The 57,671-nt window shown below is 52.5% G+C and carries 51 protein-coding genes and 1 riboswitch (2 of these 52 cut by a window edge); of the genes, 30 read left to right on the plus strand and 21 right to left on the minus strand.

Features of this window, described 5'->3' with window-relative positions:
• On the plus strand, positions 1 to 1,678 hold the 3' portion of the coding sequence (locus H7F31_RS14020) for a helix-turn-helix domain-containing protein (RefSeq protein ID WP_261800511.1). The gene continues 647 nt to the left of window position 1, outside the view; 1,678 of the gene's 2,325 nt are visible here — the last part of the coding sequence; the start codon falls outside the window, past its left edge; the stop codon is at positions 1,676 to 1,678.
• On the opposite strand, the gene H7F31_RS14025 is transcribed toward H7F31_RS14020, so the two are convergent.
• The 3 genes from H7F31_RS14025 to H7F31_RS14035 are packed head-to-tail and all read right to left on the minus strand — an operon-like array spanning position 1,675 to position 5,214.
• Positions 1,675 to 3,306 (minus strand): extracellular solute-binding protein, encoded by a 1,632-nt coding sequence (locus tag H7F31_RS14025; RefSeq protein ID WP_187104682.1) that lies wholly within the window; start codon positions 3,304 to 3,306, stop codon positions 1,675 to 1,677. The genes H7F31_RS14020 and H7F31_RS14025 overlap by 4 nt on opposite strands.
• A 35-nt stretch (positions 3,307 to 3,341) precedes the next feature.
• Positions 3,342 to 4,232 (minus strand): carbohydrate ABC transporter permease, encoded by an 891-nt coding sequence (locus H7F31_RS14030; RefSeq protein WP_087566680.1) that lies wholly within the window; start codon positions 4,230 to 4,232, stop codon positions 3,342 to 3,344.
• Between the two features lie 19 nt (positions 4,233 to 4,251).
• Positions 4,252 to 5,214 (minus strand): ABC transporter permease, encoded by a 963-nt coding sequence (locus tag H7F31_RS14035; protein WP_261800416.1) that lies wholly within the window; start codon positions 5,212 to 5,214, stop codon positions 4,252 to 4,254.
• 431 nt (positions 5,215 to 5,645) lie between these two features.
• On the opposite strand from H7F31_RS14035, the gene H7F31_RS14040 reads away from it, so the two are divergent.
• The 6 genes from H7F31_RS14040 (at position 5,646) to H7F31_RS14065 (ending at position 13,186) form a co-directional block, all read left to right on the plus strand.
• Positions 5,646 to 9,248 (plus strand): fibronectin type III domain-containing protein, encoded by a 3,603-nt coding sequence (locus tag H7F31_RS14040; RefSeq protein WP_187104683.1) that lies wholly within the window; start codon positions 5,646 to 5,648, stop codon positions 9,246 to 9,248.
• Between the two features lie 43 nt (positions 9,249 to 9,291).
• Entirely contained in the window at positions 9,292 to 10,062 is a 771-nt protein-coding gene (locus H7F31_RS14045) for a glucosamine-6-phosphate deaminase (protein WP_187104684.1), read from the plus strand.
• Positions 10,063 to 10,075: 13 nt separating this feature from the next.
• Positions 10,076 to 11,095, plus strand: coding sequence for a Gfo/Idh/MocA family protein (locus H7F31_RS14050; protein ID WP_187104685.1), 1,020 nt, complete (start codon positions 10,076 to 10,078; stop codon positions 11,093 to 11,095).
• 211 nt (positions 11,096 to 11,306) lie between these two features.
• A complete protein-coding gene (locus H7F31_RS14055) occupies positions 11,307 to 12,329 on the plus strand; it encodes a Gfo/Idh/MocA family protein (RefSeq protein ID WP_261800417.1) in 1,023 nt (340 codons plus the stop codon).
• Positions 12,330 to 12,382: 53 nt separating this feature from the next.
• Positions 12,383 to 12,610: a hypothetical protein gene (locus H7F31_RS14060; protein ID WP_187104686.1), complete on the plus strand. Its 228-nt coding sequence runs from the start codon at positions 12,383 to 12,385 to the stop codon at positions 12,608 to 12,610.
• A 171-nt stretch (positions 12,611 to 12,781) separates the two neighbouring features.
• The gene (locus H7F31_RS14065) at positions 12,782 to 13,186 is read left to right on the plus strand and encodes a hypothetical protein (RefSeq protein ID WP_187104687.1); all 405 of its coding nucleotides are present in this window, start codon (positions 12,782 to 12,784) and stop codon (positions 13,184 to 13,186) included.
• A gap of 70 nt (positions 13,187 to 13,256) precedes the next feature.
• On the opposite strand, the gene H7F31_RS14070 is transcribed toward H7F31_RS14065, so the two are convergent.
• On the minus strand, positions 13,257 to 14,360 hold the full coding sequence (locus H7F31_RS14070; RefSeq protein WP_187104688.1) for a Gfo/Idh/MocA family protein: 1,104 nt from the start codon (positions 14,358 to 14,360) through the stop codon (positions 13,257 to 13,259).
• 106 nt (positions 14,361 to 14,466) lie between these two features.
• On the opposite strand from H7F31_RS14070, the gene H7F31_RS14075 reads away from it, so the two are divergent.
• Positions 14,467 to 14,862 carry a winged helix-turn-helix transcriptional regulator gene (locus tag H7F31_RS14075; RefSeq protein WP_187104689.1) on the plus strand — a complete coding sequence of 132 codons (396 nt, stop codon included), beginning with the start codon at positions 14,467 to 14,469 and terminating at the stop codon, positions 14,860 to 14,862.
• 383 nt (positions 14,863 to 15,245) lie between these two features.
• On the opposite strand, the gene H7F31_RS14080 is transcribed toward H7F31_RS14075, so the two are convergent.
• A complete protein-coding gene (locus H7F31_RS14080; RefSeq protein WP_187104690.1) occupies positions 15,246 to 18,530 on the minus strand; it encodes a right-handed parallel beta-helix repeat-containing protein in 3,285 nt (1,094 codons plus the stop codon).
• A gap of 216 nt (positions 18,531 to 18,746) precedes the next feature.
• Between H7F31_RS14080 and H7F31_RS14085 the strand changes: the two genes are divergently transcribed.
• From H7F31_RS14085 to H7F31_RS14130, 10 genes are all read left to right on the plus strand, one after another.
• Positions 18,747 to 19,445 (plus strand): response regulator transcription factor, encoded by a 699-nt coding sequence (locus H7F31_RS14085; RefSeq protein ID WP_187104691.1) that lies wholly within the window; start codon positions 18,747 to 18,749, stop codon positions 19,443 to 19,445.
• Positions 19,423 to 20,718 (plus strand): sensor histidine kinase, encoded by a 1,296-nt coding sequence (locus H7F31_RS14090; protein WP_187104692.1) that lies wholly within the window; start codon positions 19,423 to 19,425, stop codon positions 20,716 to 20,718. Before H7F31_RS14085 ends, H7F31_RS14090 begins: the two co-directional genes overlap by 23 nt.
• Positions 20,719 to 21,242: 524 nt before the next feature.
• Entirely contained in the window at positions 21,243 to 22,712 is a 1,470-nt protein-coding gene (locus tag H7F31_RS14095) for an ABC transporter substrate-binding protein (RefSeq protein ID WP_187104693.1), read from the plus strand.
• 3 nt (positions 22,713 to 22,715) lie between these two features.
• Positions 22,716 to 23,408 (plus strand): ABC transporter ATP-binding protein, encoded by a 693-nt coding sequence (locus H7F31_RS14100; protein ID WP_187104694.1) that lies wholly within the window; start codon positions 22,716 to 22,718, stop codon positions 23,406 to 23,408.
• On the plus strand, positions 23,371 to 24,420 hold the full coding sequence (locus H7F31_RS14105) for an efflux RND transporter periplasmic adaptor subunit (protein ID WP_187104695.1): 1,050 nt from the start codon (positions 23,371 to 23,373) through the stop codon (positions 24,418 to 24,420). The genes H7F31_RS14100 and H7F31_RS14105 overlap by 38 nt, the downstream gene beginning before the upstream one ends.
• Positions 24,417 to 27,218: an ABC transporter permease gene (locus tag H7F31_RS14110; RefSeq protein WP_187104696.1), complete on the plus strand. Its 2,802-nt coding sequence runs from the start codon at positions 24,417 to 24,419 to the stop codon at positions 27,216 to 27,218. The genes H7F31_RS14105 and H7F31_RS14110 overlap by 4 nt, the downstream gene beginning before the upstream one ends.
• A 2-nt stretch (positions 27,219 to 27,220) precedes the next feature.
• Positions 27,221 to 28,147: an ATP-binding cassette domain-containing protein gene (locus tag H7F31_RS14115; protein ID WP_187104697.1), complete on the plus strand. Its 927-nt coding sequence runs from the start codon at positions 27,221 to 27,223 to the stop codon at positions 28,145 to 28,147.
• The gene (locus tag H7F31_RS14120) at positions 28,144 to 28,782 is read left to right on the plus strand and encodes an RNA polymerase sigma factor (protein ID WP_187104698.1); all 639 of its coding nucleotides are present in this window, start codon (positions 28,144 to 28,146) and stop codon (positions 28,780 to 28,782) included. The genes H7F31_RS14115 and H7F31_RS14120 overlap by 4 nt, the downstream gene beginning before the upstream one ends.
• A 193-nt stretch (positions 28,783 to 28,975) precedes the next feature.
• A complete protein-coding gene (galE, locus tag H7F31_RS14125; protein ID WP_187104699.1) occupies positions 28,976 to 30,013 on the plus strand; it encodes a UDP-glucose 4-epimerase GalE in 1,038 nt (345 codons plus the stop codon).
• A gap of 283 nt (positions 30,014 to 30,296) precedes the next feature.
• A riboswitch (cyclic di-GMP riboswitch) is annotated at positions 30,297 to 30,381 on the plus strand.
• 13 nt (positions 30,382 to 30,394) lie between these two features.
• A complete protein-coding gene (locus H7F31_RS14130) occupies positions 30,395 to 30,556 on the plus strand; it encodes a hypothetical protein (protein WP_179215383.1) in 162 nt (53 codons plus the stop codon).
• A gap of 10 nt (positions 30,557 to 30,566) precedes the next feature.
• Here the strand turns inward: H7F31_RS14130 and H7F31_RS14135 are convergent, their stop codons facing one another.
• From H7F31_RS14135 to H7F31_RS14165, 7 genes are all read right to left on the minus strand, one after another.
• On the minus strand, positions 30,567 to 30,896 hold the full coding sequence (locus H7F31_RS14135; RefSeq protein ID WP_087566664.1) for a helix-turn-helix domain-containing protein: 330 nt from the start codon (positions 30,894 to 30,896) through the stop codon (positions 30,567 to 30,569).
• Between the two features lie 139 nt (positions 30,897 to 31,035).
• Positions 31,036 to 32,838 carry an ABC transporter ATP-binding protein gene (locus tag H7F31_RS14140; protein WP_187104700.1) on the minus strand — a complete coding sequence of 601 codons (1,803 nt, stop codon included), beginning with the start codon at positions 32,836 to 32,838 and terminating at the stop codon, positions 31,036 to 31,038.
• Positions 32,835 to 33,248, minus strand: coding sequence for a lasso peptide biosynthesis B2 protein (locus H7F31_RS14145; RefSeq protein WP_187105349.1), 414 nt, complete (start codon positions 33,246 to 33,248; stop codon positions 32,835 to 32,837). Before H7F31_RS14145 ends, H7F31_RS14140 begins: the two co-directional genes overlap by 4 nt.
• Positions 33,249 to 33,270: 22 nt before the next feature.
• Positions 33,271 to 33,588: a lasso peptide biosynthesis PqqD family chaperone gene (locus H7F31_RS14150; RefSeq protein WP_187104701.1), complete on the minus strand. Its 318-nt coding sequence runs from the start codon at positions 33,586 to 33,588 to the stop codon at positions 33,271 to 33,273.
• Positions 33,585 to 34,529, minus strand: coding sequence for a phosphoenolpyruvate carboxykinase (ATP) (locus H7F31_RS14155; RefSeq protein WP_187104702.1), 945 nt, complete (start codon positions 34,527 to 34,529; stop codon positions 33,585 to 33,587). The genes H7F31_RS14150 and H7F31_RS14155 overlap by 4 nt, the downstream gene beginning before the upstream one ends.
• 123 nt (positions 34,530 to 34,652) lie before the next feature.
• Positions 34,653 to 34,799 carry a paeninodin family lasso peptide gene (locus H7F31_RS14160; RefSeq protein ID WP_187104703.1) on the minus strand — a complete coding sequence of 49 codons (147 nt, stop codon included), beginning with the start codon at positions 34,797 to 34,799 and terminating at the stop codon, positions 34,653 to 34,655.
• 43 nt (positions 34,800 to 34,842) lie between these two features.
• Complete coding sequence (locus H7F31_RS14165) at positions 34,843 to 36,783, minus strand: asparagine synthase-related protein (protein ID WP_187104704.1); 1,941 nt, start codon at positions 36,781 to 36,783, stop codon at positions 34,843 to 34,845.
• Positions 36,784 to 37,087: 304 nt separating this feature from the next.
• On the opposite strand from H7F31_RS14165, the gene H7F31_RS14170 reads away from it, so the two are divergent.
• Both H7F31_RS14170 and H7F31_RS14175 read left to right on the plus strand, forming a co-directional pair.
• Entirely contained in the window at positions 37,088 to 37,426 is a 339-nt protein-coding gene (locus H7F31_RS14170) for a PqqD family peptide modification chaperone (RefSeq protein WP_187104705.1), read from the plus strand.
• An 11-nt stretch (positions 37,427 to 37,437) separates the two neighbouring features.
• Positions 37,438 to 38,226: a metallophosphoesterase gene (locus tag H7F31_RS14175; protein ID WP_261800418.1), complete on the plus strand. Its 789-nt coding sequence runs from the start codon at positions 37,438 to 37,440 to the stop codon at positions 38,224 to 38,226.
• Between the two features lie 72 nt (positions 38,227 to 38,298).
• On the opposite strand, the gene H7F31_RS14180 is transcribed toward H7F31_RS14175, so the two are convergent.
• The gene (locus H7F31_RS14180) at positions 38,299 to 38,577 is read right to left on the minus strand and encodes a hypothetical protein (RefSeq protein ID WP_187104706.1); all 279 of its coding nucleotides are present in this window, start codon (positions 38,575 to 38,577) and stop codon (positions 38,299 to 38,301) included.
• Positions 38,578 to 38,633: 56 nt separating this feature from the next.
• Positions 38,634 to 38,930: a DUF3055 domain-containing protein gene (locus H7F31_RS14185; protein ID WP_187104707.1), complete on the minus strand. Its 297-nt coding sequence runs from the start codon at positions 38,928 to 38,930 to the stop codon at positions 38,634 to 38,636.
• Positions 38,931 to 39,295: 365 nt separating this feature from the next.
• On the opposite strand from H7F31_RS14185, the gene H7F31_RS14190 reads away from it, so the two are divergent.
• The 7 genes from H7F31_RS14190 (at position 39,296) to H7F31_RS14220 (ending at position 47,827) form a co-directional block, all read left to right on the plus strand.
• On the plus strand, positions 39,296 to 40,294 hold the full coding sequence (locus tag H7F31_RS14190; RefSeq protein ID WP_187104708.1) for an HRDC domain-containing protein: 999 nt from the start codon (positions 39,296 to 39,298) through the stop codon (positions 40,292 to 40,294).
• 152 nt (positions 40,295 to 40,446) lie between these two features.
• Positions 40,447 to 40,908 carry a chemotaxis protein CheX gene (locus H7F31_RS14195; RefSeq protein ID WP_187104709.1) on the plus strand — a complete coding sequence of 154 codons (462 nt, stop codon included), beginning with the start codon at positions 40,447 to 40,449 and terminating at the stop codon, positions 40,906 to 40,908.
• A gap of 119 nt (positions 40,909 to 41,027) precedes the next feature.
• Positions 41,028 to 41,801 (plus strand): SDR family NAD(P)-dependent oxidoreductase, encoded by a 774-nt coding sequence (locus H7F31_RS14200; RefSeq protein WP_187104710.1) that lies wholly within the window; start codon positions 41,028 to 41,030, stop codon positions 41,799 to 41,801.
• A 28-nt stretch (positions 41,802 to 41,829) separates the two neighbouring features.
• Positions 41,830 to 43,389: a DEAD/DEAH box helicase gene (locus tag H7F31_RS14205; RefSeq protein WP_187104711.1), complete on the plus strand. Its 1,560-nt coding sequence runs from the start codon at positions 41,830 to 41,832 to the stop codon at positions 43,387 to 43,389.
• A 958-nt stretch (positions 43,390 to 44,347) separates the two neighbouring features.
• Complete coding sequence (locus H7F31_RS14210; RefSeq protein ID WP_187104712.1) at positions 44,348 to 45,655, plus strand: S-layer homology domain-containing protein; 1,308 nt, start codon at positions 44,348 to 44,350, stop codon at positions 45,653 to 45,655.
• 169 nt (positions 45,656 to 45,824) lie between these two features.
• A complete protein-coding gene (locus tag H7F31_RS14215; RefSeq protein WP_187105351.1) occupies positions 45,825 to 46,574 on the plus strand; it encodes an ABC transporter ATP-binding protein in 750 nt (249 codons plus the stop codon).
• Positions 46,574 to 47,827 (plus strand): ABC transporter permease, encoded by a 1,254-nt coding sequence (locus H7F31_RS14220; RefSeq protein ID WP_187104713.1) that lies wholly within the window; start codon positions 46,574 to 46,576, stop codon positions 47,825 to 47,827. Before H7F31_RS14215 ends, H7F31_RS14220 begins: the two co-directional genes overlap by 1 nt.
• Before the next feature lie 207 nt (positions 47,828 to 48,034).
• Here H7F31_RS14220 and H7F31_RS14225 read toward each other — a convergent pair whose 3' ends face one another.
• Positions 48,035 to 49,333, minus strand: coding sequence for an aminotransferase class I/II-fold pyridoxal phosphate-dependent enzyme (locus H7F31_RS14225; RefSeq protein ID WP_187104714.1), 1,299 nt, complete (start codon positions 49,331 to 49,333; stop codon positions 48,035 to 48,037).
• 178 nt (positions 49,334 to 49,511) lie between these two features.
• Between H7F31_RS14225 and H7F31_RS14230 the strand changes: the two genes are divergently transcribed.
• Both H7F31_RS14230 and H7F31_RS14235 read left to right on the plus strand, forming a co-directional pair.
• Complete coding sequence (locus H7F31_RS14230) at positions 49,512 to 50,297, plus strand: helix-turn-helix domain-containing protein (protein ID WP_187104715.1); 786 nt, start codon at positions 49,512 to 49,514, stop codon at positions 50,295 to 50,297.
• Positions 50,298 to 50,366: 69 nt separating this feature from the next.
• Positions 50,367 to 51,269 (plus strand): YihY/virulence factor BrkB family protein, encoded by a 903-nt coding sequence (locus H7F31_RS14235; protein WP_187104716.1) that lies wholly within the window; start codon positions 50,367 to 50,369, stop codon positions 51,267 to 51,269.
• 213 nt (positions 51,270 to 51,482) lie between these two features.
• Here H7F31_RS14235 and asd read toward each other — a convergent pair whose 3' ends face one another.
• Positions 51,483 to 52,271, minus strand: coding sequence for an archaetidylserine decarboxylase (gene asd, locus H7F31_RS14240; protein WP_187105352.1), 789 nt, complete (start codon positions 52,269 to 52,271; stop codon positions 51,483 to 51,485).
• Between the two features lie 220 nt (positions 52,272 to 52,491).
• Here asd and H7F31_RS14245 point away from each other — a divergent pair, with 220 nt between their 5' ends.
• Positions 52,492 to 53,178, plus strand: coding sequence for an HAD family hydrolase (locus tag H7F31_RS14245; protein ID WP_261800419.1), 687 nt, complete (start codon positions 52,492 to 52,494; stop codon positions 53,176 to 53,178).
• Positions 53,179 to 53,400: 222 nt separating this feature from the next.
• On the opposite strand, the gene H7F31_RS14250 is transcribed toward H7F31_RS14245, so the two are convergent.
• The 5 genes in view from H7F31_RS14250 to H7F31_RS14270 are tightly spaced (at most 34 nt apart) and all read right to left on the minus strand, a layout consistent with a single transcriptional unit that may run on beyond the window.
• Positions 53,401 to 54,642: a YheC/YheD family endospore coat-associated protein gene (locus tag H7F31_RS14250; RefSeq protein WP_187104717.1), complete on the minus strand. Its 1,242-nt coding sequence runs from the start codon at positions 54,640 to 54,642 to the stop codon at positions 53,401 to 53,403.
• On the minus strand, positions 54,599 to 55,096 hold the full coding sequence (locus H7F31_RS14255; protein ID WP_187104718.1) for a GNAT family N-acetyltransferase: 498 nt from the start codon (positions 55,094 to 55,096) through the stop codon (positions 54,599 to 54,601). Before H7F31_RS14255 ends, H7F31_RS14250 begins: the two co-directional genes overlap by 44 nt.
• A gap of 1 nt (position 55,097) precedes the next feature.
• A complete protein-coding gene (locus H7F31_RS14260) occupies positions 55,098 to 56,258 on the minus strand; it encodes a YheC/YheD family endospore coat-associated protein (RefSeq protein WP_397374463.1) in 1,161 nt (386 codons plus the stop codon).
• Positions 56,255 to 57,631, minus strand: coding sequence for a YheC/YheD family endospore coat-associated protein (locus tag H7F31_RS14265; RefSeq protein WP_187104719.1), 1,377 nt, complete (start codon positions 57,629 to 57,631; stop codon positions 56,255 to 56,257). The genes H7F31_RS14260 and H7F31_RS14265 overlap by 4 nt, the downstream gene beginning before the upstream one ends.
• 34 nt (positions 57,632 to 57,665) lie before the next feature.
• Positions 57,666 to 57,671: the final stretch of a YheC/YheD family endospore coat-associated protein gene (locus tag H7F31_RS14270; protein WP_187104720.1), read on the minus strand. The gene runs 1,194 nt beyond the window's last position; 6 of the gene's 1,200 nt are visible here — the last part of the coding sequence; its start codon lies beyond the right edge, outside the window; its stop codon occupies positions 57,666 to 57,668.

Here is a 57,671-nt window from a genome sequence, read left to right on the forward strand (position 1 = left end):
AATCGACGATACTGATCATACGAACGGCCAGACTTTCGCGATTCTGGATGACAAAGGAGAGGTTGTCACGACAAGTGCGGACGCGTCTATTCCAGCAGAAATTCGTAATGCGCCTGATCAGAACGGATTTTTGCATGCAAAAATAGGCGGAGAAGATCATCTCTTTATCTATACGCGTTCGGCTTACAACAACTGGATGTACGTTGTGTCTTTGCCGATCGAGCAAGTGATGGGCAATGTCAAATACATCCGCACCATTGCACTGTCCGTCGCAGCAGGGACACTCATCGTCGGGACGATCATTTCCATGTGGATGGCTTATCGGCACTCTAAACCATGGAAAGAAATTGTCGCAGTCCTCAGAGCGTTCTGGGCTAACGACCAGCCGGGCGGCAAGCCCGAGCAGTCTGAGAAGCCTAATGAGGTCGATTATTTACAGACAAGCATTACCCGGTTAATCGATAATAATCAATCGCTGCAACAAATGCTGCAGCGACAAGCGGATACGCTCAAAAACGTTTTCATCGAGCGCCTGTTCAAGGGCGAATTTGAGGACCGCGTACAGATGCATGCTATGCTGGTTCATGCTGGTCTGAAAACGCAAGGGAACGGTTTTGTCATCGTTGTACTCCATATTTATAAAAATAACGAAATGCTCAATGCAGAGAGTCTGGAAGAGCTAAGCATCCTCCGGGCGTTGATTGAGGGGATCATTGATGATCATCTTCAAGACAGAGGTTACATTCACACCATGCATGAGAATGAGCTCGCCATCTTGGTTCGATCTGACGCTGCGGAAAAAGAAGCCTTTAAAAGCGATCTGCAAGACTTATTCCGTCAAATTAACCGGAATATCAAAGAGCAGTATTTGATCGTACCGATGATTGGCATTGGCAGCATCTACGAAGATCTGCTGGATGTACACTATTCTTACCAAGAAGCGAAGTTGGCTGTCGCTAACAGCCATGCAACAGACAGTGATGAGACTGCCATCGCTTGGTATGCCCAAATGGCCCAAGAGCAGACCGGATATTATTATCCGACGGAAATGGAGATTCGTCTAATGAATGTCATTAAGGCGGGAAACTCCACAGAGCTCGGTCACATTTTGCAGCATCTGTACAATGAGAACTTTTTGAACCGAACGTTGTCCATAAGCATGAAGCAGCATCTTTACAGCGAGTTGCGGGCTACGGAGCTTAAGCTGGAGGATGAGCTCGGACAGCATGTTCTCGCCGAGGAGAATGATCCTGGTTTCGGACAATACATCACAGGCAACGAGCAAGTGCTGCGGGATATTTTTCTTCAATTCCATTACCTTTGCCGCACGAATGAGCGGAACAAAAAAAGCAGAAATACGCATCTTCTGGATCAAATCATGGCTTACATTAACGATCACTTTCAGAATCCAAACATTAACTTATACGCGATTGCTTCTCATTTTAATTTATCGGAGTCCTACTTGTCTCAGTTTTTCAAAGAGCAATCCGGGGAAACATTCAGTTCATATCTGGAAAATCTCCGCATTTCACTTGCGTGTCGATTAATAGAGCAGGGTTCATTATCCATTGACAATATAGCGGTGCAAGCAGGTTATAATAGCACGCATTCGTTCCGCAGGGCGTTCAAAAGGACGATGGGAGTATCTCCATCGTCCTTTAAGGAAATGAAAGGTTAGCTGTTATTCGCCTTGTTGTAGGCATCCGTACGCAGCTTCACAACTTCCGCCAGTCCGGCTTTGTTCGCAGCGTCCATGAATTTTTTCCAGTCCGCGTCATTGGACGGGTCGAGCGCATCCGTAATGAATTTCAGCCAGTATTCGTCCCGCACACCGTTCAGTGTCGTTTCAAGCCCTAGCAGTTTCTTGCGATCGGCGTCGCTTAATTGGAGGATTGGTTCGATTGGTCCGTAATAGTTAGGCTTGGTTGGGATGACCTCGCTCATCTCCAACTTCGTTTTGTTGAAGGTTTGGTCAAAGTCTTTGTAAGGTCTAATAAACCCGCCTAATCCGATTCCCCCGATATTGATGCCGTAGTTCGCCAGTTTGTTGCCCTCCGCCTGAGTAGGCGTGCTCATCGTTGGTAAGAAAGTGGGGGTACCTTCCTTCATTTCGTACGTAACCCCTTCCTTGCCGTACGTATACCAGAGCTGCCCTTCATCCGAAATGGCCCAATTCAAGTAATCAAGCAGACGGTCAACTTTCTCCTGGCTTATACCTTGCTTAATAGCCGGTCCCCAGAAGGAATAATACGATTCTTTTTTGTAGATTGTCTTGTTCGGGTCATTGGTCGGATGGTCGAAATTTTCGACCCACGCCCATTTGACGTCGGGAGCGGCAGTTTTTTGCTGTCCTTCCATAAAGGATGGGTCGTTGATCGTTTGTGCAATGACGTGATTGCCTTGCGCAATCAGTTTGTTCGTCTGGTCGGATGTAGCTGTCGCGAAATCCTTCATTAGTAAGCCATTCGTATACATTTTGTTTAAAAATATAAGAAGGTCGCGACTTTGATCGCCAGCAAGCGGATAGGCATAGAATTGTTTGGTCATAGGGTCCACGTAGGAGTTCCAGGTTAGCAGAAGGTCAGGGAATCCGAACATTTGGAAGAACGTGCTGACAGCCCACAGCGGCGACGAAGAATTCCCTGGCGATACGAATGGAATTAGACCCGTTTTTTCTTTAATCGTTGTGAGGGTTTCGATCATTTCATCCGGCGTTTTCGGAAACTCCAATTCATATTTGTCAAATAGATCCTTGCGATATTGCCATGCGTTCTGTACTGGAATCGTCCGCTTGTTAGGTAAGAAATACAGCTTGCCATCGGAGAAGCGCGTCGACTTGAATACAGTGTCCCATTCCTCGTCGCTCCAAATTTTCAGGTAGTTAGGCAGTTTTTCCTTGATTTCGTCCATTTCGAACGGGCGTAGATACCCCGCTGACATCCATTCGATCGATTTCCATTGATCTCGGGAGTAGGGGATGAACTCAGGACCGTCTCCAGTGGAGAACAGAAGTGTCGTCTTAGTCGGCCAGTCGTTGCGGCTATAGTCCTCTGCCTTGAAAACAAGGTTGAATTTCTCTTTCAGCATCTTCGCTTCCAAATCATCTATGACATTCGAGGTATCCAATATCGCTCTGGACACGGTAATAGTCAGTTCCTTGTCGTATTTGCCATTGGATGCGGTAGCTTCAGCAGTCGGCGATGTTGACGTCGATGTTGACGGTGCGTCGTTGTTCTTGGCACAGCCGACGACAAGCGAAAGAGACAGGATCAAGGTTAGCGCGAACGTAAATGACTTTCTTTTCATGTATACTCCCCCTAGGCTTCGTGAGTTATGATTGTTCAACCTTTTAACGAACCAATCATGACGCCTTTGACAAAATATTTTTGAATGAATGGATACAGGATCATCATCGGCCCGATGGACACGAACAGCGTGGCGTATTTTATCGACGTTATATCGGTAGAAGCCATCTCGTTGGCCGATACCTCGCCCGCCTTAATCGATTGCATGAGCAGCTCGGAGCGGATGATGATCGATCTCAAAACCATTTGTAACGGATATTTATCCGTATCTTTCAAGTAAAGCAACGAGGAGAACCAAGCATTCCAATAGTTTACCGCATAGAAGAGGCCGATCGTAACCAACGCCGCCATTGATAAAGGCAGTGTGATGCGGAAGAAAATAACCAAATCGTTGGCTCCGTCTAAGTAAGCGGATTCATTTAATTCTTCAGGAACCGCTTGGAAGTATGACCTCATAATAATAAGATAATACGTCGATACTGCCGTTGGCAAAACAATTGCCCAGATTGTGTCGTACATTCCCAAGTTTTTCACCAGTAAGAAGTTGCTAATCATTCCGCCGTTGAAAAACATCGTGATTAGAATGAACACCATGTAGAATCGTCGCAGCGTCAGCTTTTTTCGCGAAAGGGCGTAAGCGAGCGAAGTCGTTAGCAGCATACTGATGGCGGTTCCCAGCGTCGTATAGATGACGGAATTTAGAAAAGAGTGAGGTACGGTTTGGGCTTCCCAGATGAGAAGGTATGCTTTTAATGTAAAATCAACCGGGAACAACGATACTTTGCCCATGTTGAAAGCCGTCGGGCTGCTCAGAGAAGCGGACAGCACATAAAGAACGGGGTATATCGTTGCGATTAGAACCACAATCATGACAGCATGAACGACGATGTCCAACAATTTAGACGAAAGCGATTGATCTCGGATCATTGAATCACCCCCTTTACGTTTAGAATAAGCTGTTGTCTGTCGTTTTCTTAACGAACCAGTTGGCGGTCAGCAGCAGCGCGATATTAATAAGCGAGTTAAAAAATCCAACTGCCGTAGCGAAGCTGTATTCGCCGAACTCAAGGCCGCGCCGGTACACGAATGTGCTGATCACATCCGATACTTCGTATGTGACGGGAGACTGCATGAGCAACACCTTGTCCGCCCCTAGCGACATCATTTTACCAATCTGGAGCAGCAGCATGATCATGACAGTAGGCTGGATAGCAGGCAAAGTAATGTGCCAGATCATCTTTACTCGACTTGCCCCGTCAAGCGAGGCGGACTCATACATATCCGGATTCACGTTCGTCAAAGCGGCCAGGTAGATGATTGCGCCCCATCCGAGCGTCGTCCAGATCTCCGAAAGGATGTATAACGGCCTGAACCATTCCGATATCCCCATGAAGTTGATCGGTTCTATTTGGAACACTTTTGTGAGCAGCATATTAAACGGGCCGTCCTGAGGGGAAAGGAACATGAACAGCATCCCGATAATCGCTGGCAATGAGATAAAATGCGGTAAGTAGCTCACCGTCTGTACGAATCGCTTATAGAAGTTTTTTCGTATCTCGTTAAGCAGGATTGCAAACAAGATTTGCAGAGGAAAAACGATCAATAATTCGAGAAGACTGAGTAGCAAGGTATTGCGGATGACCCGCCAAAAATAGATATGCTGAAAAAATGTCTTGAATTGATCGAAACCAACCCAAGTGCTGCCCCACACCCCTTTCATAGGCTGAAAATCTTGAAACGCGATTAGAATGGCATACATCGGTGCATAATTGAAAATCAAATAAAACAGAACCCCGGGCAGTGCCAATAAATGAAGATACTTTGAACGCTCCCACCCTTTTTTGAATGACGATGCCCAGCGGCTCCGCCTCTTGATAGGAGAATTGGTAAGAGGCGCTACTTGATTCAATGCATTCAACTCCTTCTGTTTTGTTTTTTTTCTTTGCACTAGATGCACTAGAGGCCGCAATTCCTTTATGGCGCTTTATAGCGGTTTCGGGATTCGCGTTGCATCTCAATTTTTACATGGCATCAGTCGGACGAACAAGGTACATCTCATAAACGGAGTACTATTCATTAGATTTCGTGAAATGAAAGCGCTTTTCTAAGATATTGTACGGTATCCGATGCAAATGGAACTTGTGAACATGCGGATACCGAAGTAAGATCGAATGCAATGGAGTGGACTGTAAGCGTTTATCGTTTATATGCGAAGAATTTGCACTCTATGTACACTCCTTTAGTTGAAAGGGGGGGCGTTAAGATGGAATGAAACGGGGTTTCTTCAGTGATGAAAGGGGTTTCTTCAGTAAGATATAAACCGTTTGGAGGAGGATCTTAATGAGGAAAAAATCAATAGCTTTGCTAACCGCACTATTGCTTGCTTTGCAGCTCCTTCCACCTTTTCCGGTAATGGCTTCGTCGATCGGCATCAGCAATCTTACCCAGAACAACCTGTGGTACGATCCTATCACCTACGTCGTAGACAACGATCTGCAGACCGGAAAGGAAGTGTATGTCAACGATCCCTCCACGACATTTTCCGACATAGGCTCTTATGCTAGTTTATCATTTATTCAAACGAGCGGAGGAACAGATCATAAGAACGAACCGACCAATCCATTCCTCACGTTCGAGATTGACCAGGATGCCACGATTTATGTGGCCATGCATGCTGTTAACGCTTCGACGGATCCGTTCAACTCCGATTACTGGCTGACCCCGCAATATGGTTGGACGTTTACTGGAGATACGATCGAAACCGAAGTCAGAGACGCAGACGGCATCGTCACGACGACAGACATCTACCGCGTCTATTCACGTACCTACAAGGCGGGAACTGTCGCTTTGGGCGGGAACCAGGCTACGGGGCACATTGGTTTTGGTCGGATGTATTCTGTACTCGTCGGACCTGCAGTAGGCACGCCGCTGGATCCGCCTCCGCTGCCGCCAAGCGTAACTCCAGGCACGATTCCCGCTTTCCCTGGGGCAGAAGGGGGAGGCAAATTCGCAACGGGCGGACGCGGTCAGGACGTGTACTATGTCACGAATCTGAACGATTCCGGCCCGGGCTCGTTCCGCGACGCGGTCAGCCAGAGCAACAGAACGATCCTGTTCAAGGTGTCCGGGACGATCGCGCTGGAATCGATGCTCTACGTAACGTCCTCCAATCTGACAATTGCTGGGCAAAGTGCGCCAGGGGACGGCATTACTTTTAAGAAGCATACGGTTGTGTTCCAAGGCGATAACCTGATTGTCCGCTATCTGCGTTTCCGTACGGGCGACGAAGCTGGCGTCGACATGGATGGCGTTACAGGTCGGCATCGCAAACAGATCATCTTCGACCATATCTCGGCGAGTTGGGGAACGGATGAATCCTTTTCTTTCTATCAGAACGTTGACTTCACGCTGCAGTACAGTACAATTGGCCCGACAATCGTGAAATCCAACGTGGAGGGCAAAGGGTTCCACGGTTATGGCGGTATATGGGGCGGAGATAATGCCACCTTCTACTACAACCTGCTCGCCCATAACGACAGCCGCAATCCACGTTTTTCCGGTAAATCGCAGGACGTGCGCAACAATGTGATTTACGACTGGGGCTATAAGAGTATGTACGGCCAGAGCGGGCAAGGCAACATGGTCAACAATTACTACAAGGCTGGGATCAGTACTCAAATTGAAGATCGAATGGCAGAGACGGATGTGGTTGACCTTAACCCGCCGTATAGTTCAAGTATCGCGCTCACCGGCAACAAGATGGTCCGCCGGGACGGCAGCTTGTCCTCCAACAGCCATCCGAACAACTTCGGCGGTATCTACAAGAATCCGCAGATGTTCATCAGTACCCCGTTCGCGATGCCGAATCCATCGCCGCAGGATAGTCCGGACGTCGCTTACGAGAAGGTGCTGAATTACGCCGGCGCAAGCCTCAAGCGGGATGAAGTCGATCGTGAACTCGTTAACGACGTTATTAACGGGACGGGAAGCGTCATCTATACGGCGAACAATTTATCGGCAGAAGATCAGGCAACCCTGGAGGCTAAACATGCGACGAAAGTAACATTGCAATGGCCGGTGTTACAGACGGCTGAAGTGCCGGCGGATACGGATGGCGACGGGATGCCGGATGTCTGGGAGCTGGAGCATGGATTAAATCCGAACAGTGCTCTTGACGGGAAAACCGATTACACCGGCGACGGATATACGAATCTGGAAAAATATTTAAACGAATTGACGATTGGGACCTTTCCCGAAGGTGTCGTTCCCGCACTGTCGAAGACTGCCGTGAACGGGGCTCCTGGTGATGTACAAGCACAAGCGTTAAACCGGGATTCGATCCGAGTGAAGTGGACGCCTATGGCTGGAGCAACCGGGTATCATGTCTATCGGGCTGCCAGCTTGAACGGCGTGTACACAAAGCTGACGACTACGGCGCTGACTGCTTCTACATTCATCAACAACGGATTAACCTCCGGGACCGAATATGCTTATAAAGTGACAGCAGTTACAGCTAGCGGAGAATCCGCCTTGTCGCTGCATGCTGCGGCCACGACGAAAGAATCGTTACAACCGCTTAGCTTTGATTTCAACGATGGAACCAATGGCGATTCTTATTTTGCGCCAGCTGAATGGCCGACGGCCTGGACGGTATCGCCTACACCGAGCTCCGCTGACAAGAGCCTCAGTATCGCGCCTAACGCGATAGGGACGTTCACGTACGACTTCACATCGACAGGAACGACTTCGCATATCCAATTCGATTACATGCGCGAGGCGAACTTCGATCTGGATAAACTCCTGTTCTATACAGGGACGAACTTCCTTGAGACAGTGTCGGATTCGGTTTACGGATTGCGCTATCGGCTAGGGACAACGCTCGAATACCGCAATCTGATTCCAGGCTTTCAACTGAATAACTGGTATACGATAGCGATAGATCTCGATTTCGTTGCGAATACGGTGACGTTCCGAACAGGACCAAAAGGCGGACCGCTGACAATACAGGCGCAGGAATCGTATACGGGGGCAAGTTCCAAAATCAGTGCTATCCGCGTCTACAATCAGCGCTCGAGCGGCAGCCTGTACTTTGATAATGTGACCTCTTGGAATGGGCCTGCAGAACCGTCCGGCGTCACGGCCACAGCCAGGAGAAACGAAGTCGCGCTCAGCTGGAATGCAGTAAGCGAAGCTGAGACTTACGCGATCTACCGGGCAGAGAATCTGGATGGACCGTACCGGAAGCTGGAGGTAGGAGCCATCACGGATACCGCTTACCGAAATAAAGGGCTGCTAGCGGATACGACTTATTACTACAAGATCAGCGCAATTAATGCAGAGGGAGAATCGCCGTTGTCGGCTCCCGTGCAAGTGACCGTTGGCGGTCAATCCTCGGATTTGGTTGTTGATTTCAATGACGGTACAGTAGGTCAGCCGTATTCCGCCTATCCTACCGCTTGGCCGACAACATGGCTGGTCGCCGCGGAGCCAAGCAGTGCGAACCTCAGCTTAAGCGTTGCGAACGGAGCGACGGGCAACTTCGTCTATAACTTCATGGCCGAGGGGCCGACCGCGCATTTCAGCTTCGACTACATGCGGGAAGCGAATTTTAATGGCGACAAGATTTTATTGTATACCGGATCCAACTTCGTGGAGATACAGACGGATACGGCAAACGGTCTGAAATACCGGGTAGGCACGAGCAGTACTTATCGTAATCTTCTGCCCGGATATAGCTTGAATACCTGGTATACGGTAACAATCGATTTCGATTTTACAACGAATACCGTGACGTTCCGAACGGGACCGCAGGGCGGCGCACTGACGCAGATGGCTCAGGAATCTTATACGGCAGTCAGTCCCAAAATCAGCGCCTTTCGTGTCTACAGCCAGCGGTCGACGGGCAATGTGTACTTTGATAATTTCATAGTGAGTAGAAATTAAACCGTTAACTAAACTAAAGGATACTCAGGGAGGCTATTATAACATGGAAGTAAAAGTACTTAACAATGCGGATGAGTTGGGAAAAGCTGCGGCTGCACATGCAACTGAAATACTGCAAGCTGCGATTAAGGCGCGCGGCAGAGCCAGGCTTACGCTTTCCACAGGGGCGTCGCAATTTGCATTTTTTAAGCATTTTGTTCAAGCGGATTTGGATTGGAGCAAGGTCGAGATGTTTCATTTGGATGAGTACGTAGATTTGCCGGAGACTCATCCGGCCAGTTTTCGCAAATATTTGATGGAGCGGTTTTTGGCTCATGTCGGTGTCGAGCGTTATGAATTGGTGAACGGCGAAGGCGATGTTCGCCGCAATATCGAGGAGTTAAACGCAAGATTAAACGAAGCGCCGATCGATCTCGCTTTGATCGGCATTGGAGAAAACGCGCATGTCGCATTTAATGATCCGCCGGCTGATTTTAATACAGAGGAGCCGTATTTTGTTGTTGATCTTGCCGAGTCCTGCAAACAGCAGCAAGTTGGCGAAGGCTGGTTCGCTTCGAACGACGATGTGCCGAAGCAAGCCATTACAATGAGTATCCGGCAAATTATGAAAAGTTCCGTCATCATATCGTGCGTGCCGCATCGGGTGAAAGCGAATGCGATCAAACTTACGCTAGAGAACGAGCTGATGAATGAAATTCCTTCCACGATTTTGAAAGACCATCCGCAGTGGACTCTTTATCTGGATCAGGAATCGGCATCGGCGTCGCTGGATGCAGGACTCTTATACAAGCTGCTTCAAACAAGTGAACGATAAGAAAGGTGAACCTATGAGATATAGAATAGCGGTTATTGGCGCCGGACAGATAACCGAAGGTCATTTGATGGCAATGAATGAGCTGCAAGATCGATTGAAGCCTGTTGCCATTGCGGATATCAGGATTGATCGGGCTGAACAACTATCCGAGACGTACGGTATGATTGCGTATGAGGATTATCGTGAAATGGTGCTGAGGGAGAAGCCGGATATCGTCGTCATTACGCTGCCGCATCATTTGCACATGGAAGCAGCGATCTTTTGCGCCGAGGCAGGCTGTCATATACTGCTCGAGAAACCAATGGCATTAAATGCGAAGCAATGCGATGACATCATGGATGCTGTACGGCATAACAACGTTCGACTGATGGTCGGCCATACGCAGCATTTTCTTGCGGAAAACATGGCGGCAAAGAAGTTCATTAAGAATGAAGCAAAGCGATTAGGACAGCTTGTCATGATGAATGATACGCGCCACAAAGCATACTACAACACGGATCGCCCGGCCTGGTTTCTCGACAAGCAGCGTGCGGGAGGCGGTATCTTGTTTAATTTGGGATCGCACTCTATTGATCGATTGATGTGGCTCGGAAATGCGAGAATCGTGAAAGTTCGAGCATCAATCAGCCATTACGGACCGGCAGGCGATGTAGAGGGCAGCGGGGTTGTTTTCCTTGAGAATGAGTCGGGAGTGCCATCCACTATTGTACAATCGGGTTACGGAGGTGTGCCGAGGAACGAGCTTGAGCTTATTTTTACGGAGGCTATGATGAAAGTCATTCCGGGCAAAGGTGTGTGGCTCAGCCGTAATGGCGTTTACGAACAAATCCCAGTGCCTCGAGAGGATTCCCCCTTTGTCTTGCAATTTCGCGAGTTGCTTGCAAGCATCGAAAGGGAATGCGAACCGGAATGTTCAATGGATTACTCCAGAGATGTCATTGCAGTTCTGGAGGGCATCTATCGATCACATGAGTTAAAAGCTGAAGTGAATATTTCTACGCCAATGCTTTCCGAAGAGCTTGGGCACATTTAGATACTGTTTAATGCAGAATAGGCGCTAGCATTGTAAATGGTTCATGAGACCGTCTCACCTTCCGTAGAGTTTGTAGGGGTACAAACACTACACCGAAATGAGCGGTCTTTTTTCTGCCATTTTGTAGATAATCAACAGATTTGATCTTAATCGTACGCCCCTCGGGGCAGGATGATATAAACCATATTGAGTTGAAAGAGAGGATCTTACTGTGAAAAAACATGTGTTCTCTATCATTGGATGCCAGCATGCCCATATTAATAGATTCATTCAGGAAATGCTGGAGCTTGGCCATGAATGCGCCGGTATTTATGATCCGAATCCTGCTGGAATCGCAGAAACGGTTGCCGATAAATATGGTGTTTCACTTGTTAGCAGCATGGAAGACATGCTCGCTCCTGAAATCGATATTGTAGGGTGTGCTGCGATCAACAATCAAAAGATAGACATCGTGGAGATCTGTGAACGTAAAGGCAAGCACATAATGGTTGACAAACCTATTGTGACATGTCGAGGTGATTATCATCGTCTGGAAATGTTGAGTAGAAGGAGAATTATCCAAATTGGCATGCTGTTGACGGAACGCTTCAGCCCGCCGGTCTATACGTTGAAAAAACAAATCGAACGCGGTACGTTCGGAAGGATCGTTAGCATTGGGATGCGTAAGCCGCATCTCCTTTCTTCAAATGAAAGGCCGCATTGGTTTTTTTCGAAAGAACAGTCGGGAGGTATCTTGATAGATCTTCTCATTCATGACTTTGATCTCTTGCGTTGGCTTACAGGAAGTGAGGTTGTAGGCTCTGAAGGCTATCTAGCCAAAAACATTTTGCCAGATCACACCACTTTCTATGACATGGTTGGTTTGCAGGTGCTATTAGAAAATGGGATAACGGCGCAGCTTTATGCAGATTGGCATACTCCTCTTTCAAGCTGGACATGGGGCGATTGCAGGATTTTCGTTTCAGGTACTGAGGGCAGCGCCGAGCTTCGTTTGAAGGGAGATCCTTTTGTTTCCAAGAAGCCTCTTTATATGCACGTCACCAATCAGGAGGCGCCTTCCATTATGGAGGTGGCGGCACCGCCCTGCACGATTACCGAGGATTTTTTGAATCGCATCCATGGTAAAAAATCTAATATAGATGCAGAAGATATTCTCGCTGCTACACTGGCAACAATTGAAGCAGACGAACGGGTTCATGTTATCAATCTTTCTGAAAGAGGGCAAGTGCGTTGATATTGCAGTAGAAGATGGCGTTATTCGGTCAGTAACCGAAGGTGTTTCACAACGTGATGATATTTTTGATTGGGTTGGATTCGATTCCGGAATTTGGAATTGAAGCTGGTAGTGGATTGATAGGTGGTTCTACATTGCTTGCTAATGCTAGAATCAAGAGTACTGGTTTAGCTCTAAATATGCAGGTTCTAGGGATTAAAATAAAGAACTATACAAGTGGGAGAGGGAGTACACAGGGAGAACAATTCTGGGGAGTCTCGTTTCTAATAAATAAAAAATGAAGCTAAATTAGTGTCTTCCGAATTTAAAAACTAACTTAGCTTCAAGTAAATAACGGGGGATACATGAATCGACTGAGTAGTAAGACCTGGATAAGAATATTTGTTATATGCACTGTTCTCATAATGATTGGTATAATTTTTTTGATATATGATAAATATGAGCGAAATATTATGAGCTTTAAAATTGCAACTCATTTCTTAGGCTGTTATTTGTTGTTTGGTGAAGCTTCTTTTAGATTTCGGGATGAGATCAAACATCTATCAAATACAATCAAAAAAACTTTCTTTTTTGGAATTCTAATTTTATGCTATTTTTTCGGGTTACTGACCGGTATTCAATTTCTTAATCTTTTTGGAGACACCTTTTTAACTGGTCATCAAACAAAAGAATTAGTTATTTTCGGAAGCGAGAAGGTTTACAATGGTAGTGACAGGATATTTGTAATAATGGATGGGGAAAGAAAAGTCCTCTATTTAGCTCCGGGGTACGTGGAAGTAAAATCAAACTTAAAATACCTCGTCCATGTATTTGAAAAAAGTAAAATAGTTATACCTATAGAAGGACCATTGAAATAGTTCGAGAAACAGGATTTTGAACAAAAAACTACGACTGACCAAATAACATACAATAATGGCCTACAACGCCTCACTCCACCGCCTGGTGAATGCCGGTTGCTGATGACGCGCGGATGGCGTCCATCAGCCGATGCAACCGCACAGCTTGAGCGAAGTCAGGGAGTCCCACCTCGCCTCCGGCGAGCCGCTCAGCAAATAAGGCATAGAGATGGGCGACATTGTAGCCCGGTCCTGGCGGCGTATTCTGCGCAATCGAGGCGTAGCCATCCGGCGTTTCGAGCGTCTCTGTATCCCCTGACGGTCGGACAATTTTAAGATTCAGTCGGTCCATTTGGAACATCAGTCCGTCCCGCGGCGTCACGACCAGTTCACCCTCGGTCCCGATAATCCGCATCGTAAAGCCGGGCTCTCCAGCATTGACGAATTGCATCGAAACAAGCGTGCCTTGGGCCAGTCTACCGGCGATAAGCACATGATCCGGTGCATTAGCCCGTACGGTTTTGCCGGTCTCATGTACATGGACCTCCGGATATTGCGTGGCCAGCGTCGCTGATACTTCGGCAAACGGGGCTACGATATATTCTATTGGATCAAGTAAGTGCGCCGCTCCGATGGTCAATTGATTGGCCCCGTTGGATTCATCCAGCAGATAGACGTGAGCCAAGTCTACTGTCCCGCTCCTCGTCGGGAATTCGGGCAGCGTCGCGACGCAGTTCACCGCCAGGACGCGGCCAACGGCGCCCTTTACGACCAGATCCCGGATGTAGCGGACGGTTGGATTGCCTCTCGCCTGAAGGCCGACGATATGATTGATTCTCCGTTTCTCCGCAAGCGCAAGAAGTGCCTCAGCCTCTTCTGTATTCCGAGCTAGCGGCCACTCGCTGTACACGTGCTTGCCAGCTTCAATCGCCGCTCGAATTAACCGAGCATGCTCCGGGACCTTTACTGTAACCGCCACGACGTCAATGTCGCGCTGCTTCGCCATCTCCAACGCGTCCGTATAAAACCGCTCAATGCCATGGCGCTCCGCCGCCGCCCGTGCGCTCTCCGACCGAGTCCCGGTCACCGCCTTCGTATCGTATGTATCCAGCGCAGCGAGTGCCGGGACGTGAGCAAGACCGCCCCATCCTCCCACTCCGATGATGCCGACGCCCCACTTTGATTTCTTTTCCATGTTGTATTCCTCCTCTAACCTGTTCTCCCGCATTACTGACAAGACTGAGCATACAAGATATAATCAGATCAGAAAAGTACGCACTTTTCGGTAATATAGTTACCGAATGGGTACGTTGAAGGAGGTGCTGAGCATAACAAACGAAGCTGATCAGGCAAATTCCAGCGTTAAAAACCAGAAAAAAACCTATCACGATCCAACAGAAGAGACGTTGTCCCGGATCGGAGGCAAATGGAAAACGGCGATCCTCTGCCTTCTCGCGGAACAGGGCGAGCTGCGAAACGGGGAGATGTTGCGGGTGCTCTCGCCAATCACACAAAAAATGCTCACCCAGCAGTTGAAGGAGCTTGAAGCGGATGGCCTCATTCTTCGCACAGTCTTCCCGGAAGTGCCAGCCAAAGTCATCTACAAGTTGACCGAAAGCGGATGGTCGCTAAGGATAGTGCTGGACCCGCTCTGCGAATGGGGGAAAAGGTTCGTTAAAGCTTCCAAGCCGGAGTGACCAAGTTCACCCCAGCACGCAGGACGACGGATGCGGGTAGGACATGCTTTGCAATACGCTGCAGCGACACGTATACCGCTATTTTTTTGGATAAAAGCTCGCATCTTGCGAACGATAGATAAATAGCGTGATAGGCTTCCCAAAAATGCTCTTGAGAACCTCCCCATTAGATCTCCAGTTCTCGAAACACTTCTCACCAGCTCCGACTCGTCCCACTTGAGCCTCCATCAATTCACTAATAATATTGCAGAGCGTGTATCCATCAGGATGAGATCATGCGATTCATAGCGCGAAAATTGCTCCCTTAGGCGGACATAACCACCGACTTAGCCGGTGGTTATGACATATCTGCTTCTACCTGCATGCACGTCATTAGGCAATCTCTAGAAAATCGTACCGTAAGCCCGGAAGTAGGCAAGCGGGCCGACTTCTTGCCAGGTTACCGTTCCGTCGGAGACCGTCGAGCCGGATCCGATCGGCCATGCCGGCGAAGATGTCCCCGACGTGCCGGAGTTCATGGCCTCGTAGACGCGCCCGGAAGCGAAGACGCGATCTCCACGAATCCGAGCTGCCGAAGCTCTCCAAGGGATGTCGCTTGCCGGACCCGGGGATACGCAAACCCATCCCACGTTGCCTCCTGCCGATGGAGCGGCGTTGCCGTAAATGTCGCCCTTGAACCAGACGCCGTCAGTCGGCGGAGCGAGACCTTCGATATCGGGATCATATTCGATGACGATCCCCGCTTCGGGAGCCGGCGGGTTTATATTCCGCAAAATATTCCGGCTGGTCGCGAACAACCGCACGGCTCTTTTGTTGGTTGGATTGTAATATTGCAGATTTAAACGTCCTGTTCCTGTATAAGTCAATGTGGATCGTTTGATGGAAAAAATGATCGTGCTGGCGACGTTAAATACATTCGTCAACAGATAAGCGAAAGTCGAGTTCGCGATGATGATTCGACAACGGTTGACCTCGATTCTACCGACCCCCGTGTTGAACTCTCCTTGGAACATATAGGTGATCGTACTCACGTACAAGTCGCATTCATTCAACGTGGTGAGCGGCGACTCTTCGGGCGTATTGATGTTGCCGAGCTTTACCACGGTATCCGTCAGCCTGCTGCCATTAATTTGCACTTGTCGCTGTCTCGTGGATAACTGATGGTTGTTGAGAATGCAACGCGTAAATGCGGATGAACGGAAAAGAACATTCTCTGCTGTTTTAGCCCCGTTCCTCGTTTCGATACGTACATTGAGATTGGTGAAAACGGAATCCGACACCTCGTATGACTTTAAGCTGAACTCCCTCTGAGCATTCCAGCCCTCGAACGAACATTGCTCCACACGGTTCGCCGTAACCGTAGGGATGCCGCTGAATTGATCGGTCCAGACAAAATGGTTGCCTCTGCAAATAATCGTATCGTCATCCGCCATGGCAAAGGAATTCGTGTCGATCAATGTGTTGCCGTAGAAGTACACATCGTAACCCGTGCCCCCAAGTCCGGCATTACTTGCGTACGCGATCGTATTGTCTTCGATGTTGACATGCGCGTGAGGCAGATGGGCGTCCATTAAGCCGATGCCAGTCTGACAACGGTACAGGTAGTTCTCCCGGACGTTGGCCATATGAAGCGAATACAAGTTGATGCCGATGCCGCTTAAGTTGTAGAAATGATTATTATGAATTTCGATTGTCCAGCACCCGACCAGAGCGCCGTGAAACAGATTGTAGAACAGATTATTCCGAATAACGCAGTTGTCGCCGTAGGAATCTTCCTGATTAATGCCGTACCGGGTCGGATCGGGGAAAATTGGCTTTCGGTCCAGCACGCCGGTTCCGTCATGGATACTGTTGTGCTGCACGATATTGTAATTGCCCCCGAGCGTAATACCGCCTCGATGCAGATTGTATACTTCGTTAAATTCAATCGTGTTATGATGCGGCGTCAGTCCGAATTTCAAGGTCATTTGCATGTTTTTGGCCGTGTTGGTTTCGTTGTTGAAGAGGAAACGGAATTTACGCGCTTCCGGCGGAATAGAGATCGGCGTATATATTTTTTTGTTGCTGTAGTAGCCAAGATAGGTGTTGTCCGCGGCGTAATAGGCAACGTCGACCTCCTTGTTGGTTATGGCCGTCTGGCGCGAATAGCCTGCTCCGGCAACCAGAAAGCTGCTGTAACCTGTCGTTGGGATGGTCAGCAGCTGAGACACAAGCGTCTTGCCCGTAGCGGGGATGACGGCTCCCGTAGCGCGATTGATATCGTTTACCGTCAGGCCGAGAGCGAATTCCGCATAATCGAAAAATCCTGTACTGTCAAGCGAGATGCCGTCACCCATATAGCTGCTGATGGTACAGTTGCGGACGGAGCAATAGGAAGAACCTCGAATGATTTGAATCCCGTAAGTCCATTCAATGGCGGCTTCGGCCGAGTTCGCGAAAATCCGATCCGCCTTGTCTCCGATCAGGATCAGATTGCGGATATGGGAGTCGGTAACGCTTTGAAGCTTGATGCTGACTCCGTCGTTGCCATTGGAATCGCGTCCAGGAAAGTTGTAGAAGTCGGTTACGCCGGTTCTCGTATCGAACGGAGACTTGCGCGTCGAATCGTAGATGACTTTTAGCGTGGAGCCTCCGAAGTCGAACGTCATATTGCTCTGCGTGACCATGATGGTGCGCGGGTAACAGATCGCATAGCTGCCCGTCGGTACGATTACCATTCTGTAACCGTTCTCGTAAGCCCATTGCAGGGCATTGTTGAAGCCTTGAACGTTTCTGTCGGCTTGAAGGTAGTTGGCATCCGTATAAGGTTTGGCAGGAAGGCCTGCCATGATGCCCCAGCGGGCCAACTCCAATGTGTAGCTTATCGAGCTTCCCGATCCGGAGCTTGTTCCCGGCGGTCCTTGCGGGCCGACGGGTCCTTGCGGACCGACATCCCCCTTCGGTCCTTGCAGACCTTGCGGCCCGGTAGCGCCAGTGGCGCCAACAAGACCCTGAGGCCCTATGGCCCCATTAGGGCCTGTAACGCCAACAAGACCTTGAGGGCCTGTGGCCCCGGTAACGCCAGTGTTGCCTGTAGCCCCAGTCGCCCCGGTGGCTCCTTTGGCGCCAGCAGCGCCAACAGGACCCTGAGGGCCTATGGCCCCAGTAGCGCCAGTAGCGCCAACAAGACCTTGAGGGCCTGTGGCCCCGGTAACGCCGGTGTTGCCTGTAGCCCCAGTCGCCCCGGTGGCTCCTTTGGTGCCCGCAGCACCAACAAGACCCTGAGGGCCTGTGGCCCCAGTAGCGCCAGTGTTGCCTGTAGCCCCAGTCGCCCCGGTGGCGCCTTTAGCACCTGCAGGACCAACAGGACCCTGAGGGCCAGCGGCACCAACAGCCCCGGCAGCGCCGGTCGGCCCGGTGGCTCCCGTAGCCCCAGTCGCCCCGGTAGCGCCAGTGGCGCCGGCAGTGCCCGCAGGCCCGACCGCACCTGTTGGGCCGACCGGGCCCGTTGCGCCCGTCGCCCCGGTAGGACCCGTAGCTCCAGTCGCTCCGTAGTCGCTCGGCAACGCCGATGTTCTAATTTTTCCCGTATCGGAATCGAAGATCGTGTTCATTTTCTCTTGCAGCTCTCTATCATCATATACGAGGAAATTTTGACCGTTCACGTTCAGATATCCGTTATCTGGCATGCGCTCACCTCTCGTCTCTATTAATTAGGGGATATGATCACTATATGAAGGATCGGCGATCGTCGGAAGTGTAATCGTCTAGTGTCGGACAGAGATAGGGACTCGTCTAATGCTGCCAGGGGTTGCAGTAACGTAGGAACGACGGTCTAATCTTCTTTTAAGCTTTATCCTTTATACTAGGACCACCAGTTGATAGACGGGAAGGTTGGGGCGAAAGTGCAAGTGTTGGTCATAGAGGACGACGTATCTCTTAATCATGCCATATCCAGCGTGCTTCGGGAGGAAGGCTTCCAGGTGCATGTCACGTTGCGCGGGGATGACGGGGCTTTCATGGCGGAGCAAAATATTTACGATCTCATCATTCTGGATTTAATGCTGCCCGGCATGACGGGTATCGCGATCATCCATTATTTGCGCGCAAGGGGGATCGATACCCCGATCCTGTTGCTGACGGCGCTCGACGCGGTGGAACGGAGGGTTGAGGGGCTCGACGCCGGAGCAGACGATTACGTCGTGAAGCCGGTCGCCTTTCAGGAGCTGCTGGCGCGGGCGAGAGCGATATTGCGCAGGCACGGCACGTTGACCGAGAACGGCGATATCGGCATAGGTCCATTGACGGTACGGCCGCGCCTTCAGGAAGGTTACTATAACCAGGTACCGCTTAAGCTTTCGGCGAAGGAATTCGAGCTGCTAGAATTTCTGGTCATTAACCGCAATCAAATTCTGACCCGCGAGCAAATTCTCGATCGCGTTTGGGGGTTCGACTCGGACACGGGCATAGGCATCGTGGAGCTGTACGTCCATTATTTGCGCAAGAAGCTGACTGCAGCAGGTTGTCCGGAGCTGATCCATACAGTGCGTGGCATCGGCTATATGATGAAGGAGAAGTCGCATGTTCCAAAAGACGAAAATTAGGCTGACGCTGCTCAATGCCACCGTTTTGTTCCTCATATTGACCGTACTGGGGACAAGCCTGTACTTGTATATGAGGACGACGATTATCGGCGGCATCGACAAGGCGCTGGAGGAACGTTCTGTCATGTGGAGACCCGTGACGACGATTTCGACTATGCCGACGCAGGGCTTGCCGTTTGTCATGGCGCAGGAAACGAAGCTTTCCCTCGCTACCATCAGTTCGGCCAGCAGCGTTTTCGCGCGCAATGTGGACATTCTATTCTGGAACGATGAGGGACAACTGCTGAATATGAATATTACCTATTCGTATCCGCCCAATCTGCTGGACGTGCTGCAGCGTTCGCTGCAAAAGGAAGGTCTCTATTCCATTAGTCATAAGGGAGCCGAATATAGACTGCTAAACATACGGGCTGACGGCGGCGATCCCGAAGTGGGTTATTATCAATACGTGAGCGACATCAGCTCGGAGATCAGCATGCTTAACACGATTATGACCCTTATCATCGTAGGCATCATATTCGGGGGAGGCATATCGATATTCGCCGGCTTGTATTTGGCCAAGCGGGCGCTCGTGCCTATCCGTTCCTCCTGGGAGAAGCAGCAGCAGTTCATGGCGGACGCTTCGCATGAGCTGCGGACTCCGCTTGCGGTTCTCCAGACGCATACGGAGCTGTTGCTTCGCCATCCGGGTCATACGATTGAAGAGGAGAGCATGGAGATATCGACAATGCTGAAGGAGATCAAACGGATGAACAAACTTGTAAACGGGCTTCTGACGCTGGCGCAAAGCGATTCCGAAGGACTGGAGCTTCAGTTGCGGCCGGTCAGGCTCGACGATTTGACTAGGGGAGTCGCCAAGCAATTTCTGCCTCTGGCCGCCATGAAGAACATCCTGTTATCGGTGTATCTTCCCGAAGAATCGACGATATCCGGCGACGAGGAGCGGCTGCAGCAGCTGCTCATGATCCTGCTCGATAACGCGATCAAATATACGCTTCACGGAGGCAAGGTGCGGGCGTCTTGCAAAAAGACGGCGTCAGGCGTCGAGCTGAAGATCCAGGATACAGGGCCGGGTATTCCGAGAGAAGAGCTGCCGTTTATATTCGAGCGCTTTTACCGTGGAGACAAGACGAGAAACCGGACGGAAGGCGGCACGGGGCTCGGGCTTTCGATTGCGCAATGGATCGTAACCCGTCATGGCGGCAAGATCGAAGCGGACAGCGTGCTTCATAAGGGTACGACGATCGTGATGACGTTTCCGGACGCCGGCTGATACGTCCATGCGACTTCTCCTTACTTGCAGGGCGGTGTTGTTCTCTCAGAGGACAACATCGCCCTTTCTTCATTTTGATCAGTTACTTGGAATTGATTTTCGCATAATTGATTAATCAATCTTGGGGGATAGCAGTTAGCGTCCATAGGCGTTAGTAACGCTTATGGCTCCAAAAAGTAGGCGAACGAGCAGCTGTAGGCGTTTAAAACGCTGATAGTTCGGAAAGTAACTCTGAATAGCGTCCATAGGCGTTAAAAACGCTTATGGCTCCAAAAAGCAGGCGAACGAGCAGCCATAGACGTTAAAACGCCGATGGATCGGAAAGTAACTCTGAATAGCGTCCATAGGCGTTAGTAACGCCTGTGGCCCCCAAAAGTACAAGTGCGTTACTTCTTTCGTAACGCGCTCCAGCTGTCCCTCCTTAAGCTTCCTTTAAGCAATTCAAAGCCATTTCTAAGAGACGAACCCCATAATCGTCACGAGTGAACAACTACAATAGGATGCGATGAAAGGGGAAGTAAGGTATGAGGACGGTTTGGAATAGGGAACGGAAGCACGGACGGTTAATCGCGATTCCCGTTATTGCGGCGATGCTGGCTGGCTGCTCATCGGGAGGGGAAAGCAAGGACAAGGTGCCGGATCCGGGAGAACCCGTTACGCTCAAAGTCGCTTATTTCAACGAGCAATCTTTTTATCAAAGTTACGGCAATGTGTTCAACGCCAAATATCCGAACGTAGAGTTCGAGATCATTCCGACGATGGACGTCTCCATGCAAAAGGATCCCGTACAGGCCATGTCCGATCTCATTGACGCCGAGCAGCCGGATGTGGTGCTGCTGACGATGGAGCAATACGAGACGCTGGCGGCGGACGGGAAGCTGTACGATCTCGACGCGATGGTTCAGCAATACGGCTTCGATATCGAGAATATCGTGGAAGGTGTCGTTCAATTGCTGCGGGATTCCGGAGGAGGCAAGCTGTACGGTCTGTCTCCATCCTTTAATACGAAGGCGCTCTACTACAACAAGGACCTGTTCGCGAAATACGGGGTGCCGGAACCAAGCGACGGCATGACGTGGGAAGAGGTGCTTCAGCTCGCGGCCCGTTTCCCTGCGGACGGGGACGACGAGAGCCGCATCTACGGATTTGCGCCCTCCATGTTCGATCAGAATGCCTTTAAGCTTATTCAGGATATGGCCGCCGCCAAGGGGTTGAATTACTTGAACGCGGACGCGACGGAGCTGACGATGTCGGATCCGGAATGGAAGGAAATCTTCGAAGCCGTGGTAGGCGGTTATGCGGGGAAAACGGTGTTCATGCCGCAAAACTCCGAGCAGGGTTTCTCGCTGGACGGTATGTTGTTCCAACAAGGCCGGGCGGCCATGACGGTCGACAATCCCATGCTGATGAATATGAGCGAAGGAGGCATGGCGGGCGGTGCCGTTTCGTTCCGAGCTGCGTCCGGGTCGGACGAAGCCGTTCAAGAAGTCAAGTCTCCCGAGCCGATCAACTTGGGCGTCGCGACGGCGCCGGTGGACGCCAGCGCGCCGGATCAGACCAGCGAATACGACATCTCCCAAATTTTCGCGGTTAACGCGGCTTCCGCGGAAAGCGACCAAGCATGGACGTTTGTCCAATACGTGCACAGCGAAGAAGCGGCAAAGATTAGGGCAAAGACGTCGATGGGACTGGAGTCGAGAAAGGGATACGAGACCAGCGCGAGCGGATCCGATTTGTCGCCTTTCTATCAATTGAAGCCGTTGCCCAAGGAGTCGACGAATTGGTACCCCAAAGGGTTCCGCAACAGCTTTGCGAAGATAGCGGGAGAGGAGATCGGAGCGGCGGCGAGCGGCAGCAAAAGCCCGGACGAGGCGTTTAAAGATTTGATGGACAGAGCCGTGGACGCGCTGGCCGAAGCAAATTTGAGCGGCGAGAAGGAACGCGGCGACGGCGGATTCGGAGGTATGGCCACTTCCATCTTCATTGGCGGGTAAGTCATGGAGACGGGGAGCATAGTGGAATCGCCGATCGTTCAGCTTAGCGGAGTAGAAAAGTCATTCGGAGCAGGAGCTGCGCGCGTTGAAGTGCTGAAGGGAATCGACTTGACCCTGACGGCCGGCAGCCTGGTTATGCTTAGAGGACGGTCAGGCTCGGGGAAGACGACATTGCTGAACATTATGGGGGGACTGGATCTGCCCTCGGAGGGATCGGCAGTCGTGGATGGACAACCGCTTCAGGCTCTTGGCGATAAAGGCCGGACGAAGCTGCGGCAAAGACAAATTGGATTCGTGTTCCAATCCTACGCGTTGCATCCGCTGCTGTCCGTAAAGGAGAACGTGGAGTTGGGCCTGCGCATGGCAGGCACGCCGTCCGGCTTATGGGAGGAGAGAATTAATCTTTGCCTGGAGCTTGTCGGCATGGCCAAGCGGCCGCTGCACCGCCCATACGAGTTGTCCGGCGGAGAGCAACAGAGGGTGGCGATCGCGAAAGCGGTCGCTCCTTCTCCGAAGCTCCTGCTGGCGGACGAACCTACTGCCGAGCTGGATACGGGAATGTCGAAGCGGATATTGGCTCTTTTCCGGCAACTGCAGGGCGATGGCATGACGATCTGCATGACGACACATGATCAAACGATGCTGGAGGTAGCGGATAATGTTTATGAAATGGCCGATGGCAGGCTGGGGAAGTAAGAAATGGAGGTTCATGCTGGCGTTAGCGCTCACGTCGATATGGATGACAGCATCGGGCTGCAGTCTGTCCCCCGAAGCGTCGGATGCGGAGCTGATCCAATTGATCGAGCCTCCCAAGCTTTCGAAAAAACCGGAATTTACCGTGGCCAGGGCGGACATAGAGACGAAGGTAAGCGCTACGGGCAAGCTGATGTCCGCCCGGCAAGAAGAACTGAAATTCGGGGGCGAAAGCGGACAGATTTCGGAGCTCATGGTCAAAGCGGGCGACACGGTGAAAAAGGGTCAGACCATCGCGAAGCTTGCGACCGGTACGCTGGAGACGCAGTTAAAGCGCAAAAATATCGAGGTTCGGCAAGCGGAGCTTGCCATGATCGAGAAGCTCAGGGACGACAGCCGCACGCCAATGCAGAAAGAGCTTGACGAGCTGAATTTCGAGCTGCTCGTAAGCGAGAGGGATGAGCTGCAGGCAAAGCTGGACGCGTCGGAGCTAACGGCCCCTTTCGACGGAACGATCGTATCCTTCGCGAAGGAAGTCGGCGATATGGCAAACGCGTACGAGACAATCGGCGAGCTTGCGGATTGGACGAAGCTTGTCGTGGCGGCGGGGTTCTCCGCTTCCGACCAGGAGAAGATAGCGATCGGCATGGAGGCGCAGGTGCAAATCAATACTCTGGGCAGCTTCAAGGGCAAGGTGTCGCGGATGCCCATTGCTTCCGCTTCGGGCGGGAAGGGAGGAGCGCTCAACGCGTTCGTGCTTATCGAACTCGATGATTTTCCCAAGGACGCGAAGTCGGGCACCCCGCTAAGCGCAGCCGTCGTTACGGAGAGGAAGAAGGATGCCGTGCTCATTCCTCCCGCCGCGCTGCGCACGGGCTCGGGCAGAAATTACGTGCAGGTGGTCGATGCGGAGGGCAACAAACGCGAGGTGGATGTGGAGGTTGGCCTTTCTACCTCGACCGAGGTGGAGATCTTGAAAGGGCTTGAGCCCGGACAGAAGGTGGTTGGGCGATGAAGGGGATGCTCCGGTTCGTCCGGCGAAAAATGTGGAATAACCGGATATTGACGGCCAGCACGATGCTGGGCTTGTTGATTGCCGTAGCGTTTACCGCCTGCATACCGGTCTATACGGAGCATGCGCTAAAGAAATTGATGGTTTCGTCGCTGACGGAGGACGCAGGTTCGTCGCCGCCGGGGTCGCTGCTGCTTCGTTATCAGGCCGCGCGGGGTACGCATACGAAGGTAGAGGAGCTGCAGACGGTTAACGATTATGTCGCGAACCGGCTGCCATCGCAAATCGGATATCCCAGAAAACAATCCGTCGAGGCGTATTCTCTGGCGCAATCGCAGCTTCGACCCGGCGGCGAGGGGAAGGCCGACAACCGCAGACGGCAAATGACGTTAATGTCGCAGACCGGCATGAAGGAGCAGGTGGAGCTGACGGACGGCCGGATGTACGGGGACGCCTCCAAGGAAGGCCCGATCGAAGCCATCGTATCGGAAGAGGCGCTTGCTCGCCAATTCCTGAAGGTCGGGGATATCTATTCCTACACGGTACAGACGCGTACCGGCAACCAGAAGGCGGAATTCGTCATTGTCGGGGTGTTTCGTCCGAAGGATGAAGGATCGCCGTACTGGTACCAGGGATTAGCCTCGCTCTCCGGCATGCTGATGATATCGCCGCAAGCCATGGAGGAGAGAGTGCTGGGGGAGCTGGGAGGCAATGTAGCCTCAGCCAATTGGTACGGCTTATACGAACTGGCGAATTTGGATCGCGGCGACTTGGCGCGTCTCGAGAACAGCATGAAGCGGCTGGAGAGCGATCTGTTCCGAATGCTGCGCGAGCTGCGCGTCGATATAAGCTTCCTTGGACTTATCGAGATGTTTCGGAGCGAAGACGTCAAGCTGCAGGCGCAGCTTGTTGCGTTGGCCGTGCCGATGCTCGCCATGTGTTTCTATTTCATCTATATGAACGCCGGTCAGGCGCTGGAGCGGCAGCGCAACGACATTGCCGTTCTCCGGAGCCGGGGCGCCCGGATGCGACTGATCTACGGAATCTTCCTCTTGGAGAGCGCCGTGCTGGGAGCGATCGCCTGGCTGGTCGGCATGCTGCTGGCGATCGGGATGGCGCGCGTCATGGTGTGGACGGACGGCTTTATGCAATTCCAGCCGGGCAAGGAAGCGGCAGTCGGCTGGAGCGTCTTGTCCGGCTGGTATGGCTTCGCGGCCGTCGTCGTTGCCATAGTCGCGGGCACGCTTCCGTTAGGCTCGTTCGGGAAGCAGTCGATCGTGGCCTACAAGAAGCGGCAGGCGAGGAGCGACCGGCCGCCGCTGTGGCAGCGATGGTATCTTGATGCGGCTCTGCTGGCGCTGGCTGGTCTAGGTTGGTACGGCTTCGAAAGCGGACGAGTATTGACCGGGGGCGCAGGAGAAGGAGGAGCAATGCAGGTGCAGCCGCTATTTTTTCTCATTCCCGCGGCAGCCATGTTCGCAGCAGGACTTGTCGCCTTGAGGTTGTTCCCGCTGACGCTGCAACTGTTGCATTCGTTGTTCCGACGCTTGCTGCCGGTTTCGCTCCATCTGGTATTCGTTCAGCTGTCGCGCTCGCAGCGCTCGTATTATCCGCTGATGCTGCTCCTGATCATGACGCTGGGTCTCGGCATCTTCCACGCTTCCGCCGCTAGAACGATGGATCGCAATGAAAGCGAAAGGCTCCTGTACGGCAACGGCGCCGATGTCGTGCTGCAGCCCGTATGGGAAGGGGAGGTCCAACTGTTTGACGAGGAGGGCAACTATATTCCGGAGGATCAGCCGCGGGATACCGTCTACACGGAGCCTCCCCAGACACCGTTCGAGAATATGCCGGGGGTGAGATCGTCGGCTCGCGTCCTGCAATTGGAAGGCGAACTGTCGATCGCGGGCAAGGGACTTGGCAAGGGCAAGCTGATGGGCATCGATAATGCCGATTTTGCCCGGAGCTCATGGTGGCGTATCGACCTCTACGAGAGCGCCCATCCCTTCACCTTGCTTCGCTGGATGGGCGAATACGAGCAAGGCGCGATTATTTCCGGCATGTTTGCGGAGAAACACGGCTTAAAGCAAGGTGACCTTCTCCAAATGACGGTGCAAGGCACCCCTATCGAATTAGTGATCGCGGGCATTTCCGATTATTGGCCGTCGCTGGACCCCGACACGCCTTTCGTCGTGGCGCATTTGGATTACTTGTACGAGCATATCCCGCTGACCCCTTACGCGTTGTGGCTTGACATGGAGGATGACGCCAAGGCAATGCCGATCGTCGAACATTTGCGGGCCCAAGGCATAGAGACGTCCGCGCTTAGCGACGCGCGCAACGAATGGAAGCTGAGGAAGCTCCTGCCCGAGCGGGAAGGTACCTACGGCATCCTGACGCTGGGATTTATCGTCTCGGTGGCGATTTCCTTTATCGGCTATTTGCTTTTCTGGGTATTCAGCTTGGCAAGACGCACAGTGCAGCTCGGCATCCTGCGGGCGACGGGGCTGATGCGCGGCCAGTTGACGCTCATGCTGCTGCTGGAGCAACTGCTCACGACAGGACTCGCGATCGTTCTGGGACTCGGCATCGGCCGAGCGGCGAGCCGGCTCTTTATCCCGTTCCTTCAATCGGGGGCGAGCGGTCAAGTACCGCCGTTCGTTATCGTGTTCGATCTCAAGGATACCATGCAGCTTCTTATCATCGTCGTGGCCATGATTACGGTTGGGGGGAGTCTGCTGATCGCGCAAATCTTGAAGCTTCGCGTTCATCAAGCGGTTAAGCTGGGAGAGGAGAGATAAGGATGATCCAGTGCGAAGGATTAGTGAAAATATTCAAGTCGGACGATGTGGAGGTCGTTGCTCTGCAGGGGCTTAATCTCCAAGTGAATGAGGGAGAAATGATTGCGATCATCGGCAATAGCGGAAGCTACAAGTCGACGCTCCTTAACGTGCTTGGCGGCCTTGACGTCCCTACTGCCGGCAAGGCCTTGATCGGCGATTGGGATCTTCTGCAGATGACCGAGAAGGAGCGAGTATTCTATAAGCAGCGTACGGTCGGCTTCATCTGGCAAAATAATTCGCGCAACCTGCTTCCCTATCTGACCGTGCTGGAGAATGTGGAGACGGCGATGATGGTTGCGGGGCGCATTGACGAGACGTATGCCAAGCAGCTTATCGAATGGGTAGGGCTGACGCATCGCAGCGGCAATAAGCTGGTTCAGCTGTCGGGAGGCGAGCAGCAGCGCACGGCCATTGCTATCTCCCTCGCGAACCGCCCGTCGCTGTTGCTTGCGGACGAACCTACCGGATCTGTCGATGCGGGGACCGCCGATACCATTATGGGCATCTTCCGCAAGCTAAACGAAGAGACCGGCGTCACGATCGTTATCGTCACGCACGACATGGGGCTTGCGGGCAAGGTTGACCGCGTCGTAGCGATTCGCGACGGGATGACCAGCTCCGAGCTGATTAAGCGGGAAGCCGAAAGAGGGCAAGAAGGGAAAGCGGCGGAAGACGCAGCCAACGAAGCAGCTAAAGTATCCGCCGGAGCGTTCCGCGATTACGAGGAATACGCTGTCGTGGACAGGTTCGGGAGGCTGCAAATCCCGGCTGAGTACAGGGAACGGCTTGCCATCAGAGATAAAGTCAAGCTGATCATCGACGATACCGGAATTCGGCTGGAGCCTCAAGCGGCGGGGGATGCAACGGAAAGGAGAGACTCGTCATGACGAGCGGAAACGCATTCGAAGAAGCCGTTAAGCCCTGGCTGCGGGAGCTTCGGCAATATTGCGTCTATTTGACGGGCTCGACCTGGGACGGAGAGGATCTGTTGCAGGAGACGGTGGCGCTGGCATTTCGTTACTATAAGCGGCGGGGAGAGATCAAGGAGATACGGCCTTTCCTGATGAAGGTCGCAAGGAACAAGCGGATCGACGGGTACAGGAAACGAAGGATACGCGAGACGTCTGGCGATTTGGCACTGGAAGAAGGGCGCAGGGACAGCTGCTATTTTGAGATCAAAGGGTGGATAGAATGGCTGGCAGCCAAGCTGCCCGCCAATCAATTGAAAGTCTGGCTGCTCGCCGATTATTTCGGCTATACGATGAACGAGATCGCCCAAGGTCTGGGGTACACGATGTCCGCCGTCCGCTCCCTGTTATTCCGCGCGCGGGAGAAATTGCGGTCATGTCGGTCCGGGAGCGATATCGAGCCAGGCGAGATCAACGCGGACACTCGACGGGGCACTTCTGCGAAGCATGTTCCTTTCAACGGAATGAAGATATTGATCGAACGTTGGGCAAACGGGATTATGAAGGACGATCCGCAAGACTTGTTATTAAAGGCAGCCCGGACAGGATCTTAGGGATTGAGAGCCATATGCCTATTGCCCTCTTGCCGCTTCTAAAGGCGGCGGGAGGGCTTTTGTTTATTATACGAACTGTATCATGTTCTAGCAGACAAAAGAACAAACGTATGTTACAATGTTCTTAATTGAGAACAATTAAACTTTAAAACGTTCTTTGTAAGGAATTCAAGCTGATCGGAGGAGTTCTGCAATGGCCATATTAGTAACAGGCGGAGCAGGATATATCGGAAGCCACACCTGCGTCGAGTTATTGAGTCAAGGGAAGGACATCGTCGTAATTGATAATCTGTCCAATAGCCACGGAGAAGCACTTCATCGGGTAGCCGAAATCGCAAACAGGAATTTCCCGGTCTATATCCAGGACTTGGTGGACAGGGAGGCGCTGCGGACGGTATTCCGCAATCACGACATCGAGGCTGTCATTCACTTCGCCGGACTAAAGGCCGTTGGAGAATCGGTGCAGCTGCCGCTTAAGTATTACCATCAAAATCTGATGAGTACGATGACGTTATGCAGTGTGATGGAGGAGTCCGGCGTCCGCCGGTTGCTCTTTAGCTCGTCTGCTACCGTATACGGCATGCCCAAGCAGGTGCCGATTTCTGAGGAAGCCCCCGTCGGCGCTATTAATCCATATGGCCGAACGAAGCAAATGATCGAACAAATGCTGGATGATCTCGTTTGCTCCGATCCGCGTTGGAGTATAGGCATTCTTCGATACTTTAATCCCGTCGGCGCGCATGAGAGCGGCCGGATCGGCGAAGACCCGAGCGGAGTGCCGGGCAATCTGATGCCTTATATCGCGCAAGTCGCGGTGGGCAAACTCAAGGAAGTTGCCGTATTCGGCGACGATTACGATACGCCCGACGGTACGGGCGTCAGGGATTATATTCACGTCGTCGATCTGGCACAGGGGCATCTTAGGGCCATCGATAAGCTGGCTTCCGCCGCCGGCATCCATGTTTATAATCTAGGCACGGGATGCGGCTATAGCGTACTGGAGATGATCCTGGCTTTCGAACGGGCGTCGGGAAAAACGATTCCATACCGAGTTGCGGCAAGACGGCCTGGCGATATTGGTGCCTGCTACGCCAATCCGAACAAAGCGCATGCGGAGCTGGGCTGGCAGGCGACGCGAGGCATTGCGGAGATGTGTGCGGACGCCTGGAGGTGGCAGCTTGCTAATCCGAGAGGTTACGCGGGCAGCGTCGTATACGCAGAGCCCATCTAGAGGTTTATGGAGGTCGTCCAGCGTCGCGATGCCGATATTGGCGGCGACTCGGCGGAAAGTCATGGGACGATCCGCAGTCAGGATTCCCGAGGCGGAGGACCGGGTCAACCATGAGCCGTCAGCCTCACAGCGCTTCGGAAAATGGATACTTGCCCCTTTTTCTTCATTTGATTCCAAGAAATTCGACAAATTGAGAAGCAATCTCTCAAAATCCGGAGACAGAAAGCGACAGCATCTTCGTTCCAGATAAGCTATTATTTGGTTTGTGGACAATTTGGATACATATTAAATGGGAGACGAAGAAGTGCGTTTAGTATCTGGGCACCTTACAACGCATGGAGTCAGTGGTGCAACCGCCCCAACGAAGTGGGGGATTTTAGGATGACACGATTTATATCGGACAACCAGCAGGATTTGGATGCGGAGTGGGTAGAGCTGATGTTAAGCGCGCGTTCGAAGGGACTCACGACGGAAGAAGTGAGCAAGGTACTGCGTATCCTTCAGGAGCAGGGGCAATCCATTATTAAAGAAAACGCTGTATAAAAATACAGCGTTATTCGCGGTTAAATTTCCACTTATTAAATTCCAGAAATTCCTTGAATTGTTCCTTGCTTACGCCGGAAGCCATCGCTTCCCGAACTAAATTCTCCCAATCCCGGTCTAAGTGGACGGCGCTGCCTTCCGCTTGTTCCTGTCCTACAAACTCCTCGACAGGCACGCCAAGCACTTCCCCGATCTTCTCAAGAAACTGAATGGAAGGGTTCTGCTGAAGCCCTCTTTCGATGGAGCTCAAATACGATTTCGCAACCCCTGCTCTTTGGGAGAGCTCAGTTAACGAAAAACCTTTCCGTTTGCGAAACATTTGAATTCTTTCTCCAATCATAGCAGATGCCTCCTTGGCCAGCGCAATAGCAACAATATGAATTCTATTATAACGAATTTGTTGCAATTACGAAAGCAAATGAATGGAGTTTGGTTCATTTGATGCAAAGGAACAGGACTAATTGGAATTATAAGTAAATTTAAAACGATGAAACATGGGCGGGAGACATCTTGTCAAACGATTTGCCTAAATAACCGTCACGATCGGCGGCAAGATTTGCAAAATCTCCTTCCTCCACGATCCGGCCTCCCTGGAGAACATAGACCCGATCGGCGCCGCGCAGCGTGGTCAAGCGATGCGCGATAACGATAATCGTCATGGACCCCTTAAGACGGTCGATGGCTTCTTGAATATTGCTCTCATTTTCCGTATCGAGGGCGCTGGTCGCCTCGTCAAGCACAAGTACAGAGGGCTTGCGGATAATAGCTCTCGCCAGGACAAGCCGCTGCCGTTCGCCGCCGGATAAGCGGACGCCCCGATCGCCGATGACGGTATTTAGTCCTTCCGGCAGCCTGTTTACGAAGTCCTCGCATGATGCGAATCGAAGCGCTTCCCAAATCTGTTCATCACTTGCGTCCGGCAGGACCAGCGTCATGTTTTCCCTGATCGTTGCGTTGAACAGGAACGGGTCCTGAGGCACATAACCGATCGACCTGCGATAAGCGGCCAGCGTTTCGCCGACTAGCGGCGTGCCGTCTACGACGATTTCGCCCGCGCTCGGGACCATTAGTCCCATAATGACGTCGATCAGCGTGCTTTTGCCTGCTCCGGACGGTCCGGCGATTGCGGTCATGGAGCCGGCAGGTATAAACAGATTAACTTCGCTGAGCGAGACGGGCGAATCCGGACTATACCGGAACTGGATGTTTCGGCATTCGATACCTTCGCTGACGGCAAGAGGTGCAATGGAATCTTTCGATGACGCAAAATGCTCTGCGGCTTCTTGGCATTCTCGAGTCAACGAACGGACGGCTTTGCATGCGGGCGCCATAGAAGCGAGCGACTCCAGACTGGATTGGATAGCCGTGAAGCGCGGCCAAAGACGGGCGAAGATGACCGTAATCGTAAGCAGCTGTATGCCTTGCGTTCGGAACAGGAGGAAGACGGCCAAAATAAATCCTGCGATCAGAACGGTGGAGGCGAGCTTGTACAACAGTTGGGAATTCATTCGCAGCGTAACATAGGACATCTGCTCGCGAATCATGCTGCCCATCAGCCCTTGCATCCATTCCATTCGTGAGCGCTCCAGCGAATTGCTCTTAATATCCTTCATGCCGTTCATCCCATCCGTGATGCCGGCCAAATATTGCTGCGATACTAAAGAAGTCTGGCTGCCTAACTCTTTTGCCCTGCGAATGAAGCGGCGGGAGAGCAGTCCGAGGATGATGCCGCAGACCAGTACGAACAATGTCAGCATTGGCGACAGCCAGAAGGCGATGCCGACCTGAATCGCAGTAAAAATGACGGATGCGACGAGTTGGAGAAACGTATTCATGGCGCCGAGCACGCGCGCCAGTTCGATCGTCAGCACGTTGATAATATCGGAGCCCCGCTTGCGTAGAAAGTAAGTCCAGCTCGCCCCGAGCACGCTGCCGTAGGTATCCATTCTTAGCTGACGCGAATATCGCTGTTGCAGCAGAACGCCTTGAATCATCACGCTGCGATAGATCAGATTTTGTATGACGGTTGTTACGGCATAGACGCCGAGCACGATACATAACGCGGCAACTGTGGAAAAGCCGCTTAGCAGCTCGCCGATCCACGTGAAATAACCTCCTCCTACGTCCAGGCTGACTAGGCCGATAAGGCCAAGCAAGGGGATGAGGAGGAGGAGGCCTACGCTCTCGAGCAAGCTGCCGGCAACCATGCCGAACAGATTGATGTACAAGGACGCTCCGGAATAAGCAAACAATTGTTTGACGTAATGCCATATTTCTTTCATAGGAACCTCTCTGACCGGCCCGGATGGGCATGTTTGGCAAATTTCTCGACGACGACGAATTGATCCATCACTTCATGCCCGCTTATGTAAAAAGTGCCGCTGCGGAGCCAGGCATGGGCAATCAGCTTGCCGAACTCGTCTCTTGCCGTGCCAAGATACAATGTGCAGGGGATGCCGCGCCTATCCAGCATGCGCATGCCTGCCATGGCTTGCACCATACATTTGCTGTCCCATGGCGTATGCCGGCTCATGATGTTAATTGCGGAGCGGATATGTTTTAAGGTCCGAACATGCCGCTCGTCGAGCTGGAAGGATGTTTCATCGGTCTTGCGGCCAAGCTCGGGAGCAACTTTCGCGAATTCACGACGGAACTTGAGCTTCGCCGCGCCCAAAAAAAGAAAAGCCTCCATAAACAAGAGGACGGTATGTCGATCAAGTGATAGCAACGCTCTTATTCTCTTCGTTAACAAGGATCAAACCTTCCTTTCGAAGCTGTTCCAAGAATGAGATGACCTGCTCCTCGCATTGCTCGGCTCCGACAGCGAATTCCACTGTCAATGCATCAATCAGCGCCCCAACCGTGACAGGAGTCGCGATTCCGTCCCAAATGTAACCCCCGATGTTACCCAGGTTATAGTAATTGCCGGTTTTAATGCTGAGCATCACTTTCTCGCCGCCCATATTGCTAACGATATTATCCTTGCAAGAGGACACGAGATCCGATAAAGCCAGAGGCGTTGTTTCTATCATAAAAACATCTCCTTCTTTGTTGATTGGATTATAAATCGGTGAAGGTCCGCAAGGCTGTCCCCGACAGACGGACGGGATAGACGGAACATATCGATACGTCCCGCGAACTCCGCGAGCGTCTGGAAATGCCATTCCATCAAGCCAAGCGGTTCCAGCAGAAACCCGCGGAACGTATGTCGAAGCAAGGTGTGAAATCGTTCTAGTTTCTCGATTGGAACAATATTTGTGTTGTTCCCGTCTTTAACGAGCTCGAATATGCCCGCAAGCGGAAGCGGTCTATCGCAGAAGGCGTCCGGGACAGGGACGGCGAATTTGGTTTCCCGCTCGAATAAAGGCTTTAGCCCTGCGGCTGACCTGCCAAGCAATTGCATGGACTCCTGCCATATTTTTTGCTGCGGATATGCAGGCATGACGATGGGAGCAACCTCTTGCTCTCTCGTATGTACGGCGATCAGATCGTCGCTGAGCAGCGTGTGGCCTTGCTCAAGGAGATAGGAGGAAAGCGTGGACTTTCCAGCGCCAGATGCGCCCACAATGGCGTACGCGTGACCGTTGATGGCGATCGCGCTGCCATGCAGCGGCAGAATTCGTTGTTGCATCAGGATGATGCCCATGCAGCTGCCAAGCAAATAAAGCCTGATTTTATCCCTGTCGGCATTTTCGAATGGGGATATCCAAATCTCGTTGCCGTCCTTCATGGCGAAGATGGCCGTGTCCGGTACCCGAATCAACACAAATCCTTCCCCGACGGCCAGGTGCTCGTGATCGCTTCTCAGCTCCTGCCACAACGCCTCAAGAGGACGCTCGGACATGACAACGCGAGGCAGCGATTGCGCATCATCATGAGATGCGTCAAAGGGTCGAAGCTCCGGCAGCGGAAACTCGCTTTCAATGACCATACCGAATGATCGATAACGTGTCGATTTCCCTGATATACTCATCACGTTCACTCCCTGACGATGCTTATAATGTTCAATGGAATTAAGGGGCAGGCCGCCCTTGTACATTGACATACAAGGACAGCCCGTCAAGTGTGGAAGCATGAATCCCTGGCACTGCGATCATTAGCTGTAGTTAACAACGTCATGTTCGGTCGCATCCGGGTCCGGTTGATAGGCATCCGGTTTGGCAATGCCTGGTCCTGCCATCGTCATATTGACGTTCAAAACTTCCAATTGAGGCTGTTGCCAGGTTTTCTTAGCTTGATTCATGAGATCACCTCCTTTCAAGCGCAGTAGTGTTCGTTCTCGGGCGCTATGCGTTGCGCTTAAGAAAGCGACGGAAGATAAGCGCCCTCATCAGAATACGGAATTCCGTATCGAACACGATTTCCGGCCTGGGTACGTTGCCGACGGAGGCAAGAGCTTTGCCCAGAGATTCGCGGTTGAGCAATTCGGATATGTCCGGATCGTCGATCGTTTCCCTGAATTCATGGAGAAGCTCATTCCAGCGAGGCGTCATTCGGTGTAGACCGTCTGCGCCTTGAATGCCGCGCACACGTTGATTGAGCCGGATCGTATCTGGCAAATAGCCTTGCGTTGCCCTTCGGATCAAAGACCGCCCGTAGCCGTTTTGCACATATTGATTTTCCGGAACGGACAAGCAGAATCGGATGACGCGCAGATCATTGGAGGCGTCCCGCTCCCACATCGAATGGCTCAGCGACTGCTTGCAGCCGGCCGTGCCGGTAATTGTCCAGGAGTACAGTTTCTCGAAATGTTTTCTCCTGACATCGTAGACATTCTGAGAAGGATCGCCCCAGAAATCGTAGCCGTATTCCTCAAGCCTCTCGTATACTTTCGTGCGCCTTGCGAATTCGGGATGAATCAGTTCCGGCAGAACAGGTTCGTTTCGATAAGCGGACATCAACCGGGCAAGAGCGGGGAACGCCTTGCGGCCAATCGTGTTTCGGAGCCTGATGCGGTTCGCGTTTATATTGACACTGTATTGATTGAATTCCCGATACAAGGTCCAAAGCTTGAACTTGCGCAGCAGGGCGGCCTGATAATCCTGGGCGGGTCCCCACGAGATGGTCCAGTTGCCGCGGCTGCCCGTCAACAAAACGCCGGCTCCGGCTTCGCTTGCCTTTTTATATATCCCCTTCATCCAATAGGAGTTCTCATAAAACTTGTAAGGCGTCTCCATTAAATCCAACCAATCGTCGATTTCCGAAAGCGGGTTATGCTCCGCAAAATCAAAATATTGGTCATGGATATTGCCGACGTATTGAACGGTGTCTTGAATATGCTCTTTTTCGTTAGCAACCCGGCTTCGCGGCGTCCAGTCGGCAAAGCTGTCGACCGGCACGTAACTAAACGTATGGAGGAGCTTGTTCTGCGTCCGGAGTTCGCGGGCAGCGAAGCTGACGACCGAACCCGAGTCCAGACCGCCGCTCAGATTGGCGCCTACCTCGCGATATGTGCGAATTCTGGAAGAGACGGCCTTTCGGAATACATCCCGGAACGCTTCTTCGTATTCGCCGTTGGAGCGCAGCTTGATTTTCTCCATGGGAGCAATCGTACAATACCTGCTAAAGGAGAGATGTCCTTCGCGAAGCGTGAAACTGTGGGCGGGGGGCAGTTGTCTAATCGTTTTATATACGGTTGAAGAGACATCGACCGCCTCGGTCGTGATCGGAATTGCCAGAAACTCGGATAACCATAGTTCGTTAAGTCCGCGCTCTACGCCAGGCAGCGACAGCAGCGGCGCAATCGTCGTGCTAAATGCCGCGAATTCACCCGTGGTCGTGTAATAAAGCGTACGATTGCCGGAGAAGTCGCGCGCGCCGAACAAAGTGCGTTTTCTGGCATCCCAGATCATAAACGCGAAATCGCCAACAAGGTGCTCGGGACTTTCGTTGCCCCACTTCTCATAAGCAAGCAGCAACAGGCGGCTGTCTGTCATGGCAGCCCGATCCGAAGCAGGAATATGCAGAAGATCAAACAATTCCGTGCGGTTATCAATAATTGCGTCGGCCGTAATGGCGAGGCCGGATGCTTCATCCCAAGATGGAAGCCGCTCCGACAGCGATTCCGGAGTAATCCATTGGCCGTGGCAGCCAAGGAAGACGTCATTTTGCTGCCACATGCCGACATAATCGGCCGGAAATTTCGCGAAGCCATCCATCACGCGAGGACCGTATTCAACAGCCAAGGGCTGCCCGTTCAAACTGCAAATGCTACTGATTGCGCTCATAAGGCCTCCATGTTGTTCTTGTTATAGAACAGTCAGACGAATAAGTGAACATCCCGTAAATATAAGGATATATCAATTGTTTATTTCAAATTAATTCGTTCTGAAAATCGTATAAAGCACGTTTTGTTCTTTATTGAGAACTCGAGATAAGGTTATCATCAACGTTATTCGTTGTCAACAGTTCCATGCAGATTTTAAGGGGAAATCTTGGAACCGAGAAGGGCATTGACAGTCTGGAAGATCGAATGATAAAATTTTTACGGTTGTTCTTTATAAAGAACGAATGGAAATAGAGGTGCTTGCATTGCATACAGCTTCGGAATTGTTTATGCAGGGAGAACCCGCGTTCTCGCTTTCCTCGTTCCTGCCTATTGTAAGGCTGGAAAGCGGGAGGTGCGTCGAGGGAGGGAACGCCGAAGGAGCTTTGTCCGTGTTGTGGCCGGATCGGAGCCTGGCTTTTTACTTTAACGAAACGGGGAGCCGCATCTGGGGACTCTTAAGGGAATCGGTCACGGTCGGCGAAGTTGTCAACGCGCTTCTGATTGAGTATGATATTGATCGAACGACATGCGAGTCCGAAGTATTCGGCTTTCTCGCTAAGCTGTCCGGGGAGCGCTTGATTCAATTCGGCCTATCCTTCTAGGACGCAGGGAGGTGCTCAAGCGGCTGAGTGATCTTATAATCGTGCTGATTGCCTTAATTGGCATGTCGGCGCTCTTCTACTTATTATTGATTATGCCGACGCAATGGCTCAAAATCGAACGCGTCGCTCATCCAATTGGCCTGGGAAAACGTTTTTTGCAGATCAGCGATCTTCACGTCGATATGCTTCGAATTGGACCTGATAAGCTGGAAGCCGTCGTCCGGGCGGAGAAGCCGGATTATATCGTGCTTACCGGTGATTATACATACAGACGGGAGTATTTGCCCAGGCTGGCTCTATATTTGAAAGCCATTACTGCGGCCGGGGTCCCTGTCTATGCCGTGCTCGGCAATCATGATTACCAGCAGCCGCGCCCTCGGGAGATGTTGACTCTGTTCCGGGAGCAAGGCATTGCGATATTAAGGAACGGCAGCGTGTCGCTTCCCGAGTTTACATTGATTGGCATTGACAATTACAGTACGGGGCATAGCCGAATATCGGAGGCGTTCCTGAACATTGAGCGGAGCAAACCCGCGATCGTCATTACCCATGACCCTAATGTCGTATTAAAAATTCGGCAAAATTATGATTATTTGATGGCAGGACATTTCCATGGCAAGCAGTTCAATATTCCTTATTTCTTTAAGTTGAAGCCGAAGGGTCCGTTGTCTCAGCGGGGCATCTACCGAGGCCTTCATAGAAGCGAACAAGGAGCTTATTTTATTTCGAAGGGAATCGGTCAAGCCGGCGTAAACGCAAGGTTTATGGTGCGGAGCGAGGTGACGGTTCACGAACTTTGAAAAACGGCGCCCGTAATGGCAGCCGGCTTATGCCGGCTGCCATTACGGGCGCTCTTTAAAAACGTAAAGGGCTTACGGCTCGTCATGCACCTCGGGAACGCCAGCCCGATAATCGTCCTCGCCGGGATACTCCCGCGGCAGATCCTTGTGCAGCGACTTGTTCTCATAGCCGTAAGCGCTCTGTTTATGCTGCCCCATCCGCCAAGGCGAGCTTTTGCCAAGGGATTCTCTAAGCAAGTCCGAGCCGTAGGGTCCTTCGGGAAACTCCTCCGCGAACAGATCATTTTCATGAGATTGTTCGGTCAATAGCTCATCGTGATAATCGCGGTCGTCATAATCACCGTGAAACACTGGCTGTTTCCTCCCTGAATAAAAAGTCATGGTTGTACATTAATAACGTACCCCGATTAATCGGTAAAATTCACCGTGCCAACGACAAAATATAAAAATTGCCTCAGCTCATCGGCTTCTTCCTCCGTCAGATTGAAGACATGTTCCAAATAACCTTCCTCTTCGAGATCGTCCGGACCGATGATGGCCGTTTTGCCGAACTGCAGATCCGTTACAAGCTTCTTGCCATAGAAGCGATTGGTCGACAAGATGGCGAGGTCGAACCGCTTTAGGCCGGGCGTAATAAAAGTGACGAATCTGGTAGACGTATCCTCCATGGAATCCGACAAAAAATCATAATTGGGCAGCTGCATAAAAATCCCTCCGTTAATGGATGCTGGTAGTCATTATACCCTACTCCTCGGAAAGCCGGCAGTACGAATTTATAGAGGTTGTTCAAAATCTGCTTGTAAATCTCTTGATGATATGGTAGCATGTAACCAATCGAATAGACGAACGGACTGTGTGATAACGAGGAAGCACCTCTTTTGCCATAATGGCGGAAGAGGTGCTTTTTTTGTTCAAATATAGGAAAGTATATGATTTCGCCATACTTTCTCTATATTTCTCGGAATGAAACGCGCCGCGCCGCCAAAGGACGGCGTAGCCGTTTCACCTTGTTCTCCACGGTACGTTGTCGTTATTCGCTACCAATGATGAGGTGAAAGGTGAGTGACGTATGCAAATCGTATTCATGAACACATTCGAGAAATCGGCGGGGGATGCGGGGATCGAAAGCGCAAGGCTGTTCATTGGGGAGGATCAGGGCAGGTGGTCCGTCGAATGGAGGGAGGATGCTGAAGAAGGGGAACGGATGGCGGTCTGGTTCGAGGGCACGTCATGGGAAGAGATGATGATTGCTTTCCGGCTTGGCATCGCCCGGATGATGGGAGCTGGTTTTATGCCCATTATTGACGGCATGCTGGAGAGTCCTCGCGCGGGTAACGGCGGCTACTTGACGATGCTGCAATGTTATGGAGAGCTGCATGCCGACCAGGAACTGTTCCAAAGCCTTCGCGAATGGCGCAGAAAGGCGGCGGGGGCGGAGAAGAAGTCCGCCTACCTTGTGGCGACAAACCGGATGCTGTGGATGATCAGCGCATTCGTGCCTCAATCGGACGAGGAGCTGCGTCAAATTCCGGGCTGGGGCCAGGTCAAGCATGCCGCATACGGCGCAGATGTGTTAGCCGTTACAGCGGGCGCTTCGCGCACGACGACCTTCCCTCTTGATTGGGTGGCGGAACGGCTGGATCCTGACGTGTTCGCCACATGGCAATGCAAGCAGAAGGAAAATAAATATAAGCTGCTGATGGACCACCAGCAAGAGAAGAAACAAATATTGGGCGTTCTTCAGCAAGGCGGACAACTAAGCCAGTTGGAAGAACAATTGTCGCTGTCCAGGCGGGAGCTGCTCATTCGAATCGAAGGATTGGAGGCGGAAGGGTACGATGTCGAGCCGTTTGTGGAACGCGAGCTTAGCGAAGTGCCTGAATCAGAGAGGCAGATGATTTGGGAAGCGATGTCTTCAATGGGCGACCGTTATCTTAAGCCCGTGCTTGAGCAAGTATACGGACAGCAGGAGGAAGGGAAGTCCGGCCGTCAGGTCGAGCAGCTCTACGAACGTCTTCGTCTGATGCGAATTCGTTATCGCCGACAAGCCGGCAGCAAGGCTGTATGAAATAATCAACCTCACAGTGCAGGACCAACGGGCTTAGGTCTTAAGGAGCGTATCGCCATTTAATAGTATACTTGTCCTAGTGATTCGAGTATAATAAGTCTCAAAAAGACAAATTGCGAATTTTGTCGAGAAAAAAGGAGCGCTTCCCTGTTATGAAGGCAGAGTATATAAACCCGTTTCTTGAATCTGCAAAAATCGTAATCGAGCAAGTCGTGCAAATTCGGCCTGCGACAGGACAGCTAGGTCTCAAGGACATTAAGTTTGTTGAGAATTATATCTGGATTCAGATCGGTCTCAATGGGCAGATGAAGGGCGATATTGTATTCGGACTAAGCGAACAGGTAGCACTCAAGATGGTGTCGGCTATGATGGGGGGCTTCGTGATTGCTGAGCTTGACGAGATATCCCGCAGCGCAATCTCCGAGCTGGGCAACATGATCAGCGGCAACGCCAGTACGATGTTGTACAATCAGGGTGTTAAGGTTGACATTACGCCGCCAAAGGTCATCCATTCCGCACAGGCAGCCGGCTTTAACGCCAAGCAGGCACTGACGATTCCGCTAATCATGGAAGGAATCGGCGAGCTGGACATTCAAGTCCTCATCGCTTCATAATCGCAAGAAAGCTCCCGAGGGAGCTTTTTTTTGCTTCCGGGGTGAGAGTGAAGTAAACTTATGGATAATAGAGGTTGTTCTAAAAAGTGAATGCAACCCATTCGGAGTGGTGATAAGAGATGCTGAAGGGGAAAATCGTGCTTATATCGGGAGCATCCAGCGGTATCGGGGCCCTTACTGCCGGCTTGATCGCACGCAGAGGAGGCATTCCTGTACTGACAGGGCGCAATGAAGCCAGGTTGGCCAGGACGGCTGGGGCAATCGGAGGCCAGAGCTCTTACTTCGTCATGGATGTGACCGATATGAAGCAAGTAGAGGATGTAGTAGAGAAAGTCATCCGTCAATACGGTAGAATTGATATTCTGCTGAACAACGCCGGCTATGGTCAATTCGAGAGATTCGAGGATATGTCCGTGGAAAGCTTCGAATCGATGATGGATACGAATTATATGGGCGTTGTGCGCTGCACAAAAGCCGTGCTTCCTCACATGCGCAAGCAGGGCGGAGGACATATCGTTAATATCGCTTCCATGGCGGGCAAGATCGGATCGGCGAAGTCGACGAGCTACACCGCGACGAAACATGCCTTGCTTGGCTTTACAAATTCGCTGCGGATGGAGCTGCGGAGCGAAGGGATTGTCGTGTCGGCCGTGAATCCGGGACCTATCGACACGGAATTTTTTGCTATTGCCGATCCATCCGGCTCCTATACTAAAAATATTGGCTGGTTCATGATGAAGCCGTCTTATGTGGCCAAGGCAATCGTCCGTGTCATGGAGAGACGAAAGGCGGAGCTGGACCTGCCGCATGCCGCTTCGGTTGGAATCAAACTATATGGATTAATGCCGCGGGTCGCGGATCGGCTGTTCGGCGGACTGCTTAATCGAAAATAAAGGAAGCTACAAGAGGGGCTAACAAGAAATGGAAAATAGCAAAACATGGGTAGAACTTGGCTTAAACGAAAAGCTGGCAAAGCTGTTGGCGGAACGCGGACTGGCGGCGCCTACTGACGTGCAGGCGGATACGATTCCGGCCCTGCTTCAGGGGAGGGATGTATCTGCCCGCTCGCAGACGGGAACGGGCAAGACGCTGGCGTTCCTGCTTCCGATGTTGCAGCGAATCGATGCGGAACTGGGCCATATTCAAGGCATCGTCATCTCGCCGACTCAGGAACTGGCGATGCAGATCGTCCGCGTAGCGGAAGTGTATGCTGAGCCGCTGGGCATTCGCGTTCAACAGCTTATTGGAGGAGCCGCGATGAAGCGCCAGGTGGAGAAGCTTAAGTTGCGTCCCCAGCTTGTCATCGGAACTCCGGGACGTATTCACGAGCTGCTGAAGAACAAAAAGCTGAAGCTGAATGAGATCCGTCTCGCCGTTGTTGACGAAGCGGATCAATCCTTTCAGCTGGGCTCCGAGAAGGATCTGGAGACGGTGCTGTTTGCCATGGGCAAGAATCGTCAGATTGCATTTTTCTCTGCCACGTATCCGGAGGAGATGGCCAGATACGAGGGGCGCTGGATGAAGGAGCCTGTCCGCTTCCAGCTCGCGATGGAGCATCGCGTATCGTCGACAATCGAGAACTTGTACGTCGTGAGCGACCGTCGAGATAAAACAGACACAACGCGGCGTCTTATCCGGCTGCTTAATCCAGCTTCCGCGCTGCTGTTCCTAAATGATACAAATGAGATCGGGAACTGGGAATCCAAGCTGAAATACGAAGGATTCGCCGTAGAAACATTGTATGGCGACTCCGACAAGCAGCGCCGCGCGGCAACGCTGGCCAGGTTCCGGGAAGGAACATGCCAGTTGCTGCTGGCAACGGACGTCGCCGCGAGGGGGCTCGACATCGAGGGACTTCCGCTTGTGCTGCAGCTGGATCCCGCCGTGGATGCGGATCATTATGTGCATCGTGCAGGACGTACGGGAAGAATGGGCAAGCGGGGGACGGTCATTACGATCGTGACGCCGCAGGAGTTGTTCATCATGGAGAAGTTCCGCAAGTCGCTGGGGATCGATCTCTCGGAGCGATCGATGTACAGGGGCAAGCTGCTGTCCGATGAGCAGCTTCGTGAAGCGACTCGACCAAGATCGCTCCGGAACGGGAGCAAGCAGGGCAGCGCGGGAAGCGAGCCGGCCGAGCAGGCGGGAGAGCGGGGCAACGTCAGCGGCAGCGGCAGCCGTGCGGCAATCTCGGCTGCCGCAGGTAAACAATCGGGACGCTCCGAAGCGGGCGGGCGGTCCGATCGGCCTGGAGGTTCAAGCCGCGAGTCCGCAAGTTCGCGGACGGGTTCCAAGCCGGCACCAAGCAGGACTCAATCCCCCGGAAATAGAGCGGAGAAATCTGCGATGAATCCGGCTGCGAAGCCTGCTGCCAAGCCTGTCACGAAGGCTCAAGCCAAGGAGCAGAAGAAACGCGAAGGCAAAAATAAAGGCGCTCCGAAGTGGTTAAAAGAGAAACGGGATTCGGCGAAAAAACAATAAAAAAATTTGGCACCCGCCTCTATATTGCTTTCGGTAGGGTAAGCAAAATGAAGCATAAAAGTATGCATCAATGAGCCGAACTGGTGCTGATTCGCCGAATGAAGCCTAAAAGTATGCTTCAATGAATCTAACAGACACCAGCGACGCTATTTGTCCGTTTTTTAACCTCAAACAAATCTAACGGACAGAAAGTACACTTTGGGTCATAATGGAGCCAATATGCACGATGATGATGCCAATAAGGTCGACTATGTCCGTTAAATTTTCGAAAACCAATAAAAGCGAACAATAACGACATTTCTGAGGCTGTCTATTAATTGTGCAAAGGTGAAATTGCGGGCGAGTGTCCAGAAAGAAATGAACGGGAGCAACCGTAACGGAAATGAAAGGCGTTATTTCGGCAAAAAGCGGCACTTCGCAAATCTAATGGAACTGACAGCCCTTATGATGGGCAAAAGCTCGCGATTTGCCTGGATTTCTCACGAATAACGTCGCAGAGTTCCGTTAGATTTTATTATCACGCCAAACGTTCCATATAAGGGCCCTCATTTCCGTAAACAGGTTGCCGGCGATTGATTGCAGCTTCATTTCCGGTTTTGCACACAATGAATCGACAGCCTCTTTCTGTCCGTTAGGCTGTCTGTGACTGGACATTTTGGTTTTCGAAAAATCACCCGTTTGGGTGATTTTGCTCTTTTGTTTTCTTGAACTAAATAATGCGTCGTCTAATCAAACGGATGCGAATCGCAGGTGCGAAAATGTAGTGAAAAGTGGCTTTAAAATGCGTATGGAGATTGTCCCCAAAGACCGTTTTTGGTCACAAAGCAGGCTGCCCAGCATACCCGACATAAAATTATTTTTAATAGCCACCCCCCTTAAACGGACTTCCCCATGCGAAAGGTATGGGCGAAGGAATAAAGCGGCATGTCCCGCTAACGTTTAAAGGAGAGTGGCTATTATGACGAAAAAGACTTTATGGAAAAAGACGGCGGTTACCGCAACTGCGGTGCTGATGCTGGCAAGCGGCGCGACGTCCGCATTCGCGCAATCGAACGATTATGATAATGGCAAGAATAACGGAAAAGGCAAAAACTGGGATCAGCACGACAAGAATAACAAATACGACAGGGACGATGACAAAGACGAAGACGACGACGATGACAAGTGGGACAAAAACAAAGGCTGGGGTGACAACGACAACAAATATAAAGTCAAGTGGAACTTCGAGGATGAAGACCAGCTGGAGTGGGCGCTCGAATACATTATGCGTCTCGCGGCGAAAGGCGTGTTCACGGGTTACGAGGATGGCACGTTCAAGCCGAAGCAGCATATCTCCCGCATTGAGACGCTGACGGCTGCCGTCAGGCTGATGGGGCTGCGCGCGCAAGCGGAATCCGCAGAGGAAATGGGTACGGAGCTGAACTTCAAGGATGCGGACAAGCTGAAGAAAAAATATCCTTGGGCAGTCGGTTACGTTTCCGTAGCACTGGAAAATGACTTGTTCGCCGAAACCGAGACAGAGATTAAACCGGAGCAAAACGCTACACGGTTATGGTCGACGATCTTGTTGATCAAATCGCTTAAGCTGGAGGAAGAAGCGAAAGCTCTGAACAACACGAAGCTGGATTTCAAGGACGCGAAGGAAATTCCGGCAGGCTCTGTCGGCTACGTAGCGCTTGCCTTGCAGAAGGGCATCATTACGGGTTATGAGGACAAACATGGCAATAAGACGTTCCGTCCGAACCAGCCCGTGACGCGCGCCGAGCTGGCGGCGCTGCTCGACCGTACAGACAACGAGATGCCGGATCACGACGCACGCGCCATTCAAGGTACGCTGAAGTCTGCAGCCAATGGTGCTCTGACGATCGTTCAATCCGATAATACCGAATTGGCGCTTGCCGTTGATCCTACGGTCTTTATCTTCCGCGATGACAAGAAAGCGACGATCGCCGATCTGAAAGCCGGAGACAAGCTGTTCATCCGTACTTACCAGAACAAGGTCGTGTTTATCGAAGTTACGGAGAAGGCGCCGGTATCTACGGCGTTTACGGAGCTTGGCGTCATCAACACGCTGAATTTCAACGCTCAGGCGAAGCTGGCTACGATTACGGTTACTCGCACGGAGTCCAACAATTCGACGACTACGCTCATCTATAACGTGGATGCCAACGTATCCGTCGTAGGCGACGCCACCAAGCTGAAGATCGGCCAACTGGTCGAAGTCAAAGGCGAAAACGGCACCGTCAAAACGATAACGATCAAATAATAATGCAATCATTGTCCGGCAATACGCCGGTCATAAGCTGAGGCTGTCCCATCGGGCAGCCTCTTTTCTATTTTTGAAATTTGCCTCCAACTTCGGTATGCTGATAGATAGTAACCATGCAGGGTAATTAAGGAAAGCCGTGGAGAGGATGCTCGATGTTATGAACAAAATGGACAAAGTGTTGCAAGTAAGCGGCTTGACCGGCGGGTATAGTCCAAAGAGGCCGGTGCTTCATGAAATTGAATTCGACATCAGGCCGGGCGAGATGGTGGGGCTGATCGGTCTCAACGGAGCGGGCAAAAGCACGACGATCAAACATATTCTGGGGCTGCTTACTCCGCAGCAGGGCGAGGTGGAGGTAGCGGGCGTGAGGCTGGCGCAGCATCCCGAGAAATATCGATCGGCGTTCGCATACGTGCCGGAATCCCCGGTGCTGTTCGACGAACTGACGGTGGAGGAACATCTCCGACTCGCCGGGATGGCTTACGGCGTGCCCGGACAAGACTATGAGACACGCGCCGAGGAGCTGCTTATCGAGTTCCAGATGGTGCCGAAGCGCCGTGCATTCGCCGCTCATCTCTCCAAGGGAATGCGGCAGAAGGTGATGATCATGAGCGCGCTGCTGGCTTCGCCGCCTTTGTATATTATCGACGAACCCTTTTTGGGACTGGACCCGCTTGGCATTCGGTCGCTGTTGGATAGACTGGTTGAGGTAAAGCGCAGCGGGGCTGCCATTTTGATGAGCTCGCATATTCTGTCCACGGTGGAAGCCTATTGCGATTCCTTTATCGTCATGCATCAGGGACGTATCGCCGCACAAGGCAAGCTGGAGAATATTCGGTCCGCTGCGGGCTTTCAAGAAGGGACGGGGTCGCTGGAGGATGCGTTCTACCGGCTCGTTGCAGGAGGGGAGAGCTGATGGCGGAGGCTGGAGCCCGGCTTGCGATGACTTGGAGCGAACGTGCCCGCGCGTTCCGCAAGGAGATTTTTCCTTATTTGCGTTATATGGCGCAGAGCGGCTTTCCCGCTTTCCTATCTTTATTGTTCATTGCTTCTGCCATCGGATATTTTGGTCTGATTCGGGACGTGCCGCCAGACTTCCCCTTAATAGAAGTTGGCGTCGTCTTCCTGACGCCCGTACTCTGCTGGAGTCCTCTTCGAACTTGGCTTGCCCCGGCGGATGTTGTTTATTTGATGCCGAGAGAGCATGAGATGAATGTATATCTAAATCGATCCTTGCGCTATTCGGTCATCTGGAGCAGTATTCTGTCCGCGGCCGTATTTTTGCTTTATGTGCCGGTCTACCAGCGCGGAGGCGGCGGGAACGATGTCTGGCTGTTGGCCGTGGCTCTGCTGCTCTTGAAAGGAGCCGGACATTACGGGGCTTGGCGTGAACGGCGAATGTCATGGGGGGCTGCCCGGATTTTCTTTCGGCTTGGCCGTTGGCTGCTGACGGCAGGCGTCATCGGAGCCTGGCTCGTCTATCCGGAATGGCAGGCAGCCTTGTTTATGTTTATTTGCATGGCGCTGCTCGCTGTCGCATATCGTCTGCCGCGCAATCAGCGTTTCCCATGGGAACGGCTCATCCGGGAGGAAGAAAGGACGCGGAAGCGGTATTATTCGGCCTTCGGCATGTTTATCGATGTCCCTGTCGTCTCTGCGAGCATCGCCCGCAGGCCTTATCTGTCCTGGCTATTGCCGCGGATCCGCTACGGGCAGAACCATGCATATGTGTATTTGTACGCGGCATCGCTTATACGCACGGAGATCGGAGGCATCCTGATCCGTCTATTGCTGCTTGGCGGACTGGTATCCTATTGGGCTGCAGACGCCGCGACGCTGGAAGGATGGGGCGCTGCGATCTCCTATGCCATCTTCGCATTCGTTATGACGCTACAGCTTGGAGGTCTGCGTTATGTGAACCGTTACACGGTTTGGAAAAACATTTATCCGCTCCCTTTGGAAGGCCAGCGAGAGCAATTCGCCAGATTGGATAGGGCAGCATTGCTGACGGGACTCTCCATCCTGTGGTTGCCCGCGTCGCTGCCGCTGCTTATCGGCGGTTATTACGTTGCGCCGATCGCCATTGCCGCAGCGATGTTGATCTATGTTCTTGCGATCCGTCCGGCGCGCATGCGGAGAAAGCTCCTGCTTGAGGCGGAGGAGGATTAACGAACAAAAAAACTCGAACAACCATTCACAGACTTGGCCCGCAACCCCGCCAGTTCCCTACGGAACCGCCATCTGTAAAAGATCCGCTTGCGATCGCAAGCGCCGGGACAGGTTCGTCGAAAAAAAAGCGCAAGCTTGAGGGCCATTCGGCCCCTGAGCCTGCGCTTTCTTTGTTTCTATCAAATGCGAGAATGATGAATATGCGATTTAGTGCGCGGCGACTTCCGTAACCGCCTTGTAAATGATGTCGAACAGCTCTTCTAGATGTTCTTCCTCGATGCAGGAGAAGGCGACGCGAAGGTCGGTCTCCCCAAGCGCGATGGCGCCGATGCCGTATTCGTTAAGCAGATGCGAGCGAACGGCTTCGGCCGTGACGCCGGCAAGCTTAAGGCACATAAAGTAGCCGGAGTTGAACGGATAGTACTGGAGCGTATCGCCATAGCGGCCGCTGTCGAGCAACGACTTGACGCGGTTGGCGCGGCGTTTCATAATTTCGAACTTCTCGGCTTTCTGCGTCTCGTATTCAGGCGATTGCAGCGCGCGGAGCACGAACGTCTGGGAAGGATGCGGGCCGCTGGAAATAGTAGCGCGAATGATTCCTAGTGTCTTCTGCTCCAGGGCGGCAAGCGCGGCTGCGGATTCCGAAGCGAACGTAATGAAACCGACGCGGAATCCCCATACAAATTCTTCTTTCGTTGCGCCGTCGACCTTGACGGCCAGCACGCGTTCATGCAGTCCGGCGAGCTTAGGGAACAGCGACTCTTGAAGCGAATCCTCGAAGAACAGGCCGAAATACGCATCGTCTGTAACGGCAACTACGTTGATGCCTGCTTCCGCCGCATCAAGGATTGCGGCCACGATCGCATCGCCTTCTTTTGGCCCGGGCGTATAACCAGTTGGGTTATTAGGGAAGTTAAGCAGCACGATGGCTTTGCCTTTATCCTTCTGCGCGAGCAGCGCCTCCCGGAGTCCTTCGCTGTTAAATTGCATATCCTCATTGTACAAAGGGTATTCCACGATTGCCGCTCCGCGGCGGACGCCGAAAGTCAGCTCGTAATTTTCCCAATTTTTATTCGGGATGATGACGGCGTCGTCGGGATCTGCAAATAAATCGGCTATGATGCTGAGGCCGTGCGTGAGCGCGTTCGTCACGACGGGATTGCCGAAGCTCTTCGATTCCAGCGACGGATTGTCCTTAATCATTTTGGCGCGCCAGGCGGTTCGCAGCTCCGGCTTGCCGGCAGGAGGCGCATATTCATATATATCTTTCGGATTGTAGGCGCTAAGCGTGTCTTGAATGAGCTTGAGATGCATGGGCTGTCCGCCCTCGGTTGCAATGCCGATCGTGGCGTTGAACTTGGTTGCCTTCGACTTGGCTTCGGCGGATTGGCTCAGAATACCTTCTTTGGGAAAGTAGATGTTTTTGCCTAGATTGGACAACATCGCATAAACGTTCGGAATTTCTCTCTGCAAGGTCTCATTTAACTGCTGGGCCAGTGGGTTCATGGCTTGAATTCCATCCTTCCGAAAAAATATTTGTGTACTGTTACATTCTAATGTTCGTGATATTATACCATCTTTACGATTGCTAAACCATGAGATACTGCTTTTTTTTCGTTGCTTGCCGGCGAACTTGTTTTATAATGAAAATAATTGCTGTCCGCTTTAGGGAAGGAGAATCATTATGCTTGAAATTTCGCCGGATTCGATCAAGCTGCTGCCGGCCTTTGCAAAAATCGTATGCGAACCTGGCTGGCGCTGGGCGAGGCGCGAGAAGCCGATGGCCAACTTCGATCTGTTTTATGTGTGGAGCGGCGAAGGCGAAGTGGAGGTAAACGGAGTCCATTATCAGGTTGGCAAGGGAAGCTGCTTCCTGTTCCGTCCCGGCGACTATACGAGCGCCACGCATCATCCGCAGCGGCCGTTGGTGCTTACCTATATCCACTTTGCGGTGGAGGACGAAATCCGTCATACTCCCAAACGGTATCGCATGCTGTATGATACGGTCGACTTCGAATATATGTTATCCCGTTATGTCCGCCTCTTTCTCGTTAGCACGTACGCCGCCGAGACGGAAGCGCGGCTGGTGCTGAAGTCGCTGCTAATCCAGCTGCTCCGCGCGGATACTCAGGTGCCAGTGGAGAAGAAGGCGAGCAATCAGCTGACGGAGGCCATTCACGAGATTGCCAACTACATCCGGCAAAATCCCGGCATCGCGCACCGCGTGGAGGATCTGTCGACAAGAGCCCAGCTGTCGCCGAGATACTTCTCCATGAAGTTCAAGGAGATGATCGGCATGTCGGTGCAGTCCTACATGATCCGTATGCGCATCGAGCGGGCAAAGCATCTGCTTATGCACGCCGGGATGAACGTAACCGAGGTAGCGGACGCGTTGGGTTATCGGGATATTTTTTTCTTCAGCCGGCAATTCAAACAATATACGGGCAAAAGTCCTTCGGAGATTCGATAAGTGTTTTGGATGTCTCCTGTTTAAGGCGGGGCTTCTCTTGTTTACTTCTAAATAAGAGGAGTGAGGCCAATGAAACAGGATTCAAAGCTGTTTAAATTTTTCGAAGACTTGTACTGCCGATTCCGTGATGATGATGTGCCTGCGATAGGTGCGCAGCTTACTTATTATTTTATTTTGTCTTTTTTTCCGTTTCTTATTTTTGTGGTGAGCCTGATGAGTTTTGTCCAGTTGTCCGGAGACAGTGTCGTCGCTGAGCTGATTCGCCTGCTGCCGGAGCAGACGGGCGAAGCGGTCGAAAGCATCCTGCAGGAGGTAACGGACAATAGCAGGGGGACTCTTCTATCGATCGGCATGATCGCGACGCTCTGGTCGGCCTCCAATGGCGTGAATGCGCTCATAAAGGGTGTTAATAAAGCCTATGATGTCGAAGAAAGCCGGCCTTTCTGGAAGTTGAGAGCGATTTCGCTTGCGGCGACGCTTGTGCTGGCCCTTGTCATAATGCTGGCGATTGTATTGCTTATTTTCGGTGAAGTAATCGGTGAATTTCTGTTTGATTGGTTTGCTTCCCCGATCGGCTTCGGACTCATCTGGGGCATATTGAAATACGTCGTTCCCATCTCGTTCATGGTTGTTATATTCTCGCTGATCTACTGGGTTGTGCCCAATCGCGAAATTCGGTTCAAAGCTGCCGTTCCGGGGGCTCTATTCGCGACCTTTGGCTGGATTGCAACCTCGTTGCTGTTCCAATTCTACATTAACAATTTCGGCAACTATTCCAAAACGTACGGAAGCATCGGCGGCATTATCGTCCTGCTCGTCTGGCTGTACATCAGCTCCAACATTATCATTCTGGGCGGGGAGGTCAACGCTACGCTTGCCGGCGGGCGAACGCGGCCCTCTGCCGATATCGCGCTGCCCAATGGCAGCCGCAAGCAAGAACAACGCTCTACTGAACTGAAGTCGGGATACTAGAAGGCTGTATTGTCTTGGAGCAGCAAAAAAGCGATAGCATGGCAAGGGGATCGTCCTTGACTGCTCTCGCTTTTATTTTTTACCACTTAAGAATTTATAAGTTTCCACGTTTGCCTTGGATCTGAAATTCTTATTGGCGATAAAACCCACCTCTGAACGCGGTCGCACATCTTCGAAAGGCCTCGATTGAGGCTTTCTCATATTCACAAGTGTTTACTTTTTGGCCAGATCCCCTAATCGCTGCCCCATCCTTACCTTGGCGCCTACGCCAATCGCTCCGTCAGGGGAATAGGTGCCGTCCTCCATCAGGAGTACAACGGTGGAGCCGAACTCGAAGTAAGCAAGCTCGTCGCCTTTGTCCAGACGATTACGCTGAGGTTCGACGTATCGAATGCTGCTTACGTTCATGGCGCCTACCTTTACGACGGCAACCTCTCCGCCACCGTGCTTGATATATGTAACCAGCCGTTCGTTGCGGCTAAGCACTCGCGTCATGACCGTTAGTCCGAAATCGTTGACGGGATAAACCTTGCCCTTCAGGTGCTCGCGCTCCAAGACGTCCCCTTCGATCGGGGAATGAATGCGATGGTAATCGGTAGGGCTCAAATATAGGACGTAATAATATCCGTTCATATAACTAGCCGCGCGAGGGGTGCGGCCCAGCAATTCTTCGATGGTGTAATCTTGTCCCTTGACGCTTAGCATGGTTCCTTGATTAATGGAGCCTGCTCCGGTAATTAAAGCATCAACCGGACTGACGAGACTACGATCGCCATGATGTATGGCGCGGGAGCCTGGCTTCAGCCGGCGGGTGAAAAACTCGTTGAGCGTCCGGTACTGCCCGAGCTCCTTCTCGGCTTCGTGCACGGCTATGCCGTACAGCTTGGCGAAGCGGGGGATAAAGACTCGGCTGGCGGACGATTGCGCGAACGTGCCCGTAATGCGGGAAATCCACTTGCGCGAATAGAGCTCGGTCATGGCCTTAAAGAGCCATTTGGTCATAGCAGTCACGTCACGTCCTTTCCTTCTATGGCGGCAAGGCTTCGGGCCTTCCGTCCACCAAACAGTGTGACATAAACAGGCTATTTTATCAATAGCGGGAGACCTTCAGCGCAACTTCGGAAGCGACGGGTTTAACTTCGGAACGCCATAAGCGTTCTTGCGGTTTGATCGGAGTATCCGGTATGATAGGCTGATAAATAGACAAAGGAGTGTGGAGAGCTTGACAGAAAATAATTCCGGCAACCCCGTTGCCGTAATCTTCGATATGGATGGAACGCTGTTCGAAACGGATACGCTGCTCGTTTCCGTCCATCGCCGCGTGTTCCAAACGCTTCGGGAGGAAGGACTGTACGAGGGAGAAGCGCCGCCGGTGGAAGAATTGCTCGCCTGCCTCGGCATGCTGCTTGAGGATATATGGCGTAGGCTGATGCCGGATTCAAGCGAGGAGGCGCGCGCCAGGGCCGACGTGCTTCTGCTTCAGTACGAGCTTGAGGGGCTTGCGGCGGGTGAAGGCCGGCTGTACGCCGGTGTCAAAGAGACACTGGAGGCGCTCAAAGCAGGCGGCAGCAGGCTGTTCGTCGCCAGCAACGGGTTGGAAGCATACGTGAAGGAAATTGCCAAGCACAAAGGAATCGCGCATTTGTTCGACGGCTTGTACAGCGCGGGCGAATACGGCACGGCAAGCAAAGTGGATTTGGTAGCGAAACTGCTTCGGGATCATGGGCTTGCTTCCTCGAGGGATATCTGGATGGTAGGGGATCGTTCTTCCGACGTAGAAGCGGGAAGCAAGAACGGCTTAACCACCGTTGGATGCGCCTATGCGATCTACGGCAAAGCCGCCGAGCTATCGGACGCCGACAAACGCATCGGCAGCTTCCCGGAACTGCTTGCCATCAAACCGCAATAATAGCCGGACCATGGAACAGCCCGCCACCCCCGATTATCGGGATTGACGGGCTTCGTACTCTAGGTCGTGTCTGAAAACCCGCTCAGGGGCATCTTTCACCGCCTTTCCGCCCCCTGCTTCGTCACTTTTGCTTGACGTACCCCCGGTACGCCTTTACAAAAGTTCCTTGCATGGAACGAAAATTCGGCAAAATCTGCTCCCCTCGGAGTATTCAGACCCGCCCTAAAGGCGACGGCGTTTTTTCTCGGATTTGACCGGCTTTTCCGGAAGCGGCGGCAATTCGTCTACATGCGGCGGATCCGGGGTGACGGGAGAGGAATCCGCCGCATCGCCGGCTTCGCGAGCCGCAGCGGCGGAGGCCGTCTTGCGTTTCTTTTGCTTCGACCGCCAGAGGGCGTATTCCAGCGGCTTGACGATGGCTTGCCGATAGACTTCGGTCTCGCCTGCACGGAAAAATACCTCCCGAGCTGGCTTCGGGTTCACCTCGATCAGCCAGATACGCCCGCTCTTGTCGATGGCCAGATCGATCGCCAGCTCGCACAAGGCACCGCAGACCAGTTCCAGATATGCGGCGATTCCGACGCCGAATTCCGCGACCTCCCGCTTTACATCCTCTCGCTTGGCAGCGTCCGTGATCCATTGCTCCAGCAGTCCATCCATCTTCACCGCGCGTCCTCCGCCATGGAGATTGGCCGTAATGCTGCCCGGCGCGCCTATGCGACCTGCGCAGCCGGTCACGGTCCACTTGCCTTCGCCGTTCTTCTGGACGAGCAGCCGGTAATCATGCACGCAGCCGTTGGCCAGTTTAAGCTGGAGGCCTTGCTGCGCGATGTACCGAACTTCCTTCAGATTCCACTTGGAGAGATAGCTCCCCAGCTTGTCGCTGCTCATACGCTGGGGAGAAACGATTCTACGATTTTTATCGCGGCCTTGCACGGTCAGCGAACCGTCCTTTAACCGTTCGACCCTGAGAATGCCTCGTCCGCCGGTTCCGTTAATCGGCTTTAAGTAGAGCAGCGGATGCGACCGCAGCATTTCCCGGACGTCGTTCACGGAGTTGATATAACGGGTCTTGGGCAAGTAGGAGCCGAAGCGGCTGTCCTTCGACAGCAGATTATGAATTTGCCACTTGTTGCGGAGCGGCTTGTTCAAGTAGGTCAGGCCGTCGTAGCGCGAACGGAATTTCAACAGCTGGTCGTACCGATGCGATTGCTGAATGCGGCAGCGATCGAAGACGAGAGTCGGGAAGCCGGTCCAGCGCCTCGTCCACCGTCCCGTTCCGGGGTGATAAAATAAACCTCGAATTCGGTCGCCGGAGAGGCTCACGTCCTGAGGCGTGAAGACAAATACCTGCAAGCCAAGCTTCCGTCCCTCCGTCGTCATCCGTTCGTAATAGCGCCGTTCTTCGAGCGAGCCCGCATCATTGAGGTAGAGTGTCAATATGCCCAGTACGGGCTGCGTCATGCAGCATTCCCCTTTCGAACCTGAGCGTCGATTTGCCTGTCGGTCCCTTGTGAATGGACACGGCTTTCATGCCGATCCGGAAGCATAGCGCCATGCTAGGCACATTATCGGCGGCTACATGACAGACCAGCCTGCCCAGTCTGCCGATCATCGCTTTCATCAGCACGGTTCCCGCGCCAAGCCTTCTCGCCCTTGGATGGACAACGAGCAGGCAGCCGGCATCGCCCCCGCCCGCCGCGAAGCCGAGGCCGGTTAACCGTCCTTCATGCTTCGTTATGGCAATGACAGCCTGGCCGTGACCGCTGCCGTCCGTCTCCAGCCATTGTGGCTCCACATCTCTTAGCGCGCGAAGGGAAGCGGCCGTAATCCGTCTCTCTCCATGGCGTAGAACGAAGCCAAGCAGCTTCCTCCTTTCCGCACGCCAGATTTCCGGTGTCAGAAGCTGCAGTTCCATGCTAAGCGCCTCCCGCTTTGTTCGATTTTTTGCGAGCCAGATAAGCGCTGTATTGGAAGATGCGCTCCAGCGACTTCTGGCGGATATGCGGCTCGTCGAATTTCATCGGCTTGGAATTCGCCTCGAAAAACCAGAGGTGGCCGTCGCCGTCCACTCCCAGATCCATGGACATCTCCCCGAGCCGCAGACCCGAAGCCCGCTCGATCTGACGGGCGATCAGTACAGTCGTGCGCTTTACCTTCTGTAAAAGCATATGAGCCCGCTCTGCATCGAATGAATAGGTCAGCAGCTTCTCCGGATCCTCGATTTGCCCCCCGCGGGGGACATGGGTCGTAATGCTGGAGGCGCCTGCAAGCCGTGCGCCGATTCCTGTCATCTCCCATACGCCAAGCCGGTTTTTCTGCACGAGCGCGCGCAGATCGAAGCGGCGGTCCTTAAAGGAAGCGAGCGCAATGCCTTGCTGGGCGATGTAGGCCTCGCCGCCGCTTTGTTTCTGGATGCGGGTCCACAGCTTTCCTAACGTGGAGCAGTTATAGGTGGTGCTCCGTTTGTTTTCCTGTATCTTGAGCCGGTACGGCAACGGTTTCTCATGATGGACCCGGACGGTCATAATGCCTTTGCCGGCCTTGCCGCTCTCGGGTTTCAGATAGAGATAGCCGTGCTTGCGCAGCAGTCTGCCCAGTCCGCCGACTTGAACGAGGCGTCTGGTCGTCGGGATGTAGGGTCTTGTTCGGCTGGACTTGCGAAGCCATTCGAACAATTGCCATTTGTTAAAGAAGGAAGGGTTGAACAGCGTCACCCGCGAATGTCGGCGGCAGTCCAGAATCTTCTGCCGGACGGCAGGCTGCATCTCGTCCTCCCGCTGCGGAATCCGGTTGTAGATAATGTCGGGAAACGGGAGCAGCGCCTTCTGCCACTGCCCGATCTCCTTGTGAAATACGAATCCTCTCAGCTTGTTGCGATGGAGCAGAAGCTCCTTGACCGTTAATACATACACAACGAATCCCATCGCTTGACCGGTGCGAATGAGATCGGCAAAGTTGCTCCGATTGCCCCGAAAGCCGCCGCCCGGCTCGTCGACGGTCAGGATCGCGAGCACCGGCACGGGCCTGCCCAGTACGGCGGCCTTGTGCTCCTTCTCCTCTTGCGGCAGCATATTCATTGGCCTGTTCCCCCCTGGAAGCGGCTCAAGTATAGACAGTGATCGACGATGTAGGAAACAGAGGCTTTCCCTTCGGAGCGCAGCGCGGGCAGCTTAAAGATGGAGCGTCCCGGCTTTGCGTTTGCCTCGAACATCCATACCTCGCCCGACTTGTCGATGCCGATATCGAGTCCCAGCTCTCCCAACCGATGCGGATAGTTGCGCTCGATCGCTTCGGACAGCTTGACGGCGACCCGTCTGGCCTTGTCGAGAATAATGTCGGCATTGTCGCCAAACGTCCGTCCCAGCGCCTGGCTCGGCGTCATGAGCGAGCCTCCGTTCTTCACGTGGGTCGTGACGCTGCCCCGGCCCGCCTTCTTGGCGCCTATGCCTGCCGCGATCCAGCGGTTGCTCCCGTTTTTGTGCATGTGGAAGCGGAAGTCGATCGGGCATCGGTCCAGCTCGATGAGCCGAATGCCCTGCTGGGCGACATAGCTGCTCATTCGGCTGCCGAGCCGCGCCTGCAGCATCCGCATCATGGTCTGGAAGCTGCTGTAGCGGACAAGCACATTCTCGCTGCCGCGGCGGTAACGGACGAAGTAGCCTCTGCGCGGATGGTACGTCAATCGGTAGATGCCGATGCCCAGACTGCCGCCGGTCGGTTTGTAATACAGAAATTTATGTTTGTCGAGCAGCTCCTTTATCTTGGCGGAAGAGGGATTAGGGACGGACTCCGGCAGATGGGCAAGCGCCTCGGGATCGTTGTCGAGCAGCTTGTAGACATCGGCTTTATTAAGGAAGCTCCAGTTAAAGATCGGAATCTGGCGCTTTACGAACCGCTCCCGGACAGCGCTGATATAAGCGGAAGTCTCCGCCTTTCGGTTGGGCAGCCGGTTATAGATGACGTCGGGCAGCGGCACGATGCGGCGATACCAGCCCCCCTGGGGGTTCAGGAAGTAGCCGTTGACCGTCTCCTGCTGCCAATTGATGTCGCCGGGCGTAAAGCCGAACATGAATGCTTTGCGGTCGCCGGAGCGAATAACCTGTTTGATGAAGCCGGAGCGGGTGCCGAAGGGATACCCCTCCGAAGAGTGGATCATATCCGTCAGTATGCCGACAAGCGGCCCCAGCTGAATTTCGTTTTCGCCGTTTGCTTGCACGAAGACATTGCCGGGCTTCGGAATCCGGATCGATTGACGTACCCCCGCGGATAGATACAAGTGGTTGCCGGCTCGCTTCAGCGGCTTGATCGCGGCGGCGATCGTCTCGCCTCCCAGCCGGAGAAGAATCGACTTCTTGCCGGACAGCCTGAGCTGCCCCATGAGCGGTCTGGAGACGTAAACGATCTTATCGGATGCTTGAGAGAAGTGGACGTTGCAAGTTGTCAAACTCATGGATGAACCTCCTGAACTTTTCAAGACCATTGCCTCATGG

It is taken from the genome of Paenibacillus sp. PAMC21692 (genome assembly GCF_014303795.1).
Lineage (GTDB): Bacteria > Bacillota > Bacilli > Paenibacillales > Paenibacillaceae > Pristimantibacillus > Pristimantibacillus agaridevorans.

Bases quoted from the DNA above. Each gene is read 5' to 3' on its own strand.
- H7F31_RS14110 (WP_187104696.1), top strand. From the start codon at position 24,417: ATGAAGGGGATGCTCCGGTTCGTCCGGCGAAAAATGTGGAATAACCGG.
- H7F31_RS14100 (WP_187104694.1), top strand. From the start codon at position 22,716: ATGGAGACGGGGAGCATAGTGGAATCGCCGATCGTTCAGCTTAGCGGA.
- H7F31_RS14260 (WP_397374463.1), bottom strand. From the start codon at position 56,258: ATGAATATGCTGCCGCAAGAGGAGAAGGAGCACAAGGCCGCCGTACTG.
- H7F31_RS14115 (WP_187104697.1), top strand. From the start codon at position 27,221: ATGATCCAGTGCGAAGGATTAGTGAAAATATTCAAGTCGGACGATGTG.
- H7F31_RS14200 (WP_187104710.1), top strand. From the start codon at position 41,028: ATGCTGAAGGGGAAAATCGTGCTTATATCGGGAGCATCCAGCGGTATC.
- H7F31_RS14050 (WP_187104685.1), top strand. From the start codon at position 10,076: ATGAGATATAGAATAGCGGTTATTGGCGCCGGACAGATAACCGAAGGT.
- H7F31_RS14070 (WP_187104688.1), bottom strand. From the start codon at position 14,360: ATGGAAAAGAAATCAAAGTGGGGCGTCGGCATCATCGGAGTGGGAGGA.
- H7F31_RS14065 (WP_187104687.1), top strand. From the start codon at position 12,782: ATGAGCTTTAAAATTGCAACTCATTTCTTAGGCTGTTATTTGTTGTTT.
- H7F31_RS14235 (WP_187104716.1), top strand. From the start codon at position 50,367: ATGAAACAGGATTCAAAGCTGTTTAAATTTTTCGAAGACTTGTACTGC.
- H7F31_RS14150 (WP_187104701.1), bottom strand. From the start codon at position 33,588: ATGATAGAAACAACGCCTCTGGCTTTATCGGATCTCGTGTCCTCTTGC.
- H7F31_RS14215 (WP_187105351.1), top strand. From the start codon at position 45,825: ATGGACAAAGTGTTGCAAGTAAGCGGCTTGACCGGCGGGTATAGTCCA.
- H7F31_RS14155 (WP_187104702.1), bottom strand. From the start codon at position 34,529: ATGAGTATATCAGGGAAATCGACACGTTATCGATCATTCGGTATGGTC.
- H7F31_RS14130 (WP_179215383.1), top strand. From the start codon at position 30,395: ATGACACGATTTATATCGGACAACCAGCAGGATTTGGATGCGGAGTGG.
- H7F31_RS14135 (WP_087566664.1), bottom strand. From the start codon at position 30,896: ATGATTGGAGAAAGAATTCAAATGTTTCGCAAACGGAAAGGTTTTTCG.
- H7F31_RS14080 (WP_187104690.1), bottom strand. From the start codon at position 18,530: ATGCCAGATAACGGATATCTGAACGTGAACGGTCAAAATTTCCTCGTA.
- H7F31_RS14190 (WP_187104708.1), top strand. From the start codon at position 39,296: ATGCAAATCGTATTCATGAACACATTCGAGAAATCGGCGGGGGATGCG.
- H7F31_RS14105 (WP_187104695.1), top strand. From the start codon at position 23,371: ATGTTTATGAAATGGCCGATGGCAGGCTGGGGAAGTAAGAAATGGAGG.
- H7F31_RS14140 (WP_187104700.1), bottom strand. From the start codon at position 32,838: ATGAAAGAAATATGGCATTACGTCAAACAATTGTTTGCTTATTCCGGA.
- asd (WP_187105352.1), bottom strand. From the start codon at position 52,271: ATGACCAAATGGCTCTTTAAGGCCATGACCGAGCTCTATTCGCGCAAG.
- H7F31_RS14025 (WP_187104682.1), bottom strand. From the start codon at position 3,306: ATGAAAAGAAAGTCATTTACGTTCGCGCTAACCTTGATCCTGTCTCTT.
- H7F31_RS14045 (WP_187104684.1), top strand. From the start codon at position 9,292: ATGGAAGTAAAAGTACTTAACAATGCGGATGAGTTGGGAAAAGCTGCG.
- H7F31_RS14075 (WP_187104689.1), top strand. From the start codon at position 14,467: ATGGGTACGTTGAAGGAGGTGCTGAGCATAACAAACGAAGCTGATCAG.
- H7F31_RS14255 (WP_187104718.1), bottom strand. From the start codon at position 55,096: ATGGAACTGCAGCTTCTGACACCGGAAATCTGGCGTGCGGAAAGGAGG.
- H7F31_RS14250 (WP_187104717.1), bottom strand. From the start codon at position 54,642: ATGACGCAGCCCGTACTGGGCATATTGACACTCTACCTCAATGATGCG.
- H7F31_RS14165 (WP_187104704.1), bottom strand. From the start codon at position 36,783: ATGAGCGCAATCAGTAGCATTTGCAGTTTGAACGGGCAGCCCTTGGCT.
- H7F31_RS14145 (WP_187105349.1), bottom strand. From the start codon at position 33,248: ATGGAGGCTTTTCTTTTTTTGGGCGCGGCGAAGCTCAAGTTCCGTCGT.
- H7F31_RS14040 (WP_187104683.1), top strand. From the start codon at position 5,646: ATGAGGAAAAAATCAATAGCTTTGCTAACCGCACTATTGCTTGCTTTG.
- H7F31_RS14205 (WP_187104711.1), top strand. From the start codon at position 41,830: ATGGAAAATAGCAAAACATGGGTAGAACTTGGCTTAAACGAAAAGCTG.
- H7F31_RS14195 (WP_187104709.1), top strand. From the start codon at position 40,447: ATGAAGGCAGAGTATATAAACCCGTTTCTTGAATCTGCAAAAATCGTA.
- H7F31_RS14225 (WP_187104714.1), bottom strand. From the start codon at position 49,333: ATGAACCCACTGGCCCAGCAGTTAAATGAGACCTTGCAGAGAGAAATT.
- H7F31_RS14095 (WP_187104693.1), top strand. From the start codon at position 21,243: ATGAGGACGGTTTGGAATAGGGAACGGAAGCACGGACGGTTAATCGCG.
- H7F31_RS14185 (WP_187104707.1), bottom strand. From the start codon at position 38,930: ATGCAGCTGCCCAATTATGATTTTTTGTCGGATTCCATGGAGGATACG.
- H7F31_RS14160 (WP_187104703.1), bottom strand. From the start codon at position 34,799: ATGAATCAAGCTAAGAAAACCTGGCAACAGCCTCAATTGGAAGTTTTG.
- H7F31_RS14230 (WP_187104715.1), top strand. From the start codon at position 49,512: ATGCTTGAAATTTCGCCGGATTCGATCAAGCTGCTGCCGGCCTTTGCA.
- H7F31_RS14265 (WP_187104719.1), bottom strand. From the start codon at position 57,631: ATGAGTTTGACAACTTGCAACGTCCACTTCTCTCAAGCATCCGATAAG.
- H7F31_RS14220 (WP_187104713.1), top strand. From the start codon at position 46,574: ATGGCGGAGGCTGGAGCCCGGCTTGCGATGACTTGGAGCGAACGTGCC.
- H7F31_RS14120 (WP_187104698.1), top strand. From the start codon at position 28,144: ATGACGAGCGGAAACGCATTCGAAGAAGCCGTTAAGCCCTGGCTGCGG.
- H7F31_RS14090 (WP_187104692.1), top strand. From the start codon at position 19,423: ATGTTCCAAAAGACGAAAATTAGGCTGACGCTGCTCAATGCCACCGTT.
- galE (WP_187104699.1), top strand. From the start codon at position 28,976: ATGGCCATATTAGTAACAGGCGGAGCAGGATATATCGGAAGCCACACC.
- H7F31_RS14210 (WP_187104712.1), top strand. From the start codon at position 44,348: ATGACGAAAAAGACTTTATGGAAAAAGACGGCGGTTACCGCAACTGCG.
- H7F31_RS14030 (WP_087566680.1), bottom strand. From the start codon at position 4,232: ATGATCCGAGATCAATCGCTTTCGTCTAAATTGTTGGACATCGTCGTT.